Annotated in this window: 50 protein-coding genes, 1 tRNA gene and 1 pseudogene (1 of these 52 running past the window's edge); 31 read left to right on the top strand and 21 right to left on the bottom strand. The window is 49.7% G+C overall.

Features of this window, described 5'->3' with window-relative positions; genetic code table 11:
- Positions 1 to 157: the 3' portion of a twin-arginine translocase TatA/TatE family subunit gene (gene tatA / locus H6F72_RS22150; RefSeq protein WP_190440918.1), read on the top strand. It extends 20 nt beyond the left edge of the window; 157 of the gene's 177 nt are visible here — the last part of the coding sequence; its start codon lies off the left edge, out of view; it ends in the stop codon at positions 155 to 157.
- Positions 158 to 263: 106 nt separating this feature from the next.
- On the opposite strand, the gene cphA is transcribed toward tatA, so the two are convergent.
- Positions 264 to 3,020: a cyanophycin synthetase gene (gene cphA / locus H6F72_RS22145; protein WP_190440916.1), complete on the bottom strand. Its 2,757-nt coding sequence runs from the start codon at positions 3,018 to 3,020 to the stop codon at positions 264 to 266.
- Positions 3,021 to 3,613: 593 nt separating this feature from the next.
- The gene (locus H6F72_RS22140) at positions 3,614 to 4,483 is read right to left on the bottom strand and encodes a cyanophycinase (RefSeq protein ID WP_370527551.1); all 870 of its coding nucleotides are present in this window, start codon (positions 4,481 to 4,483) and stop codon (positions 3,614 to 3,616) included.
- A 298-nt stretch (positions 4,484 to 4,781) separates the two neighbouring features.
- On the opposite strand from H6F72_RS22140, the gene trmD reads away from it, so the two are divergent.
- The 3 genes from trmD to H6F72_RS22125 all read left to right on the top strand — a co-directional run bounded on the left by trmD (position 4,782) and on the right by H6F72_RS22125 (position 7,792).
- Entirely contained in the window at positions 4,782 to 5,477 is a 696-nt protein-coding gene (trmD, locus tag H6F72_RS22135) for a tRNA (guanosine(37)-N1)-methyltransferase TrmD (protein WP_190440914.1), read from the top strand.
- Between the two features lie 160 nt (positions 5,478 to 5,637).
- Positions 5,638 to 6,942 carry a branched-chain amino acid ABC transporter permease gene (locus H6F72_RS22130; protein WP_190440912.1) on the top strand — a complete coding sequence of 435 codons (1,305 nt, stop codon included), beginning with the start codon at positions 5,638 to 5,640 and terminating at the stop codon, positions 6,940 to 6,942.
- Positions 6,932 to 7,792, top strand: a complete 861-nt coding sequence (locus tag H6F72_RS22125; RefSeq protein ID WP_370527550.1) for an ABC transporter ATP-binding protein — start codon at positions 6,932 to 6,934, stop codon at positions 7,790 to 7,792. Before H6F72_RS22130 ends, H6F72_RS22125 begins: the two co-directional genes overlap by 11 nt.
- Positions 7,793 to 7,942: 150 nt before the next feature.
- On the opposite strand, the gene H6F72_RS22120 is transcribed toward H6F72_RS22125, so the two are convergent.
- Positions 7,943 to 8,287 (bottom strand): hypothetical protein, encoded by a 345-nt coding sequence (locus tag H6F72_RS22120; protein ID WP_190440910.1) that lies wholly within the window; start codon positions 8,285 to 8,287, stop codon positions 7,943 to 7,945.
- 151 nt (positions 8,288 to 8,438) lie between these two features.
- Entirely contained in the window at positions 8,439 to 10,298 is a 1,860-nt protein-coding gene (locus H6F72_RS22115; protein WP_190440909.1) for a tetratricopeptide repeat protein, read from the bottom strand.
- Positions 10,299 to 10,614: 316 nt separating this feature from the next.
- On the opposite strand from H6F72_RS22115, the gene H6F72_RS22105 reads away from it, so the two are divergent.
- The 4 genes from H6F72_RS22105 (at position 10,615) to H6F72_RS22090 (ending at position 14,890) form a co-directional block, all read left to right on the top strand.
- Positions 10,615 to 12,264 carry an FkbM family methyltransferase gene (locus H6F72_RS22105; protein ID WP_190440905.1) on the top strand — a complete coding sequence of 550 codons (1,650 nt, stop codon included), beginning with the start codon at positions 10,615 to 10,617 and terminating at the stop codon, positions 12,262 to 12,264.
- 20 nt (positions 12,265 to 12,284) lie between these two features.
- Positions 12,285 to 12,836, top strand: coding sequence for a gluconokinase (locus tag H6F72_RS22100; protein ID WP_242017068.1), 552 nt, complete (start codon positions 12,285 to 12,287; stop codon positions 12,834 to 12,836).
- A 132-nt stretch (positions 12,837 to 12,968) separates the two neighbouring features.
- Positions 12,969 to 14,363, top strand: coding sequence for a serine/threonine-protein kinase (locus H6F72_RS22095; RefSeq protein ID WP_190440902.1), 1,395 nt, complete (start codon positions 12,969 to 12,971; stop codon positions 14,361 to 14,363).
- Positions 14,364 to 14,443: 80 nt separating this feature from the next.
- Complete coding sequence (locus H6F72_RS22090; protein ID WP_190440901.1) at positions 14,444 to 14,890, top strand: hypothetical protein; 447 nt, start codon at positions 14,444 to 14,446, stop codon at positions 14,888 to 14,890.
- A gap of 251 nt (positions 14,891 to 15,141) precedes the next feature.
- Here the strand turns inward: H6F72_RS22090 and H6F72_RS22085 are convergent, their stop codons facing one another.
- From H6F72_RS22085 to glpX, 4 genes are all read right to left on the bottom strand, one after another.
- The gene (locus tag H6F72_RS22085) at positions 15,142 to 20,676 is read right to left on the bottom strand and encodes a tetratricopeptide repeat protein (RefSeq protein ID WP_190440900.1); all 5,535 of its coding nucleotides are present in this window, start codon (positions 20,674 to 20,676) and stop codon (positions 15,142 to 15,144) included.
- Between the two features lie 21 nt (positions 20,677 to 20,697).
- Complete coding sequence (locus H6F72_RS22080; protein ID WP_190440899.1) at positions 20,698 to 23,778, bottom strand: UPF0182 family protein; 3,081 nt, start codon at positions 23,776 to 23,778, stop codon at positions 20,698 to 20,700.
- A gap of 103 nt (positions 23,779 to 23,881) precedes the next feature.
- Positions 23,882 to 25,177 carry a glutamyl-tRNA reductase gene (locus tag H6F72_RS22075; RefSeq protein ID WP_190440898.1) on the bottom strand — a complete coding sequence of 432 codons (1,296 nt, stop codon included), beginning with the start codon at positions 25,175 to 25,177 and terminating at the stop codon, positions 23,882 to 23,884.
- A 341-nt stretch (positions 25,178 to 25,518) separates the two neighbouring features.
- Positions 25,519 to 26,562, bottom strand: coding sequence for a class II fructose-bisphosphatase (glpX, locus tag H6F72_RS22070; protein WP_190440897.1), 1,044 nt, complete (start codon positions 26,560 to 26,562; stop codon positions 25,519 to 25,521).
- Positions 26,563 to 26,721: 159 nt separating this feature from the next.
- Between glpX and H6F72_RS22065 the strand changes: the two genes are divergently transcribed.
- From H6F72_RS22065 to H6F72_RS22045, 5 genes are all read left to right on the top strand, one after another.
- Positions 26,722 to 26,934, top strand: coding sequence for a hypothetical protein (locus H6F72_RS22065; protein WP_190440893.1), 213 nt, complete (start codon positions 26,722 to 26,724; stop codon positions 26,932 to 26,934).
- Complete coding sequence (locus H6F72_RS22060; RefSeq protein WP_190440890.1) at positions 26,873 to 27,124, top strand: hypothetical protein; 252 nt, start codon at positions 26,873 to 26,875, stop codon at positions 27,122 to 27,124. Before H6F72_RS22065 ends, H6F72_RS22060 begins: the two co-directional genes overlap by 62 nt.
- Before the next feature lie 79 nt (positions 27,125 to 27,203).
- Positions 27,204 to 27,524 (top strand): glutaredoxin 3, encoded by a 321-nt coding sequence (gene grxC / locus H6F72_RS22055; RefSeq protein WP_190440887.1) that lies wholly within the window; start codon positions 27,204 to 27,206, stop codon positions 27,522 to 27,524.
- A gap of 173 nt (positions 27,525 to 27,697) precedes the next feature.
- Positions 27,698 to 28,222 carry a tRNA adenosine(34) deaminase TadA gene (gene tadA, locus H6F72_RS22050; RefSeq protein WP_255527364.1) on the top strand — a complete coding sequence of 175 codons (525 nt, stop codon included), beginning with the start codon at positions 27,698 to 27,700 and terminating at the stop codon, positions 28,220 to 28,222.
- A gap of 113 nt (positions 28,223 to 28,335) precedes the next feature.
- Positions 28,336 to 29,172 (top strand): 1-acyl-sn-glycerol-3-phosphate acyltransferase, encoded by an 837-nt coding sequence (locus H6F72_RS22045; RefSeq protein WP_242017067.1) that lies wholly within the window; start codon positions 28,336 to 28,338, stop codon positions 29,170 to 29,172.
- On the opposite strand, the gene H6F72_RS22040 is transcribed toward H6F72_RS22045, so the two are convergent.
- Complete coding sequence (locus H6F72_RS22040; RefSeq protein ID WP_190440885.1) at positions 29,155 to 31,269, bottom strand: S8 family serine peptidase; 2,115 nt, start codon at positions 31,267 to 31,269, stop codon at positions 29,155 to 29,157. The two genes, H6F72_RS22045 and H6F72_RS22040, sit on opposite strands and share 18 nt — an antisense overlap.
- A 342-nt stretch (positions 31,270 to 31,611) precedes the next feature.
- Here H6F72_RS22040 and H6F72_RS22035 point away from each other — a divergent pair, with 342 nt between their 5' ends.
- The 3 genes from H6F72_RS22035 (at position 31,612) to grxD (ending at position 33,233) form a co-directional block, all read left to right on the top strand.
- Positions 31,612 to 32,301: a hypothetical protein gene (locus tag H6F72_RS22035; protein WP_242017066.1), complete on the top strand. Its 690-nt coding sequence runs from the start codon at positions 31,612 to 31,614 to the stop codon at positions 32,299 to 32,301.
- Positions 32,302 to 32,500: 199 nt separating this feature from the next.
- Complete coding sequence (locus H6F72_RS22030; protein WP_190440883.1) at positions 32,501 to 32,761, top strand: BolA family protein; 261 nt, start codon at positions 32,501 to 32,503, stop codon at positions 32,759 to 32,761.
- 148 nt (positions 32,762 to 32,909) lie between these two features.
- On the top strand, positions 32,910 to 33,233 hold the full coding sequence (gene grxD, locus H6F72_RS22025; protein ID WP_190440880.1) for a Grx4 family monothiol glutaredoxin: 324 nt from the start codon (positions 32,910 to 32,912) through the stop codon (positions 33,231 to 33,233).
- Positions 33,234 to 33,434: 201 nt separating this feature from the next.
- Here the strand turns inward: grxD and H6F72_RS22020 are convergent, their stop codons facing one another.
- On the bottom strand, positions 33,435 to 33,677 hold the full coding sequence (locus H6F72_RS22020; protein WP_190440879.1) for a DUF6761 family protein: 243 nt from the start codon (positions 33,675 to 33,677) through the stop codon (positions 33,435 to 33,437).
- 414 nt (positions 33,678 to 34,091) lie between these two features.
- Here H6F72_RS22020 and H6F72_RS22015 point away from each other — a divergent pair, with 414 nt between their 5' ends.
- Positions 34,092 to 34,859, top strand: coding sequence for a response regulator transcription factor (locus tag H6F72_RS22015; RefSeq protein ID WP_370527549.1), 768 nt, complete (start codon positions 34,092 to 34,094; stop codon positions 34,857 to 34,859).
- Between the two features lie 53 nt (positions 34,860 to 34,912).
- Here the strand turns inward: H6F72_RS22015 and H6F72_RS22010 are convergent, their stop codons facing one another.
- A complete protein-coding gene (locus H6F72_RS22010) occupies positions 34,913 to 35,662 on the bottom strand; it encodes an ATP-binding cassette domain-containing protein (protein WP_190441191.1) in 750 nt (249 codons plus the stop codon).
- Between the two features lie 38 nt (positions 35,663 to 35,700).
- Positions 35,701 to 36,321, bottom strand: coding sequence for a hypothetical protein (locus tag H6F72_RS22005; RefSeq protein WP_370527548.1), 621 nt, complete (start codon positions 36,319 to 36,321; stop codon positions 35,701 to 35,703).
- Between the two features lie 258 nt (positions 36,322 to 36,579).
- On the opposite strand from H6F72_RS22005, the gene H6F72_RS22000 reads away from it, so the two are divergent.
- Positions 36,580 to 36,870 carry an STAS domain-containing protein gene (locus H6F72_RS22000; RefSeq protein ID WP_190440873.1) on the top strand — a complete coding sequence of 97 codons (291 nt, stop codon included), beginning with the start codon at positions 36,580 to 36,582 and terminating at the stop codon, positions 36,868 to 36,870.
- A gap of 46 nt (positions 36,871 to 36,916) precedes the next feature.
- Here the strand turns inward: H6F72_RS22000 and H6F72_RS21995 are convergent, their stop codons facing one another.
- The 3 genes from H6F72_RS21995 to H6F72_RS21985 all read right to left on the bottom strand — a co-directional run bounded on the left by H6F72_RS21995 (position 36,917) and on the right by H6F72_RS21985 (position 38,270).
- Entirely contained in the window at positions 36,917 to 37,186 is a 270-nt protein-coding gene (locus H6F72_RS21995) for a hypothetical protein (RefSeq protein ID WP_190440870.1), read from the bottom strand.
- Positions 37,187 to 37,335: 149 nt separating this feature from the next.
- Positions 37,336 to 37,773: a DUF4079 domain-containing protein gene (locus H6F72_RS21990; protein WP_190440867.1), complete on the bottom strand. Its 438-nt coding sequence runs from the start codon at positions 37,771 to 37,773 to the stop codon at positions 37,336 to 37,338.
- 146 nt (positions 37,774 to 37,919) lie between these two features.
- On the bottom strand, positions 37,920 to 38,270 hold the full coding sequence (locus H6F72_RS21985; RefSeq protein WP_190440864.1) for a DUF1830 domain-containing protein: 351 nt from the start codon (positions 38,268 to 38,270) through the stop codon (positions 37,920 to 37,922).
- Positions 38,271 to 38,789: 519 nt separating this feature from the next.
- Here H6F72_RS21985 and H6F72_RS21980 point away from each other — a divergent pair.
- From H6F72_RS21980 to H6F72_RS21970, 3 genes are all read left to right on the top strand, one after another.
- Positions 38,790 to 40,364 (top strand): photosystem II high light acclimation radical SAM protein, encoded by a 1,575-nt coding sequence (locus tag H6F72_RS21980; protein ID WP_190440861.1) that lies wholly within the window; start codon positions 38,790 to 38,792, stop codon positions 40,362 to 40,364.
- 100 nt (positions 40,365 to 40,464) lie between these two features.
- The gene (locus H6F72_RS21975; RefSeq protein ID WP_190440859.1) at positions 40,465 to 41,946 is read left to right on the top strand and encodes a DICT sensory domain-containing protein; all 1,482 of its coding nucleotides are present in this window, start codon (positions 40,465 to 40,467) and stop codon (positions 41,944 to 41,946) included.
- Complete coding sequence (locus H6F72_RS21970) at positions 41,936 to 42,592, top strand: pentapeptide repeat-containing protein (protein ID WP_190440856.1); 657 nt, start codon at positions 41,936 to 41,938, stop codon at positions 42,590 to 42,592. Before H6F72_RS21975 ends, H6F72_RS21970 begins: the two co-directional genes overlap by 11 nt.
- 55 nt (positions 42,593 to 42,647) lie before the next feature.
- On the opposite strand, the gene H6F72_RS21965 is transcribed toward H6F72_RS21970, so the two are convergent.
- Entirely contained in the window at positions 42,648 to 43,541 is an 894-nt protein-coding gene (locus H6F72_RS21965; RefSeq protein ID WP_190440854.1) for a CPBP family intramembrane glutamic endopeptidase, read from the bottom strand.
- Between the two features lie 23 nt (positions 43,542 to 43,564).
- On the bottom strand, positions 43,565 to 43,846 hold the full coding sequence (clpS, locus tag H6F72_RS21960) for an ATP-dependent Clp protease adapter ClpS (protein WP_190440850.1): 282 nt from the start codon (positions 43,844 to 43,846) through the stop codon (positions 43,565 to 43,567).
- A gap of 320 nt (positions 43,847 to 44,166) precedes the next feature.
- Between clpS and H6F72_RS21955 the strand changes: the two genes are divergently transcribed.
- Complete coding sequence (locus H6F72_RS21955; protein WP_190440847.1) at positions 44,167 to 44,571, top strand: hypothetical protein; 405 nt, start codon at positions 44,167 to 44,169, stop codon at positions 44,569 to 44,571.
- 233 nt (positions 44,572 to 44,804) lie between these two features.
- On the opposite strand, the gene H6F72_RS21950 is transcribed toward H6F72_RS21955, so the two are convergent.
- Positions 44,805 to 44,999, bottom strand: a complete 195-nt coding sequence (locus tag H6F72_RS21950) for a hypothetical protein (RefSeq protein ID WP_190440844.1) — start codon at positions 44,997 to 44,999, stop codon at positions 44,805 to 44,807.
- 897 nt (positions 45,000 to 45,896) lie between these two features.
- Here H6F72_RS21950 and H6F72_RS21945 point away from each other — a divergent pair.
- The 4 genes from H6F72_RS21945 to H6F72_RS21930 all read left to right on the top strand — a co-directional run bounded on the left by H6F72_RS21945 (position 45,897) and on the right by H6F72_RS21930 (position 52,674).
- On the top strand, positions 45,897 to 46,241 hold the full coding sequence (locus H6F72_RS21945) for an STAS domain-containing protein (RefSeq protein ID WP_190440841.1): 345 nt from the start codon (positions 45,897 to 45,899) through the stop codon (positions 46,239 to 46,241).
- 152 nt (positions 46,242 to 46,393) lie between these two features.
- Entirely contained in the window at positions 46,394 to 49,108 is a 2,715-nt protein-coding gene (locus H6F72_RS21940; RefSeq protein WP_190440840.1) for a TIGR03960 family B12-binding radical SAM protein, read from the top strand.
- Between the two features lie 611 nt (positions 49,109 to 49,719).
- The gene (locus H6F72_RS21935; RefSeq protein WP_190440838.1) at positions 49,720 to 51,963 is read left to right on the top strand and encodes an Rne/Rng family ribonuclease; all 2,244 of its coding nucleotides are present in this window, start codon (positions 49,720 to 49,722) and stop codon (positions 51,961 to 51,963) included.
- Positions 51,964 to 51,990: 27 nt separating this feature from the next.
- Entirely contained in the window at positions 51,991 to 52,674 is a 684-nt protein-coding gene (locus H6F72_RS21930) for a ribonuclease HII (RefSeq protein ID WP_190440837.1), read from the top strand.
- Positions 52,675 to 52,702: 28 nt separating this feature from the next.
- Here the strand turns inward: H6F72_RS21930 and H6F72_RS21925 are convergent, their stop codons facing one another.
- A complete protein-coding gene (locus tag H6F72_RS21925; RefSeq protein ID WP_370527547.1) occupies positions 52,703 to 53,320 on the bottom strand; it encodes a DUF1997 domain-containing protein in 618 nt (205 codons plus the stop codon).
- A 178-nt stretch (positions 53,321 to 53,498) separates the two neighbouring features.
- Here H6F72_RS21925 and pheA point away from each other — a divergent pair, with 178 nt between their 5' ends.
- The 5 genes from pheA to H6F72_RS21900 all read left to right on the top strand — a co-directional run bounded on the left by pheA (position 53,499) and on the right by H6F72_RS21900 (position 56,114).
- Positions 53,499 to 54,365 carry a prephenate dehydratase gene (gene pheA, locus H6F72_RS21920; protein WP_190440836.1) on the top strand — a complete coding sequence of 289 codons (867 nt, stop codon included), beginning with the start codon at positions 53,499 to 53,501 and terminating at the stop codon, positions 54,363 to 54,365.
- A gap of 224 nt (positions 54,366 to 54,589) precedes the next feature.
- On the top strand, positions 54,590 to 54,835 hold the full coding sequence (locus H6F72_RS21915; RefSeq protein ID WP_190440835.1) for a hypothetical protein: 246 nt from the start codon (positions 54,590 to 54,592) through the stop codon (positions 54,833 to 54,835).
- On the top strand, positions 54,811 to 55,161 hold the full coding sequence (locus tag H6F72_RS21910) for a hypothetical protein (RefSeq protein WP_190440834.1): 351 nt from the start codon (positions 54,811 to 54,813) through the stop codon (positions 55,159 to 55,161). The genes H6F72_RS21915 and H6F72_RS21910 overlap by 25 nt, the downstream gene beginning before the upstream one ends.
- 236 nt (positions 55,162 to 55,397) lie before the next feature.
- A tRNA-Cys gene (locus H6F72_RS21905) sits at positions 55,398 to 55,468 on the top strand.
- A 208-nt stretch (positions 55,469 to 55,676) separates the two neighbouring features.
- The gene (locus tag H6F72_RS21900) at positions 55,677 to 56,114 is read left to right on the top strand and encodes an N-acetyltransferase family protein (RefSeq protein ID WP_370527546.1); all 438 of its coding nucleotides are present in this window, start codon (positions 55,677 to 55,679) and stop codon (positions 56,112 to 56,114) included.
- Positions 56,115 to 56,200: 86 nt separating this feature from the next.
- Here H6F72_RS21900 and aroC read toward each other — a convergent pair whose 3' ends face one another.
- The gene (gene aroC / locus H6F72_RS21895; RefSeq protein WP_190440829.1) at positions 56,201 to 57,289 is read right to left on the bottom strand and encodes a chorismate synthase; all 1,089 of its coding nucleotides are present in this window, start codon (positions 57,287 to 57,289) and stop codon (positions 56,201 to 56,203) included.
- 112 nt (positions 57,290 to 57,401) lie between these two features.
- A pseudogene (locus H6F72_RS21890) lies at positions 57,402 to 57,671 on the bottom strand (photosystem II q(b) protein); the annotation flags it as partial.

Raw genomic sequence — 57,671 nt, 5'->3', positions numbered from 1 at the left:
GGAAGTAGCGATTATTGCGATCGCGGCAATTGTGATTTTTGGTCCCAAGAAAATTCCTGAGCTAGGGAGTGCCCTAGGCAAAACGCTACGGGGGTTTAAGGAAGAAGTCCAGAAACCTGATGCTGAGAATGATGTTACAGATTTAGACCAGGAATAACTAGCCCCAGCCAGACCCTAATTCTTAGAGCAAAAACAAACACATCTAGACAGCTCACAGACAACTGTCTAGATGTGTTTAACCTCTCTCCGGGGAAACTGAAACTCTAAAAAGTGTAGGCAGACTGAGACTCTGTTTGAGCTGTGCCTGAGTTGGACTGGCTTACCTCAACTGAAGCGACGTTTACAGTTTGACCATTGGTCAACGTACTGGCTCCATTCTGATCTGCCGTCTGCGTGGCTGTGGTATGGCCGACAGGATTTCGGGCCTCAATCAACTGAATAGCGCGAGTCACGCTCTCTGGCAGAATGACAACCAAGCTCCCTGGTGTAGCTCGATCGAGGGCAGAGTTGATGGCTTTGGTTTCATCCAGAATGATTTCGTGAGGGCATCTTTGGTTGGCTGCTTCCAGCCCTCGGCAAATCCACTCCGCCGCTTCGCCTCTGGCTCGCCCTCTAGTATCGTCATCTTCCTTGACGATCACGCGATTGAACATATCCGCTGCCAGTCTACCCAGAGTGACAAAATCCTCATTGCGGCGATCGCCTGGCCCCCCGACTACACCAATCCGCTCTCCCGTCCAATTCTTCACAAAGCCTCCTAGTGCTTCGTAACTGGCAGGATTGTGAGCATAGTCCACCAAGGCATGGTAGTGACCGAGGTCAAACAAATTCATTCGTCCTGGTGTTTGGTCAGCTGAAGCTTGGAAGCTCATTAAGGCAGCACGAATGTCTTCGATCCTGACCCCATGGGCAAACGCCGCTAAACTCGCAGCGAGAGCATTAGCAATCATGAAGGGCGCACGTCCCCCCATTGTCAGCGGCACATGGATGGCTTGCTCGATGCGGAGCGTCCAGTCACCCTTAAGAATCGATAGATAGCCATTTTCATAGATGGCGGCTAGACCTCCTTGCTGAGCATGAGCCCGGACAATTTCGTTGTCAGGATTCATGGCAAAGTAAGCTACTTGGGCTGTGGCATTACGAGCCATGCCTGCAACGAGAGGATCATCAGCATTCAGCACCGCGTAGCCGTTGGGCATGGCGGATTCTGCCACCACACTTTTCACCCGCGCCATATCGTCTAGCGTGTTGATGTCTCCTAGCCCCATGTGGTCAGCCGCAACATTGAGCACCACGCCAATATCGCAGGCATCGAAGCCTAGGCCAGAGCGCAAGATGCCGCCACGTGCGGACTCTAGAACTGCTACTTCCACAGTGGGATCTCGTAGAATCAGTTGGGCGCTTTGAGGCCCAGTGGTATCTCCCTTTTCCACCAAATAATCATCGATATAGATGCCATCAGTGGTGGTGTAGCCCACGACGCGCTGGGTTTGCTTAAAGATGTGAGCAATCAAACGGGTCGTGGTAGTTTTGCCGTTGGTGCCCGTAACCGCAATGATGGGAATGCGGCTAGGAGCCCCAGGCGAGAACAGCATATTAATCACCGACTCTGCCACATTCCGAGGAATGCCTTGGCTGGGCGCAACGTGCATCCGGAAGCCAGGAGCAGCGTTGACTTCAACAATTACACCGCCGGTTTCGCGCAGTGGTCGGGAAATATCAGAGGTGACAATGTCGATGCCAGCGATATCGAGGTTGATGATTTTGGCGACTCGTTGGGCCAGCCAAATGTTTTCTGGGTGGACATCATCGGTGCGATCGATCGCGATCCCTCCGGTACTGAGGTTGGCGGTGGCCCGCAGATAGCAAACTTCTCCCAGAGGCAGTACGGTTTGCAGGGTATAGCCTTGCTGATCTAGCAGCTTCCAACTCGTGCGATCGACCGTGATCTTGGTCAGAACATTGTCATGACCTTCGCCCCGTTGGGGGTCTTGATTAGTCCACTCAATCAATTGTTCGATGGTGGAGCGGCCATCACCCACCACATGGGCGGGGACGCGCTCAGCCACGGCCACGAGTTTACCGTTCACCACCAATACACGATGGTCGCGCCCTGTGTAGTACCGCTCCACAATCAGCGATCGCGACACTTCCTTGGCCGCATCGTAGGCTTCTTCGGCCATCTTCCAGGAGTCGATGTTGAGCGTAATGCCACGCCCATGATTGCCATTGAGCGGCTTGATGACAATTGGAAAGCCACCGACTTGCTCTACGGCTTCTTCCAGCTCGTCCATGTAGTTAATTACAATACCCCGTGGCACAGGTACACCGGATTCGTGGAGAATTTGCTTGGTACTTTCCTTATCGCAAGCCAGCTCTACGCCTAAAATGCCAGTGTGATTGCTTAAGGTTGCCTGAATCCGTTTTTGATGCGCCCCATACCCCAGTTGAATCATGGAGCGAGCCGGAATTGGCAACCAAGGAATGCCTCTCGCTTCTGCTTCGCGCACCAAAGACTCGGTGCTGGGACCCAACGAAGCATCAGCCCAGTAAGCTCGCAAGTCTTGCAAGTCTTGTTCTAGCTCAGCTTTAGGATAGCTCCCCGTTTCTACAATGCTTTGGCACAGGCGCACTGCTGCTCTAGCGGCATAACGACCTGCCTGCTCATCTAAGTACTCGATCACCACTTGGTAAGTGCCAGAGGTAGCCGTTTCCCGGGTGCGGCCAAAACCAACTTCCATACCCGATAGCACTTGTAGCTCCAGAGCCACATGCTCCACGATATGCCCCATCATGGTGCCTTCGCGGACTCGGCTCAGGAATCCCCCCCGGCATCCTGGCGAGCAAAAGTGATCGTCTAAGCTGGGCAACGCTGTCACCAACCCCTCATAAAACCCAGGAATTTGGTGGGAAGGCTTTTCTGCCAAGTCCTCCAAATTTAAACGCATCACGACCAGCTTATGACGACGAATGCTCCAGTAGTTAGGGCCGCGTAGTGTCTGGATCTTGAGTATTTTCATAACGCTATCCGAGGGTATTCGGGGGTGGGGAGGACGCAGATGCAATAACGAGTTGAGGTGACTTTAAGGAAGCAACTATCCAGTTTCTCGCTTCAATAAGCCTCAAATTGTTTACCAAGAACAGTTTGGTGCTCGATAAACTACAATCTCTGCCAGTATGAATTACAACAAATCAGAACAAATCAAAGTTCAGCAGATTTAGAGTCAAACTTAAAAAACAGCGTAGCAGCGATCGCCTGAACTACTTGGCTCTTTTTGAGGTAGAGGATCGAGGAACTGCCGCTGTATTACCAGGGTGGCTGGTATTTACCCAATAAAATCAGCATACCAATACAAAAAACAATCGACATAGCAAAACCAGTCAAAGCTTAGCTCTTGACCTGATAGCTGTTCTTTGCAGTTTCAAGCTTTAAGAACCTGCAAAACTGTTCATATTGAGCAGTTTTAGTTAAAAAAGTTTGAGAGTTGCTGGCTAGCATGAAGTCAATACTAAGGTAAGTAATGGGGAGCCGAGACTACCTTCGGGTATGACAAATTCAGGCTGAATGCTTTTCAAAATCAGCATTAAGCCAGAGGTTCGCAGGAATCTGATTTTATGGTTCGCGAGACATGATCCGACGTTGGTAGAGTTGGTAGCGATCGCCATAGCTGAGAATATGCACCCGCAAGTTATGAATACTCAGTGGCTCTGTCGCATCTGCATCAGGTTGGTTCGTATAGTTGAGATCAACAGGGTCAATGACGGTAACAGAGCCTTTGCCCAGGACGTGTAGCAAGCCATCGCCCTCAAATAGGGCACAAGTATCCTCGTCGATGCCGATGCCCAGCTTATCCGGGTAAGCCGCGATCGCACTCATCAGTCGGGCCATGCGATTGCGATTGTGAAAATGCTGATCCACGATAATTTCTGGGATGATGGCTAACCCGGTAGCCATGTCTACCAGCGAGCGATTGGGATGCTCACCACTACCACCGCCGGCAATCATGTGATGCCCCATGACCGCTGCCCCAGCACTCGTGCCTGCCAGCGTGATCTCACCTTTTACGGCCCGTCGCCGCACTTCTGCCATCAATTCTGTGTCTGCCAACAGCGCACAGAGCCGTAACTGATCGCCCCCAGTCATGAAAACGCCTGTACAGCTTTCTAGAAAAGCACGCCAGAGAGAGTCCTCACACTGCTCTCGTTCGCGGATATCTAGGACTTCAATCGCCTTAGCACCCATGTCTTCAAAAATGGTGCGGTACCGTTCGCCAATCGTGGCGGGTTCTCGCGAGGCGCAGGGAATGATGGCAATCCGAGCATCTGTGCCGCCCGACCGATGAAAAAAGGAAGTCAAGATTTCCTTGCCGTGGACTTTATCTTCCGCTCCCCCAATAATCATCACAGCGGTTTTCGTGGACTGAGGCATCTGTTGTTTGAGGGTTTGAGATTCTAGCTGCGGCACGACGCTACTCCTGGACATAAAATGAACCAGACGCTCCAGTAACCGATTGATTGAAATAGGGATGCCGCTTCTGTTCATCCAGTGCCATGCAGTTTTAACCCTGGAGCTTAACTAATATAGGCATAATGTCAGATTATTTAAACATAATTTAAGAAATTCAGAAATCACTGCCTAATTTCTTCTGACGGCTCTTAAGGTGGCATGAGAGCTACCCACTAGCGATCGCCAAATGCCTCTCTCGATCAGAAGTATGCGCCAGTTTCAGGGTATAGTCAGCAGTCTCGGCAAGATTTGCATTCTCAAAAGTTAGGGTTTTGTGAGATTCGACATTGTTACTTTGTTTCCTGACTTCTTTACGTCACCGCTGAGTTCGGGCTTGTTAGGCAAGGCTTTAGCGAAAGAAATTGCTACGGTGCATCTCACAAATCCGCGTGATTTTGCGACTGACAAGCATCGACGTGTGGATGATGAACCCTACGGAGGTGGGGTTGGCATGTTGATGAAGCCAGAGCCAATTTTTGCGGCGGTGGAATCCCTGCCTGTTTTACCGAGGCGAGAGGTGATCTTAATGACGCCCCAAGGCCAAACGATGAACCAGGCGATGTTTCAGGAGTTGGGAACGAATTATGACCAACTGGTGGTGATTTGTGGCCATTACGAAGGAGTGGATGAGCGAGTCTTGCACCTCGTGACTCGTGAGGTGTCATTAGGGGATTTTGTGCTGACCTGTGGTGAGATTCCGGCGCTGACGCTGCTGAATGGTACGGTGCGTTTGCTGCCTGGAACGGTGGGTAAAGAGGAATCCCTTAAGGCAGAAAGCTTTGAAGCGGGTCTACTTGATTATCCGCACTACACTCGACCCGCCGTGTTCCGCGAGTGGGAAGTGCCGGCCGTTTTGCGCTCTGGAAACCATGCTGAAATCGATCGCTGGCGACAAGAACAGCAGATTCAACGCACTCGCGATCGCCGCCCCGATTTGTATGAGAAGTGGTTGAAGGATCAGGAGGTGTAAGTTGCCCTTGATACTTGTCTGCTCTCGGACTGCGGTACAATCCGATTGCCCAGCTTCCCCCTGATCGCTGTAACTTTTTAGGGCGCTTAGGGCGATCGCTCGACTCAGACTCCACCGATTCCACGATTTCTGTTCCCCTATTGCTGTTGTCAACTTTGGCATGGAAGGCTACATTGTCCAGTTAATTATTTTCACTGCAACCTATGCTCTCTTTAGCTTGGGCTTGAATTTGCAGTGGGGTTTTACAGGTCTGATCAACTTTGGTCATGTTGCCTTTATGACGGTCGGAGCCTATACCACCGTTTTACTGACGCTAACTGGGATACCCCTACCCATTGCAGTCTTAGCTGGTGCGGCTTTGGCTGCCTTGCTAGGCTTGTTGATCGGCTTTTCTACCCTCCGCTTACGAGAAGACTATTTGGCGATCGTGACAATTGGCGTGTCTGAAGTGGTGCGACTCGTAGCCCTGAATGAAGAGTGGCTAACGCGAGGAGCGCGGGGTGTGTATGGCTATCCCCTACCGCTGGACAAATTTAACCCGAATGCCTTCACGAGAGGCGGCATGATTGCTCTGCTGACGGTAGTGGTCGGTTTGGCCTACTGGAAGCTTTGGCAGTGGGTGCAGCAACGCCTCAAGACAGTGTCTCGTCCCGCCGCGATTAGAAATGCGTTGGTTTGGGGTGGCTACACGGGCTCACTCGTCTTGCTCCTAGGGGGAGTCGGAGTTGTGATGCAACAGCTCAAACTAAGCCGTGCCCTTTCGCCAGAGCTGTTAGGCTTGGGCCTGTTGATCGCTTTGGTCGGGGTAGGCTGGGTTTACATCGCGATCGCTAAAACCCTAGTGGCTCGCTTGTCAGAATGGGCCGCAGGTTTGGCTTTGTTTAGCGTCTCCTTGTGCTCGATTTTAGGCTTGTGGATGTATAGCATTGGTGCGAACGCCCTCTACAACTACTCCTACAAGGCAGGGCTGATGTTGTTGCTGGTGGTGGTGCTGGCGATTTTGTTTAGCTTGTTAGAGTGGCTGGTGCGATCGCCTTGGGGCCGAGTGTTGAAGGCGATTCGAGAAGATGAGGAAGTTGCCAAAGCCCTAGGCAAAAATGTGTTTTGGTACAAGCTGCAATCACTAATGCTAGGGGGCGCGATCGCTGGTATCGCGGGAGCCTTCTACGCTTGGCAGCTCACCTTCATCAACCCCGACGGCTTCATTCCCCTAATCACATTTCAAGCTTGGACGATTGTGGTTTTGGGTGGCGCTGGGAATAACGTCGGCACCTTGCTGGGTGGGACAATTTTCTGGGCCTACAACACGTTAACGCGGTTTGTCCTGAAAGACATTGTGCCGCTAGACGATGCGAGATTAGGCGCATTCCGCGTCATGATCATTGGCTTGATCTTGATTGTCGTGATGATGTGGCGACCCCAAGGCATTCTAGGTAAAAAGGAGGAATTAACCCTTGGTCGATGATCCCAAGTCTCCCGATGTTTTGCCGGAAGCAGTGCCGCAGCAAGGCTTAGAAGAAATTTTGACCGAGGTGGAAGACCGGAGACCCCAACCCCAGGTTCCCCTTTTAGCAGCGAGTGGCCTCTCCAAGAGCTTTGGCGGCATCAAAGCCGTGGATAATGCCGCGATCGAGGTGGCTCAGGGTAGTATCACTGGACTAATTGGCCCCAATGGTGCGGGTAAAACAACGTTGTTTAACTTGCTGTCTAACTTTATTCGCCCCGATCAAGGGCGGGTGATTTTTGATGGTGAACCGATTCAACAACTACAACCCCATCAAATTGCTCAGCAAGGCATGATTCGTACTTTCCAGGTAGCGCGGGTGTTGTCCCGGCTGTCGGTGCTAGAAAATATGCTGCTGGCGGCTCAACATCAGACGGGAGAAAATTTCTGGAGCGCTTGCTTGCAGTTTCGCCAGGTGGCTAAGGAAGAAAAGCAGTTAAAGGAGCGAGCCTACGCCATTTTAGAGTCGGTAGGCTTGACGCATATGACCCATGAGTATGCAGGAGCGCTTTCCGGTGGTCAGCGCAAATTGCTAGAGATGGCGCGTGCTTTGATGGTGCAGCCCAAACTGATTTTGCTGGACGAACCTGCGGCTGGCGTGAATCCTACCCTGATCAACCAAATCTGCGAACACATCACTACCTGGAATCGTGAAGGGCTGACGTTCCTGATTATTGAGCACAATATGGACGTGATTATGTCGCTGTGCGATCGCGTTTGGGTTTTGGCAGAAGGCCGCAATTTGGCAGTGGGCAGTCCTAGTGAAATTCAAACGAACTCCGAAGTTTTAGAGGCTTATCTGGGGCAGTAAGGGCAACAGGTACTCATCCCGAAAGTGCCTTAAAAACACGAAGAGGTGAGTTTTGACACCCACCTCCAACGCTCAAATTTTCTGCAAACTAGTTGTGATGCACCCTTTGAGAGAAGCCTTGTAGCAATTTGCGGCTTGAGTTGCTTGACCCTAGTCGTGCTTTTTCTTTTTGCCGTTTTTGCCTTCTACGGGCTCTACTGGCAGTTGCATGACGCTTCCGGTTTGCGTTTGGACTGTCTGTCCTGGAACTACCTGACCAGGAGCCGCAGCAGGAACCGCTGAAGGCGATGCCTGAGTTGTAGCTGGCGCAGGCGATACTTGAGCGGCTGGAGCGGGGCTTTCTGCGGCAGTTGGAGGAGCTAGATACCGATTGACTAGCAGGGGAATGGCAGTCGTACCAGCCAGCGAGACAGCACCAATAATGCCCTGAGTTAGGGTTACTTTAAATCCTTGTCCTTTGGGGGGTTCTGAGGGTGATCCAGAATTTGCAGTCATAGAGAGGCAGGGGTATGGCTGTACAATCAACTTCACTCATTTATCGAAAGAATCAGCCTGAGCTACAACCGTATTTTTACCGAGCGAATAAAATCTTTGACAAAGATTCAAGCGTCCATAAGCTGTCGGTAAACACGGTTCTGAAAGGAAACTACGGCTTGCTTGGCGCGTCACACCAGCGATGCCACATTTGCCGATACAGGCTTTCGAGCGTTTGAGTAAAACCGCGCCCATTTGTTAGAGGCGATCGCGACATCAGATAGCGCAAATTGGATCTGAGATAGCGTAGGCGATCGCGGTCTTCGGCTAAACGTTTGGCCAATGCTACATACTCGTTTGAAGACACAGCAATCAAATCGGTCAGCCCTAGATTGGCTAACAAGCTCATCCCCACCCTAGCCGCATGACTTTTGCCAGCCAGAGTAATCACCGGAATCCCCATCCATAGCGCTTCACAGGTGGTGGTAGTGCCGTTGTAGGGGAAGCTGTCAAGGCCAATGTCGATTTGGTGATAAAGGGCTAAGTGCTCGGCAAAAGAAGAGACGTGCCCTAGTAGGTGGATGCGATCGCTAGTCACGCCATGTTGAGTGAACAAATCATGAAAGCGCTGACGAGTAGCCGCATCAGTCAAAGCTTTGTATTTCAAAACCATCTGAGATTGGGGTACGGCCTTGAGGATATTGGCCCAAGTTGCAATCACTTCTGGTGTCACCTTGGCCAAGTTATTAAAGGAGCCAAAGGTGACGTATCCCTTCGTCAGCGCGGGCAATGCTTCTACAGTTGGGGCGTTTTGTGCTGCTTGGTAGCAGAGAAAGCCACGGGGTAGCCGCACTAAGCTCTCGGTGTGACGAGTATCAGCCACTCCTACGGGATCGGCCCAGGTATCAGTCAGGCGGTAATCGATCGCTGACAAGCCTGTGGTGTTGGGGTAACCCAAGTAAGTCACTTGGATCGGCCCAGGTTTATGCGCGAACACCAAAATGCGGTTGCCAGCCGTATGTCCTGCTAAATCCACCAAAATATCAATCTGGTCTTGGCGGACCAACTGGGCTACTTGCTCGTCACTAAGGCTAATAATGTCGCGCCAGCCATCAGCAAAGCGGCGGAATTGCTCGGTCAAGCCATCAGCGGCCAGCAGATTAGCGTAGCAGAACACCTCATAGTTGGCATGGTCGTGAGCCGCGAGTACAGAGCCGATGAAAAATCCCACCGGATGGGCGTTAAAGTCTGGGGAGACATAACCAATCCGCAAACGGCGATCGCGAGTTCGATCATTTAAGTGTGGCGTCGCCGCTTGAGTCAGCGGCTCGGCATACTGTTCGGCCCAGCGTTTGTGCTCAGCAAAAATTGTCTCCGGGTCGTGGGTGCTGTCGTAGTGCAGCGAGAACAGCAGATTACTCTTCGCTTCCATCAAACCGGGTTTCATCGCGATCGCCTGCCGATAAGCCGCGATCGCCTCCGTCATCCGTCCTTGGTCTTTGAGCACGTTGCCCAAGTTGTTGTAGGTTTCGGCCAAGTCAGGGCGTAGCACTACTGCTCGCTGGTAGTGGGTGCTGGCTTCTGCCAACTGACCTTGGCGTTTGTACATATTGCCGAGGTTGTTGTGGGCCTCAGCCGAATCGGGCTTGAGAGTTAGAGCTTTCTGGTAAGAGGCGATCGCGGCTTCCGCTTGGCCCAAGTCTTGGTAAACATTACCTAAGTTGGTATGAATGTCGGAGGCGGTAGGTTGCAGGGCTAGCGCTTGCTGGTAGTAAGTGATCGCTTGATCGAGTTGGCGACGGTTGAAGCAGGCCAGAGCCAGCTGGCAATATTGGGTTGCCGCTTGGTGCCAATACTGAGTTGCCGCTTGAATCTGCCCTTGTTGTTGAGCAATCAGCCCTAACTGAGACAGAGCCTCAACTTGGTTGGGTTGCTGCTGCAAAATTTGCCGATAGATTTGCTCAGCTTCAGACCACCGCTTGGCCTGAAAATGTTGGAGTGCGATCGCCGAAGCTTCAGAAATATTCACCATACCGCCCAATGCCTTGCTCCACTGAATCTTGCCTGCAAACTTGTCTCATCTCAAGTCTGTAACTTTAACGCTACACCGACTCCAGCATTCCCTACCCAACCCCGCATCTCAAAGCTCAATATCAAAACTCGGTCCCAGATTGCCTCACAAAAGCTGAGTTGCGCTTTCAGATAGACATTATGTTGGGAATGATCAAGAGAAATAGAGGCTAGCTGTTGTTGAGTTGAACGAATGGCTTGAGCCTTTGCCACTCGCTAAAGTGAGTTGCCCCACTTTGCTAATCCCCTAGAATTTTGCCTGATCGAGGATCTTGAGCATGTCAACGCCGCTGAAAACGATCTCCTTGCTTTGCCCCACGCGAGGACGACCTGATAAAGCCCTCCGTCTCGTCTTAAGTGTGCTGAAAACCGCGCACCATCCGGAAAGAGTCGAGGTTTTATTTTATGTAGATACCGACGACTCCACCAAACTGGACTACGTGGAGCAACTGAAAGCTCATAAAACAGAACTCAACCGCTTAAAGCAGTGCTTCTTGATGGTCAACGAGCCAATTGGGGTTTCTAAAGCCTGGAATGCCTTGGCGACTGCTTCCCAAGGCGATCTTCTAGTCATGGCCGCTGATGACCAAATTTATAACGACGCAGGGTGGGATACGCGACTCGACCAAGAAACCGCAAAATTCCCAGATGAGATTTTTTGCATGTGGTTCAACGAAGGTCACTGGGGCGAGAAGCTATGCACCTTCCCCATTGTCAGCCGCAAATGGTGTTTAACGTTGGGCTACTTCATTACAGGCATTTTTGAGTGTTTGTATGATGATCTGTGGATTATGGATATTGCCAAGCGAGTCGGGCGCTTGCACTACATTCCCGATGTGTTGACAGAGCATTTGCATTGGGGCTATGGCAAGGCTGAAATTGATTCCACTTACGAGTTCAAGCAGGTGGACTCTCAGGGAAATCTTAAGCCTGCGGTGCGACGAGATATGGATTTGTTTGGCAGAACCGCCCCATATCGAGAAGCCGATGCTCGCAGAATTGCCACAGTCATGCATGGTCCTGTGACTTTGCAACCTGGCTTGTCTCCGATTGGTCGGCCTACGATCTTCAACGATGCCAATGGCGCGATCGCCCCTACCAGGCAACCTGCCGTTTCGCCCACTAAAACCCAAGTGGTGAATTTATCAATTACTAGTAACCAAGAAACCAAACAGTTAAAGCTGTACTTGGATGCGGAAAAATATACCCAGCAACTCATGCTGTCGCGTTTTAGCGCTGGCAAGCTGTATGAAACAGAAGTTTCTGATTTTTTGATTCAAACGTTGCGTCCCGGCGATCGCTTTATTGATATTGGGGCACATGTGGGCTATTTCTCTCTTTTAGCAGCTACTTTGGTTGGTGGTTCGGGTAGTGTGCTGGCTTTTGAAATGGAGTCGGCGAACTACAAAAAGATCTTAGAAAACATTGAACTGAATCAACTCCCAAATCTCAAGGTTTTTAATGTTGCTTTAGGAGCTGAAACAAAAGAAGCCCAATTTTTTGTCAATTTAGATAATGATGGTGGTCATGCTTTGTGGAATGTGGGAGCGCACCAATTTAATCAAAAAAGTCGGATGAGCCAAGCAACAAAGAAGGTTAGTGTTACCACGCTAGACCAAGCCTTGACTGACCAAAACTCTATCCCGCCTAAGATGATTAAAATTGACACCGAAGGCGCAGAGTTGCAAGTTTTGAAGGGCAGTATAAACATTCTGAAAACTCATCGAGTTCCTTACATTATTTCTGAAGTCAATCGTTTCGGTTTACAGCAAATGGGAACCAACGAAACTGAACTGCGAGAATGGATGCGATCGCTCGGATATGACGCTTATTTAATGCAAGCTAGTTCGCCCAATTTAGTTAAGCTAGAACCTAACCAATATTGCGACACCACTAAGGTATTTAACCTGTTATTTACTCGTGTCTAACTTCAGGTTGTGAGGCAGAAATGAACGACTGTCCATTGGTCTGGATCATGATGGGGGTAGCTGGATCAGGGAAGACGGTAGTAGGGCGATTGCTATCCGAGCGCTTAGAAAGTGACTTTTTAGAGGGCGATCGCCGCCATCCCCAGGCCAACATCCTCAAAATGCTGTCCCACCAACCTTTGCAAGACGCAGACCGTCGACAATGGCTCTTAGAAATCGAGGATGATATTCAACGCGCTGGCGATCGCAATCGAGAGACGGTCATCACTTGTTCTGCGCTCAAACTCTCCTACCGCAACCACCTAGCCGCTTCAGGGCGTGTCCAACTGGTTTACCTTGAAGTACCGCATACAGAACTGGAGCGCCGCCTCACTCAACGACAAAATCACTACATGCAGTCTGCCATGCTGCAAAGCCAAATCGCTGCCTTTGACTCCATTAGCCCCGAAGAAAATGTCATCACGGTAGATGGAATTTTACCTCCGGTTGAGGCAGTCAATTCATTGCTCAGTCAGGCAATGCAACGATTCCCCAGCCTAAAACAACCTTGGTGGCAACGAACCGCAGAATAAGCTTTTCTTGATTGACCACTCTGCACTAAGCTCAGGACCAAGTGTAACGAGTTATTGCAGAAGACGAAATAGTTGGCGAATGAACAGACAAACATTTAGCTGAATTCTTCGCCCTGCTACGTTCCTAAAGCAATGGATCAACTCGTTAACCAAGTTTTGTGCGATCGCTACCGCATTCAATCTCTGCTAGGCCATCAGGCTGGTCGTAAAACTTTTCTAGCAAAGGATCTGCAAACAAAGTTACCTGTTGTTATCAAGTTATTGCTCTTTGGCCCTAGCTTTACTTGGCAAGATCTAAAACTTTTTGAACGAGAGGCGGAAGTCCTCAAATCCCTGAATCATTCAGCTATCCCTAAATATCTTGACTACTTTGACGTCGAAACTGAATTAGGCAAGGGTTTTGCGCTGGTTCAAACTTACATTGAGTCGAAGCCTTTACAGGATTGGGTACAGTCTGGACGAACTTTTAGCGAGGCAGAACTCAAAGCGATCGCGAAAGAACTTCTAGGAATTTTAGACTACCTCCATAGCCGCCAGCCTGCGGTTGTGCATCGAGATATTAAACCCAGCAATATTTTGCTAGGCGATCGCAGTGGTCATAGTCTGGGACAAATCTACCTGATTGACTTTGGTTCTGTCCAAACCACAGTTCAGGATGGGACAAGAACCATTGTTGGCACCTACGGCTACATGCCATTTGAGCAATTTGGAGGACAAACCACGCCTGCTTCTGATCTCTATGCTTTGGGAGCAACGCTAATTTATTTAGCAACAGGCCAACACCCCAACCAACTGCCGCAGCGGAAGATGCAAATTCTGTTTGAGGATCGTACTAACCTCAGCCAATCACTTAGAGATTGGCTCAAGTGGATGACAGAACCGGATGTAGAGCTACGCCCCAAATCTACAAATCAGGCGTTAGAAGCTTTAGAAACACCTGATTTACAGAAATATGGTTTGTCATCGGCAGGCGCTAGGAAACCTGCTGGTAGCAAGGTCACAGTTAGAAATACCAGACAAATGTTAGAGATTTTGATTCCACCTAAGGGCTTCGATGTTGTTGAACTTATCGCTAAAGCATGGATTGGATTAATAGCAGGAGCGACCTTGATTTTGCCTGCCGCCATAATTGATATTCAGATCTTTTGGCCAATTGTACTTCTTCCAGTTTTTGTAACAATTGGGGGCATTTTCCACACTCTCTTTGCTCAAGTTAGGTTCTGCTTGACTCAACTGGAAGTCTCTTTGTCCCATGAGATACTTGGGTGGAAATATTTATATCTTAGTGAAGCTAGACACAATATTTTTGAACTCGAACTAACGCACATTTTTCGGCGAAAGGATTTAGAGGGAAATATCATTATTGTTCCTCCTCAAATAAAACTTTGGGCTGGAACTAAAGAATTTGAGTTGGGTGGTAGAGGCCGCCTGACAAAGCCAGAGCTTGACTGGTTGGCTTACGAACTAAGCAGTTGGTTAGATTTGCCCGTTGCAAGAACTGACCTGGCAAATTTAGCAAAGAAATAAACCTTAGAGATTTCGTGATATCTCAAGTTGACTTGTCAAGTATGAAACTCTATTTCTATTAGGCTCAACAGGGCTTTAGCATGTCTAAACATATTAATTTCTTAGGATACAGCTTGTGGGTGCAAGACCATGCTGAACAAATATCTGCCAAGATACTATCCAAAGCTCCTCTTTACAGTCCTAGAGCCCTAGCCGCTTATTGCATCTTTTTTGATTTTGGAATTGGTACACTTTTATACAGTATTAATGTATTTCGTCGTGGCTATTTATGGCGAGGTAGAGCGATCGCCATATTATCAGTGGTACTTCTAGTTGTTGAAATGTTCACTTCTGCTTCTGGTATACGTTTTCTAGCTCCTGGCAGAAGCATCCTCAACATGTTAGTTGCAATTTGCCTGTACAGCGCTGAAAAGCCTCATTTCAACCGAGCGGTACGAGATGGGATGAAACAAGCGAGATGGTGGTTACCATTAGTCTGGATTTTAGCCGTTGTTTTGATATTGCTATTACTACGGTTTGTTTTATAGTAGTTTTTGCACAAGTTCTAGATAACACGCCACGGCACGAGAGTAGAGTGTTCCACTTAAACTCTTGAATTTCCAAACTCCAATGAAGTTTCTTGGCAAACTTTCGATATTGATTGGTAATAAGTGATTCTGGCTGAAGCTCTGTAAACCCATGCACATGAATTAGCTTCATATCTGTTTCTATATGTCAAATTCTATATGTCAAATTAGCTCACCTAGAGTGCCCACCTGAGTCATAAAGAACTTCAAATTTATAGGTTGAGTCCGGTGAGGCAGCGTTGCACTTGTTTTTCCCAGATCCAATTTTGCATGAAGCGGGCGGCGGCTTGGCCCTTGGCTTGAGCGGTTTGGTAGTCGGTGTAGACCTGTTCTAGAGCTTCCACGATTTCTTCTACGTCTGATTCGCCCCAGCCTTCTACACCTTGGAAAATGGGAATTGATTTAGCAGGTTTTTGATGAGTGAGGGCGTAGCAGCGATCGCTCCCAATCAAATCTAAGTGGCCCGTATTGGCTGAGAGAATCGTGGGTAGCCCACAAGCCATACTTTCCATTGCTACCAAGTTGGTGCCGCCTTCTGCGCGATTGGGAAATACCGCAACGTGGGCTTCACGGATAATCTGCCCCACCATGTGATTGGGAATGGGGCCAACATCAATACAGGCATCGGCGGGAATCCCATTTGCAACGAGCCATTCCACTACTCGTAAGCGACCATCAGCATGAATAGCTGGCATACCTTGGACGTGACCTGATTGCTCCAGCCCCAACATGAATTGTGGCCAGAAATTATGCCAAGCCGTGAGGAGTAATGCGTCTGGGTGGCGATCGCGAAACGCCCTGAAAGCTGCAATCACGATATCCTGACCTTTGCGGTACTCCAACTTGCCGCCGGAAAAAATCACGAAGCGATCGCGAAACAAATTGGCTTTGGGAGCAGGATGAAAAATCGCTGGGTCAATGCCTTGAGGGGCGGTGTAGACGTTTTCTAGGCCGTAGCTTTGCAATACTTGGGCGTTCCAAGTTGAGCCTGCCACGATCGCATCATAGGTTTTAGCCTTGGCAATGGCTTCTGGTTTTAGGGCCGTATCTTCAAAAAACACCACGCCGAAATTGCGCTGACCGGAGACTCGCGGTAACAGTTTAGAGTCAAAATCTTTGCCCAAGGCGTAGAAGATGGGGATATCTAAGCCGACTTGTTGCTTGGGGTAGTTAGCCAGCAGGTTTTGTAGATTTCCCTGTTGGGCGATCGCAGGACGCAACAGCACTTGGTGTAGCGGATTGAGCAGTTCTGAGGTGACTGAGGCGGGTGTCAGCAACATCGGAGCGAAGTGAGGATGCTGCTGCAACTGGAGCGTGAAGTTGATGCCGTAAACTCCCCATCCTGTCATTAAGCTCAGTTGCCAGCCGATACCAATGGGTCTCACTGGCTTAGTGTTTGCGGTGGGAGGTGGGGGAGTGACGTTAGTAGAATTGTCGGGTGGAGTAGCTGCTGCGAATTCAGGAGAAGGCTGGGGCATGGCAGGAAGAGAATGGGTTGATGGCGATGGTGTCTCTACTAATGTTTGCAATGCTTCTTGGACATGGCTGATCACAGCTGCCCAGTCACCCGGTTGTTGCTGACGAAACAGCCGCATCGTGGGATACCAAGGGCTATCTTCTCGCTCTAACAGCCAACGCCAATCAGGGGCAAAGGTGAGCAGCACCCACACAGGTTTGCCCATTGCGCCTGCCAAGTGAGCCACAGAAGTATCCACGGTAATCACTAAATCCAGTTGAGCGATCGCGGCGGCTGTATCAGCAAAGTCTTGCAACTGCGAACTTAAATTCTCTACGGTTGCACCGTCACTGGTGAGTTGGGCGAGTTCTGCAACTGAGGCATCTTTCTGCAAGCTGTAGAAGCTGACTCCTGGTATCGTCAGCAATGGTTGAAAACAGTGCGGTGAGCAAGAGCGATGATGGTTGTTTTGATTCGTGCGGCTGCCCGACCAAACGATGCCAACTTTCAGATGGCCAGCAGGTGCGCTGAGCTTTACGGCGGATTGTGTCGGAGGGACAATGTAGGGAACTGAGGCAGGGATGGTGTCTACCGTGGTACCCAACAAGCGCGGCAAGCTCAGCAGTGGTGTGTGCAGATCAAAGACGGGCAGTAGGTTTTCTTGAGCCACGAGTTGAGCGATGCCAGCCATCCCAGACAATAGGCGCAGCAGTGGGGCTTGGCATTCCACAATCACCCGTCCGCCGCGCTCAGCGACCAAAGCCGCATAGCGAATGAATTGAATCGTATCGCCAAAGCCTTGCTCTGCATGGAGCAAAATAGTTTGCCCTTGCAAGTCTGAGCCATCCCATAGTGGCTGAGCAAAAGGACGAGACCGTCGGTGGGGTCGTCGCCAGCGCCATTCGTACTCGACAAATCCCTGCTGGAAATCTCCGCTGATCAGCCAAGCCAAAGCGCGATTCCAATGAGTCTCAATATCGTCAGGATTTTTAGCTAGAGCCTGGTTGTAGGCTGCGATCGCCTGATCCAACTTGCCTTGCTGACGGTAAATTAAGCCCAAGCTGGCATAAGCGTTCGTGAAGTTGGGGTTGATCGCCAAAGCTTTTTGGCAATGGACGATCGCCTCCGCAAACTGGCCTTGTTCCCGCAGCGTGGCGCTGAGGTTGGCATGGGCTTCGGCAAAGTTGGGCGCGATCGCCAACACCCGCTTGTAGTAAGCGATCGCTTGGTCAAATTGGCGTTTTTGGTGCGCGATCACTCCTAGCAAATGTAAGGCATCTAGGTGGTTGGGGTCTTGCTGCAATACCTGAAAGTAAATGGTGCTGGCTGCCTCTAGTTGATTAGTTTGGTGCCTTTGGAGGGCAGTAGCGATCGCCGCCTCCAAATCACTCAGAGGTGTAGGCAGGCAACTGGCTAATAATTTTTGCAGTGCTTGACTGACTCGCTCAATGACTTCAGGCCAATTTCCCGCAGTGGTTTGCCGAAATAGCCGCATTGTCGGGTACCAAGGGCTATCTTCGCGATCGGTGAGCCAGCGCCAGTCAGGGGAGGTGTCGAGCAGCAACCAAACTGGCTTGCCTAAGGCTCCCGCTAAATGAGCCACGGAGGTATCAATGGCAATCACGAGGTCGAGTTGGGCGATCGCGGCGGCTGTATCGCCAAAATCTTGTAACTGGGGGCTTAAATCTTGAATTGCCGTAGAGGGGAGTTGCGCTAAATCAGCAATTTGCGGGCCTTTTTGCAAACTATAGAACGCAACTCCAGGCAGCTCTAGCAGAGGCAAAAACTGCTGGAGGGGGCAAGAGCGCTGATTGTTGTGCGGATGGGTAGGATTACCTGACCAAACCAAGCCAACTTTGAGTTGCGTGGCTGGTGGGGCGACTAAAGTCAGGCTGGAGGTTGGAGGCTGCAAGTAGGGCACCTGGGCAGGAATGTTTTCCAGGCTGGTGTCTAAAATTCGCGGCAAGCTTAATAGTGGCGCATGGACATCAAACTTGGGGATGGCCTGACCCTCGACGATAAATTGCTGAATCTGGGGGAGGGGCTGAACCAGCGTGGATAACGCTTGCTGACAAGCCACAAGGATGCGGCCTCCCTTCTGCGCTACTAAGGCTACATAGCGAATGAATTGAATCGTGTCGCCAAACCCTTGCTCTGTATGAATCAGCAGGGTTTTTCCTGACAAGTCAGAGCCATCCCAAATTGGTTGTTTGAATGGTTGTGGCTTCATGTCTGGTCGTCGCCACCGCCACTCATATTCCTCAAAACCTCGCCTCAAGTCACCGATCCGTAATAGCGCGATCGCTCTGCTAAAGCGGGCGTCGACATTCTCAGGATTAACGGCTAGCGCTTGGTTGTAGCAAACCATTGCCTCGCTATAGCGACCTTGGGCCTCCCAGATTGTGCCCAAGTTGTTGTAGGTCATGGCGTAGTTGGGATTCAGCGCGATCGCCTGCTGGTAATGCGCGATCGCGGCATCAACTTGGCCTTGTTCTTTCAGCGCGGCCCCCAAGTTGTGGTGCAACTCAGCGGCTCCAGGATTCAGGGCGATCGCTTGTCGGTAATGAAAAATTGCCGCCTCAATTTGCCCGGTTTGGCTGAGCGCTACGCCCAAGTTACTATGCGCTTCCGGAAAGTTGGGTTTAAGGGCTAAGGCTTTTTGGTAGTAGGCGATCGCGTCAGAGTTACGTTTCTCAGTGGCGGCTAATGCCCCCCGCAACTGCCAAACCTCGGCTTGGTTGGGTTGTGCTTGCAAAATTTGCTGATAAACTTGCTCGGCTTCCGCCAAACGACCTGATTGATAGTGCTGGATAGCAGTTTTTAGGAGTGCTGCCCAATCTTGCTCGGGTAGAGCATTGGCTGACCTCACCCCGCCTGCGGCACCCCTCTCCTGTAGGAGAGGGGCTAGGGGTGAGGTTTGGCTTTTATCTAGTAAATATTTTTGCGGTTGAGCGATCGCCTCCCGCAGTGCTGCCACCACTCGCGTCAACACACCTGCCCAATCACCAAATTGAGCTTGCCGAAACAACCGCATGGTGGGATACCAAGGCGTGTCTTCTCGCTCCAGCATCCAGCGCCAATCGGGAGCAAACGAAAGCAATACCCAGACAGGTTTACCTAAAGCTCCAGCCAAATGAGCGACTGCTGTATCTACCGTGACAACTAAATCAAGTTGCGCGATCGCGGCGGCTGTATCACCAAAATCTTGTAACTGGGGGCTTAAATCTTGGATGCGATCGCTCAGTGCACCCAGTTGAGCCAGTTCTTCTGGTTGGGCTGCTTTTTGCAAGCTGTAAAGCGTTACGCCAGGGATATTTAGCAAAGGGCGGAAGTCACCCGCTGTACAGGAGCGATTGCGATTATTGCGATTTTCTGGATTGCCCGACCAGACGAACCCTACTTTTAACTGGGTGCTTGGAGGGGTGACCAAGGTGATCGAGCTAGAGCTAGGAACCTGAAGATAGGGCACCTGAGCAGGAACGGTTTCTAGGGTGGTGCCGTGGAGCCAAGGTAAGCTCATCAGCGGTCTCTGCACATCGAAGGCGGGTAAAGCTTCACCTTGAGCGACAACGGCTTGCACTCCGGGCACCGTTTGGACTAAGCGAACTAAGGGAGCTTGGCACTCTACCACCACCTGCCCGCCTTGTTCTGCAACCCAGGTGGCGTAGCGAATAAATTGCATCGTGTCGCCGAACCCTTGCTCGGCATATAGCAGAATCCGCCGTCTCGATAGGTTTGAGCCATCCCAGAGAGGTTGGAGAAATGGGCGTAGTTGTTTGCCTTCGCGTCGCCAGCGCCATTCATATTCCGCAAAGCCTTGGCCTAAATCTCCACCCAGCAACAAAGCCAGAGACCGATTCCAATGAGGCGAGACAAATTCTGGCTTCAGCACGATCGCTTTGTCATAAGCTGCGATCGCCTCAGCTACTTTGCCTTGATGCCGCAGGGCATGGCCTAAGTTGTTGTAGGCTTCTGGGTAGCGGGGATTTAGAGCGATCGCTTGCTGGTAGCTAGCCACAGCCGCCGCATATTCACCATTGGCAACCAAAGCCAATCCTAGATTGTTGTAAGCATCAGCAACCTCAGGCTTGAGGGCGATCGCTTGGCGGTAGTGCGCGATCGACTCCTCAATGTAACCAGCTTGGTAAGCAATTAGCCCTAGGCCATGCAAGGCAGGGAAATAATTAGCCTCTTGCTGCAAAATTAAGCGGTAAAGCTGCTCGGCTTGATGCAACTGCCCAGCTTCGTGATGCTGAACGGCGCTAACAAACGCTTCACGGATGGTTGCCATGTGGCTAAATCCTAATACGGTTCAGGGCGTTGAGGGGACAGGCGATGGAGTCGGAGGTGTGGGAGCGGCTACGGGACGCACCACTGGGGCAGTGGGTGCTTTAGCTTCAAACACGGCTGCTAGAGCTTGGTCAAACGTTTCGGCCATGACGATACGGTTTTCGTAAGCCACAATGACTCGGACTAAAGTAGGCAAGCTGTTTTGCTCAGCTTCCAGATATAGAGGCTCAACATACAACAATGACTGCTCGATCGGAATCACTAACAGATTGCCCTGAATCGCCCGTGAACCTTGCCGATTCCATAAGGAAATTTGCTGAGAAATAATCGGGTCTTGGTTAATCCGCGCTTCAATTTGCTCTGGCCCGTAGACCAATTGCTGTTTAGGAAACTCGTAGAGCAACAGCTTGCCATAGTTTTCTCCGTCCGATCGCGCTGCCAACCAAGCAATCAGATTATTGCGCTGTCGCGGCGTAAAGGGCAGCAACAAAATGAATTCTTCTGTATCGCTCCCGGGCAGGCTAGTAATTAGGTAATAGGGTTCCACTAACTGCGGTTTACTGCCATATATTTCTACCGGAACCTGCCATTGATCTTCCCGGTTATAAAATACCTGCGGATCAGTCATGTGGTAGGTCAGCAACCGCTCTGATTGCACATTGAAAAAATCGACTGGATAGCGGACGTGGCTGAGAAGGGCAGCGGGCATATCACTGATCGGTTTGAATAATCCTGGAAAGATTCTGGCCCAAGTTTGAATAATTGGGTCTGTCAGGTCAGCGACATAAAAATCAACCGAACCATTGTAAGCATCGATTACCACCTTGACCGAGTTACGAATGTAGTTAAACGGATGATTGCCAGGGTCTGAGTAAGGATAGCGATCGCTCGTGGTATAGGCATCGACCATCCAATAAAGATAATTTTGGTCGGCTGAATCATCGCCAGCATTAGCCTCTGGGTTGGTGTCAGCCGTAATCAAATAAGGCTCACTGTCATAACGCAGAAAAGGGGCGATCGCCCGAATCCGCTGATTAATGTTGCGACGGAACAGCACCTTGGTTTGGGGCGTAAAGTTGCGAGTTAACACCATCTGCCAATCATTTAAGTACTTGGCAAATAGCAACCGTCGCCATTGAGAATTCAGGAAGACACCACCGCGCCCCCCGTAGGTGTTGTAAACGTTGTCGTTTCCACTGGGATAGTCCAACTCCTTGACTCTCGTCCCAGTCATGACATAGGTATTAGCAATCTCCCCGTAGTAGAGTCGAGGCTGACCAATGGGGATACTGGCTCTAATTCCAGCGCTGGAAGTCGTCAAAGAGCTAGCATTATCATCGGCTGGGTTGACCCCAATATCTTTAACGAAATAATCTGGCAGACCCCCTGGCCCCACCCGATTCACTGGGCTAAGCGTAAATCCATAGCCGTGGGTGTAGACCAAGTGCTCATTCACCCAAGTTTTAGCTTGTTGCGGCACCGCACTGTAATCTAACTCCCGCGCCGAAATTAGAACCTGCTGCTTTTCGGTAGTGAAGGGTGTTCGCTGAAAGCGTTCTTGCAGGGTGGAGTTAGGAGTGAGGAGAGAAGAAGCAATATCATCCCTTCCTTCGGAACGCTTCGCGAACGTTCTTCCGCCTTCATCCTTCAAAAGCGTGTAGCGATCGACATCCGCATCTGGAAACCGATAATACAACCGGATTTGTTGTAGCTGCCGATTGGTTTGTAGGAGTGGTCGTGTGTCCCAGAGCCGAATGTTGCGGAGGGTGAGTTGGTTGGCTTGCAGGTCAGTGCGGGTCAGTTCTCCAGTGGGGGAAAAGGTTTGAGCATCAATGGCTTGCAGGTCAAAAGCTTGACGGGTTAGGGTAATGCTGCGCTCGATATAAGGACGTTCCCGTGCTAGCTCGTTAGGCTGTACGGCAAAACGATGCACTGCCTCTGGTAAAGCGATGCCCGCGATCGCCACAACCGCAACGTACAAGCTCAACCCATACAGCCAAGGAGCGGATTGGCTCGCTCGCTTCGAGCCGACTATCGTCCGCCAAAGTAGAAAAACCGCGATCGCCAAGGCCAAAAAGCTCAAGCCAGTGTTAATCGGCAACTGTACCGTTACATCCGTGTAGCTAGCGCCATAAACCACGCCTCTAGAGGAGTACAGCAACTCGTAACGACTGAGCCAGTGACTAAAAGCGATCGCGACCATCAGGCTAGTGCTCAAGCCCTGTAAGTGGCGAACTTGCGGAGCCGAGAATCCCGGAAAGTTGCCCTCACTCAAGCTTTCTCCCGATAGGAGGTACCACAGCGTTACTGACACTAAGGCATACAGGGTTAAACCTGTCAGCCAAAAGGCAAGGAGTTGCTGGACTGGCAGAGTGAAGACATAAAAACTAATGTCGCGACCAAAAAGCGGATCAGTACTGTTAAACGACGTGGGATAGAAGTACTGCAAAACCTGTGCCCAGTGGCCATCCAGCGTGACCCCAAACCCCACTGCTAAAACCACTGCGATCGCTCGCAACCAAAACCGAGGGGCAATTGTTAGCCCCAGCACAAGCCCACCCAACACTGCCGCCTGCGGCAGGTGAGTCGGCAATTGCACCAAGATTTGCCATATGATTTCTGGTTCTAAGCGCTGAGGGGACGGCAGTGATGCATTGGAAAAGCTAGCAAAAGCCTTGCCCAGCCAGCTAGGAGGATGCCAATAGCGTCCCGCCACCTGAGCGTAGTAAAGCAGCATCACGCCTACCAACAGGTTTAACCCCACCGCCAGCGGCAGCAACTTAGTCACCCCTAAGCCGCGAGGCCGAGCCACCCGATTTCCCAACAAAATGTCCTTGGGGCTTAGATCTTGCTCTTGCGGCCTCTGGTACTGCAAGCGTTGGGCGATCGCAAAATTACCAAACCAAAACCCGACCGTCACCAAGCAGGCGATCGTCCAGAGACAGGCTTTAGTCCAGACCCGCAGTAAAAACGCGGGTGAATAGCCCAATTCCTGAAACCAAAGCACCTCTCCCCCTAGACGAGCTAGCAAATCAAATGCCAACCACAATCCAACCAGGAAGACAACAACCTGAGAAACTGTGCGGAACCAGCTCTTACCCATCAGCCTTCACCCCAAAAAAATAACCCCACTTCTGGAGGGGGTCTGGGGGACGCAGCCGTCCCTCAGCGGGGGGTTGGGGGCGAGTGCCCCCAAGGTTCGGATGCTAAATTGCCTCCCCCGATCGCGCCTCTGGATTGAGGTTAAACAGCATCTCCAGCGACTGCATCGCTCGCCGCCGCGCCTCAATATCCTGCTGCGCCCGGAGTTGTACCATCGGGTCATGCAAAATCTTGTTTACAATCCCTCTAGTCAACGCCTCAATAATTTCCTGGTGCTTCTCCGCAAACTCGCTACCTAAGCGAGACAACGCCTTTTCTAGCTCTTGCTCGCGAATGGTTTCAATTTTTTCCCGCAAGCAGCTAATGGTCGTGACGGTTTCTAGCGATCGCCACCAAACATCAAAGGCATCTAGCTCGTCTTCTAGTAGGGCTTCCGCCTCCATTGCCATTTGCCGACGGCTTTCTTGGTTTTGCGCTACTACTGCTTTCAGGTCATCAACGTTGAACACCTGGACACATTCCAAGTCATTGACATCCGCATCGACGTTCCGGGGCACGGAAATGTCGATCAGCATCAAAGGTTGAGTTGGCTCCAAGCAGTTTTCTAGCTTGGCGCGATCCAAAATCGGTTGAGTCGAAGCGGTACTGGTAAATACCAAATCTGAACAGGTCAGCACTTCCGACAACTCAGACAGCAAGCAGAGCTTGAGTTGCGTCTCTGTAAACTGGCTGGCTAGTTCCTCTGCCCGCTCCAAAGAACGATTGAGAATACAAATTTGCACTGCTCCCTTGGAGATTAAGTGCTGCACCAGCAGTCGCGCCATTTTGCCTGCCCCAATAATGGCAACTCGACAAGCAGCGAGGTTGGGCACCTTAATTTGGGCTAGCTCCACCGCAGCTGAACTGATCGAAACAGCTCCAGTACCAATGCTGGTTTCTGTGCGAACGCGCTTACCCGCCGAGATCGCTTGCTTAAACAGTTGATTGAGAATGCGGCCTACGCCTTTGTATTGCTGGCCCAGCTTGTGAGTGTGCTTTACTTGGGCCAAAATTTGCCCTTCGCCCAAAACCAAGCTATCCAGACCCGCAGCCACCCGCATCAAGTGCATGACTGCATCTTGGTGTAACAGCACAAATAGGTGAGGCCGTAGCGCCGGAATGGGTAACTTGCTGTGCTCAGACAAGAATTGCGTCACTTCCCGCACGCCGTGCTCCGACTCGGTGGTGACAATGTAAATTTCTAGGCGGTTACAGGTACTGAGGATGGCAGCTTCCTCAATGTGGCTGTAGCTCTGCAAGTGAGCGATCGCCGCCTCATGTTGATGTTCTGGAATACTAAGCTTTTCGCGCACTTCAACGGGGGCTGTCTTGTGGCTCAGGCCCACAACGGCAATATTCATCTTCCCTCCCTAAGAGTTGTCGTCTTCCAAGCCAGACGGAGCGATTGATGTAAAAAACGTTTTTGATAACCAGCAGGCGTCTAGCAGTCTCAATCAATGGATCTTTAGAAATCTAAATTAAAACTAAAGGAGTACCTAAAGTAGGCAAGTTAGGAAAAGTTCATCTAGCTGGAGACCCAAAGTGATAGGCATGAAAAAGCGATCTACGTCAGCGATCGCTTCTACCTTTAGTGTGGCACTTCTCCAGGGTTAATGCTGTTTCAGGCTTAAAGTTCAGCAGGGGCATAGCATTGCCATACCCCTGTCTGAAATCCTGCCGTTAGCAATTAAGAAACTGCAAATTAACGCAATTGCAGGGATTTGCTTTGTCCGTCGAGCAGGTGAATCGTGTCCACAAAGCGAGCCGTTTTGGACTGGTTGGAAATGACCAGAGATTGAGTCCGAGCGCCACCGCTAAAGAAGCGCACGCCTTCCATCAAGGTGCCAGGAGTGATACCGCAAGCGGCAAACAGGACGGTTTCACCAGACGCTAGCTCATCGTCGTTGTAGATGCGATCGGGGTCATCAACGCCCATTTCTTTCAAACGAGCGATGTTGGCTTCCCGGTTCCAGTTGCTGCTTTCGGGAGTGTTGACATCTGCGGGGTCGTAGATTAATTGGCCTTGGAAGTGGCCACCCAAGCAACGCATTGCAGCAGCGGAGATCACACCTTCAGGAGCTGCGCCAACGCCCATCAGAGCGTGGATGTTGGTGCCAGCGAAAGCACAACAAATGGCAGCAGACACGTCACCGTCGCTGATCAGGCGAACTCTAGCTCCAGCTTGGCGGATTTCTTGGATCAATTCCTTGTGCCGAGGACGATCCATGACGACAACCACTAGTTCTTCCACAGAGCGGTTTAAGCACTCGGATAGAATCTTGAGGTTTTCGGTCGCAGACTTGCGAATGTCCACTTTGCCCTTGGCTGCCGCCGGAGCTGCCAACTTCTTCATGTAGAAGTCGGGCGCTGCGAACAAACCACCTTTTTCAGAAATAGCCAGCACGGCCATAGAGCCATTTTGACCATAGGCGACGAGGTTGGTGCCTTCGCACGGGTCAACCGCAATGTCAATTTCGAGCAGCTCGTCTGGGTTGCAGTATTCTTTAGCATCCTCGCGGGTGCAAATTCCCACTTCTTCCCCGATGTAGAGCATGGGGGCGTCATCGCGCTCCCCTTCCCCGATCACGATACGGCCTCGCATGTAAATTTTGTTCATCCGTTCCCGCATTGCTTCTACAGCAACTTGGTCAGCGATGTTCTTTTCGCCCTTGCCCATCCAGCGAGCAGAGGCGATCGCGGCCTGCTCTACTACTTCAATAATCTCAAGACCGAGCGTGTTTTCCACGAGGTGTTTCCTCCAAACGGCTGATTTTGCGTCGTTTTAACTGGCAATTTCAGTTCTCAATCCTACCAAAGTGCGGGTATACCCTTGACAGAAAGATTTTGGGTTGAGCGGCAAGAGTGGCAGTTTGGGTGTGTCAGAACTTAAGGAATTCGTTACAAATTGCTTCCAGTAACCCAGATTGAGCAAGGCTACAGTGGAGACAGGCGCTTGGCTCCAAGCGTGATTCAGCTATTTTTGAAGCGGTGGGCTAGAGCTGGCTTTATCTCTATCTGGCGATCGCTGGGAAGTTTTTTGAGTTCGGAGCATCACGATGAATCAAATGGCTTGGTTCCTGGTGGCTTGGGTCGGTGGCAGTTTGGCAATTCTGGGTAGCTTGATGACGTTGGGGAGTCTGTTGTTGTGGCTGGTGCCTCGATCAGGTAGTAAGGCTTCCAAACCTGATGGGGAGCGATCGCCAGGGATACCAGACTGGCAGAATCGTGTGAAATTAACGGCGGTTTCTCTGGGGCTGGCGATCGCGGGTTTTAGTCTTTTAGTAGTTTTTCCGTTCCCGCTGCATTGAGGTTGGAGCGATGGATTGGTTCTATTTGGCTGAGGGTGCGAATAGTATGCTTAAGATAGCAGTGCAATTCTGAGAAAACATGCTCGAATTTCTCAATCGGTTTTTCGGTCGGCACCCTGAGCAGGTAAAGGCTCATGTGGAGATTTACACTTGGCAAACTTGTCCTTACTGCATTCGGGCGAAGGTGTTGTTGCAGTGGAAAGGGGTGAAGTTTACGGAGTACAAGATTGATGGGGATGGGGCGGCTAGAGTCAAGATGGGGGAGCGGGCGAATGGTCGCCGGACGGTGCCGCAGATTTTTATTAATAATGAGCATGTCGGTGGCTGTGATGATCTGTATGCGTTGGATCGCCAGGGACAGTTAGACTCGCTTTTGATGCAGTCTGCTCTTGAAATTTGATAGCTTAATCCGAGCCTTGGGGGCACTCGCCCCCAAACCCCCGCTGAGGGACGGTTGCGTCCCCCAGACCCCCTCCAAACGAGTTGATCTTTAGGCGTTTCGAGCCTTTTGTTTTTATTGCCTCAATCTCCTAGCTTCTGACTTTTGACTTCCTTCCCTTTCATCCTTCATCCTTGCAACTTCCCCCTCCTGTTCTTTCTCACCCCAAATACCTAGTGCACCATCGCTGGATGGCTCGATCGCTGGAGCTGGCTGAAGCGGCGGGTGCGGCAGGGGAGGTGCCTGTGGGAGCGGTGATTGTGGGGCCAGATGGAGAGTTGATCGCTGAGGGAGAAAATCGGCGGGAGCGCGATCGCGACCCAACGGCTCATGCGGAGGTTTTGGCTTTGCGGGCGGCGGGGCAGGTGTTACAAAACTGGCGTTTGAATGAATGCACGCTTTATGTGACGCTTGAGCCTTGCCCGATGTGTGCGGGGGCGATTGTGCAGGCGCGGTTGGGGTTGTTGGTGTACGGGGCGGACGACCCGAAAACTGGTGCGGTGCGGACAGTGATGAATTTACCGGATAGCACTTGTTCGTTTCACCAGCTCAGGGTTTTAGGTGGGATTCTGGAAACGCCTTGTAGGACGCAGTTACAGGATTGGTTTGCCGAACGGCGGCGATCGCGGCACTCACCTAACTCGGCTTCTACCTCATGACAGCGACGGAAGTGTCCTTGTGGCAGAAGACAACTCAAATAAAAGCCTTTACGTTAGGTTCAAGCAGGCATTATCCGGCTTGATTCTTGCGTTTCTCGTCTCCCGCTGTCACTATGATCTCGTTCGACTCCATGATTTCGCTTAACTCTTTTGGCCGTGACTCTAGCGATACTCCTCCAGCACCAAAACAGGACATGGAGATAACCACTCACGCAAGTTCTTCTCCACCCAAGAAACCTGCAACGGGTATTTCTCGCTTTTCCCCGTGGCTCATGCCTTGGGTCTATCCGCTGGGTCGTCATGTGGTTTTGCCTACTTACTTTGGGCGGATTGAGGTCAGCGGTCAGGAGAATTTGCCGACGGATGGGCCAGTGATTCTAGCGCCGACTCATCGTTCGCGCTGGGATGCGTTGCTCGTGCCTTATGCGGCGGGTCGCGACATTACGGGGCACGATTTAAGATTCATGGTGTCGGCGGATGAGGTAAAGGGACTGCAAGGGTGGTTTATCCGGCGCTTAGGCGGGTTTCCGATTGACCCAAAGCGTCCGGCGATCGCTAGCTTGCGGCATGGGGTGGAGTTACTAGAAAACCGCGAATCTTTGGTAATCTTCCCAGAGGGAGGGATTTTTCGCGATCGCCAGGTGCATTCTCTGAAGCCCGGATTGGCCCGCTTAGCGCTACAAGCAGAAGCCAATCAACCGGGTTTGGGAGTCAAGATTGTGCCGATTAGTTTGCACTACAGCCAGGCTGTGCCCGGATGGCGTTCTCAGGTAGCAATTCGTATTGGCGAGCCGCTAAAAGCTGCCAATTATGATTTAGAACAACCTAAAGTGAGTGCTAAGCGCTTGACAGCTGACCTAGAATCATCGCTGCAAGAGCTAACCAGCAATTTGTTGGCGGCTCATCCTTGGCCCGCGATCGCGCCAGCGGAATCAAATACCGAGGGTTAGTCGCCAGTTTTTGAGTGTGCCTGTATCCATTGCCGCGCGATCGATAACCCACAGTTGCCAGCGTCCGGCGGCAGACTGATTCAGCAATTTACGCAGTAGGGGTGTATTTTGCAGAGAATAGTTGCTTTGCAACTGCGTCCGGCGACCCAGCGTGCGGCCTTGCAACAACACTGTTTGGCCTTTAGGTGCAATCACGCTAATTTCCAAATCACCCAAGAAACTGTGCTCTAGATTGACGGTGACTTGAATATCCCGCACTAAGCTGGGGTCGTTAATTTGAATCGCGCTTTTGATGCCGTTGAAATCGTTATCTGGGATTGCCACGCTGCTATCATTGCGCCCTTGAACTTGCTGAGAGCTACTTAAAGGTGCAGCCATTTGTCGCTGAGCTGCTTGAACCGCTTTAAACGCATTCACTTTACCAAAACCGAACCATTCCGAACGGCCATTTGCTTCGTAGGTGCCTTTACGAAACCCAAATTGCGGATCGGGGTCAGGGTCAACAATTTTGTCTGCGGTTTGTTGCAGAATTTGACGTACTTCCTGCGCCGTAAGATCAGGGTTGGCCGAGAGAACCAGAGCCGCCACGCCTGCCACGGTGGGGCAAGCGCTGGAAGTACCACCAAAATCTCCGGTAAAGTCTCCGGGGTCATAGCCTGCGGCTCCGAGTTGATCAGCTGTGAAAACGCTTTGTCCTGGTAGAAACACCCGAACTTCTGGAGGTGTACTGACAAACCCGGTTTCTTGCAGCCACATTCCGGGCGGAGCGTTATTGCTCGGTGCACAAACTGATATATTGGTGCCCCAGTTACTATAGGCAGCTTTCTTGTTCAAGCTGGTAGAGGCCGAAACCGCCATCACATCGGGATGAACTGCAAATCCAGTCAGCCAAGTCGTGGGTCCGCGTAGCACACTGTTGGGCCAGCCTTGTTCGTTGATCGCGCCATTGACCGGACGATTGGCGTTGCCAGAAGCAAAAACAATTACACAACCTTTGCCATTGCGACCATCTTTAGCAGCTCTAGTGAGGGCAGCGCTCTGCCGCAGGGACAGCGGAAAGTAAACAGCGCTTGGCCCCCAACTACAAGAAATTACCGCTGCACCATTGACCACAGCCCAGTCAAAGATTTGTTCGATCGTTTCATCGTCTAGAAAGCCTGTGGTGCGGATGGGCATTAAGGCGCATCCAGGAGCCACGCCAACAATGCCACTACCCGTTTCCTCTGCTACAGCTACGCCTGCACAAGCAGTACCGTGGCTAGCTTCTGTATCGTCTGGGAGGGGTAAAAAGTCTTGATCTCTCAAATCTCTAGGGGCGACAATCTTGCCTTGACCTTGAAAGTCAGGATGGTTTAGATCAAAAGAGTCATCTGCTACTGCCACCACAATGGAACGGCTCCCTCTAGTGATGTCCCAAGCTTTTTCAGCCGAAATATGGGAACCTGAGGCCAAGTCAGGGCCACCATTGTGGTTGAGGTACCACTGTTTTGGATATAGCGGGTCGCTGGGGCGGTAGTGGGCCTGGGTTCTGACGACAATATTTGGTTCAGCCATCAATACCTCCGATCGCCGAGTTAGCTGATTGGCGATCTTGACTGGATTGGCTGCAGCTTGAGCGGTGACTTGAAACACAAACGTATTGGGGATTCCCACAACAGGCTGCACTTCTTGCAAACCTAGTTCTGTGGCGATCGCGTTCCTAGTTGCTAGATTAACCTGAGCCGCAAATTGAATTGTGAGTTTATCTGTCAGGTAAATCAGCGAACCAGGGTTATTTTTAACTCGGTACACATGGCTGGCAAAGTCCACGCCACTGCTCGATCGCACCGTTTGCATCACCTGGTCCCGCTGGGATGGGTCAACAATAAATTCGGCTGACTGAGCAGGAGGCACGTTCCGATGTAGCTCGGCGGGAATTTGCTGCGCTAAGTGCTGCACCGCCTCTGGCGACGAGGGATGAACCGTGAAGCGATCGCTCACCTTCTCTAGCAGCAACTCTTCGCCCCCGCGCTGCAAAATAATCCCGGTACTACTCTCAGGCACTCCCGAACCTGGAGTTGAGTTAGAAGCACTGGGTCGGTTTGCATCATGGGTCATGAGACTGGCTCCTTGAGCTGCACTTGCTAACCAAAATTAGGGCATAGATTCAGCCATATCTCCTTACTTCAAAGGGGTGATTTCATCTTTCCCAAAAACCGTACCTCTGCTGGGCTAGGGAACTCAAGCCCAAAAATCATAGTCTCCTTTACTCAAACTTGGGAGTATTTTTTCCAATCCACTGGGCACCGAATTAATGCTAACTCCAACAATTGCGAGTCAGTAAAAGTTGGGTGCGTGCTTAACAGTGGTATTTCTGCTGAGCTGTGCTGAAACCTTTACAGGCGCTTGTTCAGCTTGGCAGAGGCTTTGGTAGTTACTTAAACCTACCGAGGACCGCCAATGGTAAGATACCCGAAGTTTGAATCTGTCCTGTTTGTTGCAAATTCGCAAAGTTACTCCATGATCTCCTCTGGCTCTGTTCGCTTCCTTCGCTTGACAGGCTTAGTTTCTCTGCAACTTGCCGTAGCTTTCACGCTGCTACGTCCGCTGGCTGCTCAGGCTCAGGTTCCTTCTCTCCCCCCATCGGGTGGCCAGGCTCAACCGCTTGACCCCAATGACCCCAATAATATACGTCCCTTAAGCCAATCTTCTGGCGTGCTGAGCCTACCCGGTGGCCAGCGTTTAATGGATGAAGCTAGTAATGCTGTTTCAGCTCAAAACTATTCTCTGGCGACTCAGAAATTGCAAGAAGCCCGCCAAGTTTACAACCAGCTTTCCAATTTCTATCAAGACTTAGCTTCGAGCTTCTCTGGTATTGACAACCGTGTAGCTGATAGCCAACGCCGTAAAGCTCTAGATGCAGCTCAGCTAAGGGATCAAGCTACTTACCAGTTGGCTTTAGTGCATCGTGCTCAAAATCAACCCGAATTGGCAGTCCCTCTCTTGGTACAGATCATTCGCAGTCAACAGCCAACTCGTGACCTGGGCAAAAAAGCTTACCAGCAACTGTTTGAACTCGGGTTTGTGGATGCCCAGTTCCCACGGGCTGGAGGCGAGCAACAGTCTTCTACGCCTGCGGCTCCTCGTTAACGGCAGCGACTCAATTACTGAAGAATTTCTAACTCAGCGGACTGACAAACTGAGGCTTTCCTATTTCCTAAATCAATCTAGCTCAGCATCTACCACATGCTTGGCACCTAACTAGCCAGCGTTGCTCTAACTTGCTTAATGGTCAAGTATCCAGCTAAAGCTAGACTAGATCAGTCTGAGAACATGCAGAGGAGTATGAATGATTAGCCGAGATCAAGTTGAAACGATGATCAAAGCAGCCTTGCCCGACGCGCAGGTTCAAATCCAAGACCTGACAGGTGGTGGTGACCATTACCAGGCCACGATCATTTCATCTCAGTTTGAAGGAAAAGGCTTGGTGCAGCAGCATCAGTTGGTCTACAGCGCTCTCCGGGAGGCAATGTCTACCGAAGCCATTCACGCGCTGTCTCTGAAAACATTCACCCCTCAAACTTGGGCTACTTTGGGTCAATCTCTTTGACTAGTGGCTCAAGAACGTTTTAGCAAACTTGCTACAGCCAGCTCGCCAATGCATCTCTGATAACTCTGGTTAGGGTTGGCAGTCGTCCTGGAAAACCAACCAGTACACTAGTTATAGAGGACATCGCAAAGATTGTTTAGGAACAGCTATGACTCCAGAATTGCAAGAACAGATCGGCGCTTTGCTCAAACAGCACAAAATTGTGGTGTTTATGAAGGGCTCAAAGCTAATGCCTCAATGTGGTTTCTCTAACAACGTAGTTCAGATTCTGAACTCAATGGGTGTACCCTATGAAACCGTTGATATTTTAGAAAATCACGAAGTTCGTCAAGGCATTAAGGAATACTCTAACTGGCCCACAATTCCTCAGGTCTATATCAACGGGGAGTTTGTTGGTGGCTCGGATATTTTGATTGAACTTTACCAAAAAGGCGAACTTCAGCAGATGGTAGAAGTCGCTCTGGCTTCCTAAAACTTTCGTGATTGAATCAGCCACTCACTGAAGGTAAGACAAAATATTTGTAGGGCAGCTTTTAATCTGCCCTTTTTTGTGCAATCTTTTCAGTCAATTAAAATTAAATTTGCCCTTCTATATACCTACTTTCCCTACAGCTCGACTGAACCCACCATCTAGTTACGGACTAATGGTTTAGAACTTGGTATAGAGCAACGGTTAGTAGTAGTCTGTCTGAGACTCTAGGCTTTCAAAGTTAGAAGAGTCGTAGAGGTAACGAGTAATTTCTTCTTCTAGCCGATGAATTTGATAGGGTTCGATTGTATTTGCATGTCGAAGCGCTGCTAAATAGCCATCCACATAAAGGCGCAAGTCATCGAAACGATACCCCCGATTCCAAAGTTCGCCTAGAGCATCGGAGAGTTTTTGGTAGTAGCGGATAGTCAGAGTGTCTTGAAGCATAATCTTTAGGTTAAGTCCTTAGTTGGCGGGAATAGTATGGACGTTTATTTAGACCGATTTGGCTAGGGCGATCGCGGGGCTTTCGCTTCGGAGTTGGCCTAATTGACTCAGTACTACAAGCGCTGTTGGTAATGCTTCACCACCTTCAACGGGTAAACCCTAGTGAGTGTTAAGAATTCTACGAGTGGAAGTGAGCTGAGCAGCTAGGGATGTTGATACTCTTATTCTACCCTTAACCTGTAGATGTCCTATGGGCCAGAAGTCATAGCCTCAGGGACAGATACGATGATTTGTTGGTTCCGCACGAGGACGTGAGTAGCAGGGGTTACAAACCCATGACAAATGCTCTGTTAAGTTGGAGGACAATCACTCGAAGGAAACTGCGCCTCTGTGGGAGCTGTCTGCGTTCAAATAGTGGAAGGAAATCCGCACCTGCGATCGCTGCTCGGTTGGCATCTGCAGCAGGCAGGGTACTGGGTTTATCAATCAGCCGATATCCACCAAGCGAGAGAGGTGTTTCAAAGCCGCCAACCAACCCTCGTTGTGCTTGACTCCGACCTATCTGGTGGAGATGGATTGGAGTTCTGTCGCTGGTTACAGCAACAACAGCAATCAATGATTTTGATGTTGTCGGCTCGTAATACAGAAGCAGATATTGTGGAAGGCCTGAAAGCGGGGGCCGACGATTACCTGACTAAGCCTTTTGGTATGCAAGAGTTTCAGGCCAGAGTTGAAGCCCTCACTCGGCGTACTAGAGCAGTGGTAGCGCCACTCCAGTTAGAGTATGGGGATCTCACCATTGATTTGGTGCAGCGCCGAGCTCGTTTTCAAGACGAATTCATTGACCTGACACCGCAAGAGTTCAGTCTGCTGTACATCCTAGCCCAAGCGGGGGGTGCTCCCTTGAGCCGATCGGAGCTGCTGCGTCGGGCTTGGCCTGATGAAATTGACAACCCTAGAACAGTGGATACACATGTTCTATCTTTGCGGAAAAAAATTGAAACCGATCCCCGCCAACCCAGTTTGATTCAAACCGTTCGAAATGTGGGCTATCGATTCAATCTGGAAGTTCTGACGCCTAACTCTGCAGCATTAGCAGAGCGCTCTCATGCGAGACAGGGAGCTATCCCTGCTGACCCAACTGCTTTCCGCATGGCTACTAGCGATGGTCGCCATTTCTAAGCGGGAATTTTGGCGTGGTCAATTCGTGGTTTTGACAGAGCGTTAGGTCGAGGCTACATCCATTCTTGAGTAGTTTCAGTTTCTACCTGAATCAAGGTATTGCGTAAGTCAATCCAGTCTATGGCTGGGCTAGGTGAGTCTTTGAGAAGTTGACCTTGCTGTAAATAGAGGACTCTGGTACAAAACTCCTGAGCTAGATCAAGTTGATGGTTCACCATTAAGAGAGTGGTTTGCCCACTTTCTGCTAAATCGGTTAGAACTTTAAGCACATGTGCGGCTCGCCCTGCATCTAGAGCTGAGGTGGGTTCGTCTAGAAGCAAAATCTTGGGCTGAAGCATTAGCGATCGCGCGATCGCAACCAATTGCCGCTGACCCACTGAGAGTTGCAACTCAGTACGGTCTAGCCACTCGGAGGGAATGTGTAATTGTTCTAGCCAGTACTGCAAACGCTGGGCAATTGTGGTGCGAGGAAGTTCTTGTAGCGTCAGGGGATAGGTTAGAGCCGCTTCTACGGTCATTCCCAAAAGTTTTGACTCTTGGGGCACTAAAACAATTTGCCGTCGCAACTGAATGACGGGAATTTGCCGAATTTCTTGATTGTCTAAGTAAATGGCTCCCTGAGTGGGCTCACTCAGCCGATTTAGTAGACGCAGTAGCGAGGTTTTTCCCGCTCCAGATGGCCCCACCAAAACAATGCGATCGCCCTGAAACACTTCAAAAGAAATGTTTTGCAGTAAATAGTGGGCTCCAACCGAAGCGGCTAAATTAACCTGCTGCAAGCGCATTTGTGCAGTTTGTTCCATTGGCAGAGGTACTATTTTTGCGTCCATAGACCGTCAATTCAGTTTAAGGGAGATGGGTATCCCTGGGTCCAAACTGTCCAAATGGTCCAACTATCGACTGCTAGTAGCATCAGCGTTAACCCTAACAAGATCAAGTACATCCAGGGTTGAGCGAGGGGCCGCACATCGCTTGTATCAATGCCTGTTTTTTGTTGCACCTGCTGCACTAACTTGGCAAATCCAGAGACGCGCATCGGCAGCAAGTAAGCTTTACCAGAGTGAGTCAAAAAGTAGTAAACCAAGCCTCCTTGCCCAGTTGAGCGTGGCTTCAAAGCTTGAACTTCCTGCCAAGGTAGCACCCAACCTGGGCGTAACCATCTAGGGACCCAACGGGGGTAGGTCACTTGAATCCCATCCTGGTCTAATACCACTCGCTCGCTCAAAGCGGCATAAAGGGCGATCGCGCCAATCGTAATGCCAATCCAGAGCCAACTGGCAGGCACTGGAGCACTAGTCACTTGAGTCAAAAAAGGCAAGGGTATGGTTAAAGCAACGTAGAGCCCTAGGAGGGTCAGACGAATCAATGGTGAAATGCCAAAGCTAGATGGCTCCAAGGGCTGGATTGGGGTTGCAGAAGGCTCTGACACCACAGACAAATCAGGAGGGGGCTCTAAAGACACAGTTCAATCTCGTGATCGCTCTTAAGTAATTAGTCTCTCTCAACTGTAGGCTAACTCTTTTCGTTACGCTGCTCGAAGCTGCATTTTGCTAGCCCCCAAGGCAGCAAACCTAGACTTGCTCGGATGTAATTCGAGTTGTCACAGAGTGGCCGCAATCATACTGAGGCGGATTCTAGTAGCGTAGAATACAAATTCGATTTTTACGGATGTGCTTCGGCTGCCTCACCGAGTTAGATCAGAACTATGAGGTGATGCCCTATGTCTAACTCTGCAAGCGTTCCTGTTATTGTCCGTGCACCAAAACGAATTGACTGCTGTACTGCTGCCTTTTTAGCTCAAGACCTAGAAACAAAGATTCAAGCAGGTGAAGGTATTGTGCTTGATTTGAGTGCAACTCAGTTTCTTGATCCGGAAGGGACAAAGGTGATCCTAGAAGGTTTGATGAAGTCTCGACAGCAGGGGACTAAGTTTGCTCTAAAAGGTGTGAAGCCACAAGTCAAAGTGATTTTAGAACTTTCTGGAATTTTGCAGCACTTCAAACAGAAGTAGTGGTTCCTGAGCGATCGCCAACTTGCTGCTATTTGCTGCCAACCTATCAAGCAGCGATCGCATCCCAGTTTTGAATCACGCAAAAGCCTACTTTCTCTTGGCTGAGCAAGCGCTGAATCCGATGCATGGGCATCGCAGCGATCGCGTAGTCCTGTTTAGTGGCTTGGCGAACTTCGGTTACTCGTTCGCGATAGCGAATGACATCTGCTTGGCTTAAAAATACTAGAGCGTAGCGTCCTTGTTGAGATGCTTCTAGTAGAGGCATGCCATTTGGATCAATTACCACAAACCCACGAGAAACAGGACGGTAAGACATAGCTCGGAACTAAAAGCAGAGTATTAATTGATATTCAGCATATTTACTGAAAATTCCGTAAATGGCATTCCCCCAAGTGGGGGATTTCTACGGAAGCTATGGTTATTGAGCCCTACTACTCAAGACTGTCGTTTTCTTCTGACCTCTATCTAAGGTAGATATTTTTGTACTACGTCCCAGCCTGTGACTGAGACCCAAATAAACCCTAGGAACAAAATTAGGTTCGTGCTTATATGCAGCGCTCGCGCCCAACCACGTTCAGGGTTGATTTGGGTCGCACTCCAGAAAGAAATCGCGACTAAAGCCACCACTATTAAGCCAGCAGGCAAATGGGTTGAATGCCCCAAAGAGCCGTAATGCCCCACGGTGCCTACCAAGCCGATTGCTAGCAAGAACAGCACTAGGAACGCGAGGATGCCGCCAATCAGGTAATGCAGCGATCGCAGCCAGTTTGGATAAGGTTGACCGTTAGAGCGAACTTGGAACATCCAGACGCCAGTCATGGCCAAAAGCACATATGCCAAGAGCGAGAAGCCCATTGACCAAGCAGCGGCTCTCCACAGCCAGAGGAATGAGGGTAGATTCAAAACTATTTACAGGATGACTTTTGTCTTCCTATTATCATCATTTCAGGGAAACTAACCTATGTATTAAGTTGGACTCCTGCGAGCGGAACCCCTAAATCTTTAATTCAGCTTGTTTACATGCAACTATCCATCAGGATGAATTTGCGTCAAGCGGTGGCGGCTAGAGGTTCTACGACGCCGAGCCCTTCATTTTTCTCTTCTTTACGTTGCTCACTCGCTGTGTCCAAGCCTGGGTACACTTCAGCTTCAATCCACAGCTCGGAACAGGGGATATTGTCCGATAAAATAGCGCTAGCCATCATGCCTGTATGAATCTCTAATTGAGCCTCTGGTGGGGCTTCAAACAGCAAGCGCTGGCCGGGAAACACAACCCGCTCAAAGTACCAATTCGCTACATTGGTAATTCGTGCGATCTGAATCTGACTCGTGGCATTGACATAGCAGCAAAAAATAGGATCAGGCTGATCAGAAGGAACTGGATCAAGGAGTTGAGCCATAATTTTGAGGAGCTTAAAGCCGTAGGTAGATTTATATTCGGAACACTATCACCCCCGATCCCCGGTAGCTGTAAACATGACTACCATCCAGTTTGTCCCTTGTAGATCTTCATCAATATCTCTACCAATAGGTAGAGTGGAACCAACCTAAAGAGCTGCTGGTTAAGGCTTTTGGGGGATTGTTGAACTGACAAGCTTTACAAACCTACAGGCCTACTTTATTGAAACTTCTTTAAGCTCCAGGTGCATTACTTTTTCGGGTGAGAGCGAAAAATCACCATGCTAACTAGGAAGGCCAATGGTATCGTAAAGTTATATAAAACAATTTTCAGAATTCCTGTAGGCATGCAGATGTTGCTGAGTTTGTCTCCAGGGATTTGAACTTGAGAACTGCTAGTGACATTCAGGCTGTGTCATGCTCCTCAGCTGGGTTCTGGTTTGCTTGATTACTCGTCTTAATCTGAAATTTCTTTTTTGTGCTTGATTGTGAGACTCAAAAATTCTTAACACCACACTGTGATGCACCATCGAGTTCTCTACGTTCGCCTTCCTTGTAATCCGATTTTTCCCCTTGGCGTTGTCTATTTAGCTGATCACCTGCACAAGCTGTTTCCTAGCTTAGAACAACGAATTTTTGACTTGGGAACGGTGCCACCCCTAGATTTCGCTTCAGCTTTAGATGCTTGTGTGGATCAGTTTCGACCCACGTTACTGGTTTTTTCGTGGCGAGACATTCAGATTTATGCTCCTGTCGGGGGGCGTGGCGGCAATCCTCTGCAATATGCCTTTGAGTTTTTCTACGCTCGTAATCCCTTTGTGAAGCTACGAGGAGCTTTGGGAGGATTTCGAGTTACCAGCGCCTACTATACAGAGCTTTGGCGAAATTTAGGCTTGATTAAGCGTGGCTTGAGACGGGCGCAAAAATATCATCCTGAAGCTCGCCTAGTCGTGGGTGGCGGAGCAGTTAGCGTCTTCTACGAGCAGTTAGGCAAGAAGTTGCCCGCCGGGACGATTGTGTCTGTGGGGGAAGGTGAAACGCTGCTAGAGAAGCTGCTTCGAGGCCAAGAGTTTCGAGATGAGCGCTGTTATGTCGTGGGAGAAGCCAAACCGCGCGATCGCTTGATTCATGAGTGGCCCACGCCAATCCAGAAAACAGCTTGCGACTACGACTACATCAGCGGCATCTGGCCTGAATTTGAATACTACTTCCAAGAAAGTGACTTCTATGTGGGGGTACAAACCAAGCGGGGCTGTCCTCATAACTGTTGCTACTGCGTCTATACCGTGGTGGAAGGAAAGCAAGTCCGGGTGAATCCAGCCGATGAAGTGGTGGCTGAGATGCGCCAACTCTACGATCGCGGCATTCGCAACTTCTGGTTTACCGACGCTCAGTTTATTCCTGCCCGCAAATACATTGATGACGCGATCGAGCTGCTGCAAAAAATTGTTGATTCGGGTATGGAGGACGTTCACTGGGCTGCCTACATCCGAGCTGACAACCTGAATCCGCAGTTGTGTGACCTCATGGTCAAAACTGGCATGAATTACTTCGAGATCGGCATCACCAGCGGTTCTCAAGAACTCGTGCGGAAGATGCGGATGGGTTACAACTTGCGGACAGTACTGCAAAACTGTCGTGACCTCAAGGCAGCGGGCTTTAAGGATGTTGTGTCTGTGAATTATTCATTTAACGTGATTGACGAGCGTCCGGACACGATTCGCCAAACGATCGCCTATCACCGCGAGTTAGAGAGTATCTTCGGCGCAGATAAGGTAGAGCCTGCCATCTTCTTTATTGGCTTGCAACCCCATACTCATTTAGAAGAGTACGCCCTAGACAAAGGCATTTTGCAGGCGGGTTACGACCCCATGAGCTTGATGCCTTGGACGGCGAAGAAACTGCTCTGGAATCCCGAACCGATGGGGTCATTCTTTGGTGAGGTTTGTCTACAAGCTTGGAAGCAAAACCCGAACGATTTTGGTCGAGAGGTAATGCGCATTCTCGAAAGTAAGCTAGGCCGAGCTGACCTAGAGGAAGCATTGACAGCCCCGATTGCTCCGACGGAGAAACAACTAGCGACTTCTGCCTCATAGCATCTATAACAATTGAGCGCTAAAGAAGTAGTTTTACTTATGACTAAGGCGCATTTACCACCGTACGCTTGAACTACGCATTCCTAGTGATATTTCAATCATGTTAGAAGGTTCTATTCTGCAAAAGCTAGAGGCGGCTCATCAAACAGGTGAGACAGGAAAGCGCCCTCTGAGCTTTGGGGTTTATTACAAAAACACTTTAGTTGCTTTGTGCCACGCCTTGGAGGACTGCATTCTTAGCTGTAGTAGCCCCCCGTTGGTGATTACCGCCTTTCAGCGGGGTAAATGGTATTTGCAAGAAGCAGATCGCTATGGCGACCTAGCAGCGCGATCGCGGCAAGTGGTAATTATGGCTGCGCCTGACTCAGGCTTTACCGAACACCCCACTAGTCAGCGCGAGAATGTAGCGATAGTTGGTCTAGAGCCAGCAGACCCAGTGGCCCAAGAGTGGCACCTGATCATTCTGTCACCCACCTACACGGCGATGGTGTTGTGCCAAGAGTTATCTGCGGCTGACTACGGCCCTGGGGGTTTGCCGACAGAGGACCGCGAGCGAAAGTTTTATGGCTTCTGGACCTTTGAACCGAACTTGGTGCAAGAAACTGTGGAGTTGGCGATCGCTCATCTTGGTCCTTACGATCCAGAGCTGCAAAAAACTCTCCAAGCTCAAATGACTGCGATCGCCAATGAAGCAACGCAAGCCGAATCAGACGATCTTTGTGGGGTGGTCTCACGGGTGGTTGACTACCTCAAAGCCAGTCAGCAAGATTTAGGCCAACTTCCCTTTACCGAAGAGCTTCACCCCGACGTTCTAGACCACAATCTAATCTCAAATGAGCTACAGGCATTTCTGCGAATTGCCCAACTCAGCGACCTGACAGATATTAAAAATCCGATGGCAGCAGCTGAGGTAGCGGCCTTGGCCGAAATGATGGGCCAACTGCTGGATTTACCCGCGTGGCAACTGCACCGTCTCCGCTTAGCTGGCATGTTGCACCGCATTGCTCCCATGCAGGAAGCAGAGAGCTTATCTGGAGGACATGCCCTCCAGGCCCAAGAGGAAGCGCCTAGTTGTCCGTTAAGTTGTCCCTTAGTGCCGGGTGCCCAAGTTCTCAGAACTCTGCCTCGTCTCAGTGCGATCGCCACGATTATTAATCACCAAACCGAGTGGTGGAATGGCTCTGGTCATCCTGCTGGCTTGGCGGGTGATGAAATTCCTCTAGAATCGCGGATTTTAGGCTTGGTAGAAGCTTTTCAACGGCGAGTAGCTGATTTGCGACTGGCTTATGTTCAGGGTGGCTCTCAGGGCGATCGCGCATTCAATTTAGAAGCAGCCCTCTCGCAAGTTTTAGCTGAATGCCAAACTTATCAAGGCACTCGTTGGGACCCCAAGCTGGTAGAGGTTCTCGCCTTGATGGTGTGTGGGTTACAGCAGGGTCTCAGTTTACCGCTTACCCCCCATCGCGTCACCTCTGGGATGTGGTTACTGGATGCTCGATTAGAAGAAGCAGCCTATCCCTTCTCCAGTGACACTGGAAATTCCGAAAAGACCGCAGCTGTAGGAGGCACTCATGGACATTGAGTCAATTCGCTCTGGGCAGTTGAAGCAGCTGGCGGGAGTTAATCTGGAAGATGAAGACCTCTCTAACCTGGATCTAAGTGGAATTAACTTAGCAGGTGCGTCTTTAGTGGGGGTTAACTTTAATCGCACTAAGCTAGCGAGAGCGCGTTTGGACGGTGCCAACTTAATTGGGGCGCAATTGGTAGGGGCAGATTTGCGGACTAATCTGCTAGGGGCCAATCTGATGCAGGCGGATCTCACAGGGGCAGACCTCCGAGGCAGCAACCTGCGAGGCGCTAACTTAATGCGGGCTAAGCTAACTCAGACCATTTTCACAGGTGCTTTTCTCAGCGGGGCCAACTTGGTTGGCGTGAATTTGCAAGGAGTGGACTTGCGGAGTGCCGACTTGCGAGGCGCTAACCTAAGTGGAGCCAATCTGCAAGGCGCTAACCTGAGTCAAGCCGATTTACAAGGAGCTTTACTGAGTGAAGCGAACTTAGAAGAAGCCGACTTACAAGGCGCTAATTTGGCAGGAGCTAACTTGAGCGGGGCTAACTTGCTCTGTGCTGAACTCAAAGATGCCAACTTGAATGGTGTGAATTTGGCAAGCACTTGCTTATTAGGAACTGCATTGGATGCCCTGGCACCTGCGGCTCAGAATCGATAATTGCTTGAGGCTATCGGAACTAGAACTGGGACTAGAGTGGGTTTAAGTCTAGAGGTTAGCGTTTGGCGATCGCTTGCCGTCTTCTAGCCGCTAGATTCATGCCTAGGGCAATCAAGCTCAAGCACAAAATTCCTATTGCTCCAGCTAGAGGATTGCTATCAATCCCTGTAATCCACTCTGGGATGCGGTTAGAGTAGCGAATTAACCCACCAACATTAATGATGTAGTAGCCCCAAACTAGTCCTGTATGTAAGCCAGTAGGTAGCCCTAGCTGACCTTGAAAACGAGGTCGGGCTCGATCAGATGGTTCATCTAAACTTGCTTTGGCGTGAGTTGCTCGCTTAGCCCAACCCAAAGCTAAACCGAGCAACACTAAAGCGGGAAAGTTGATCCAAGTGCGGCGAATTTCAGCGATCGGTTTGATGAAGTGGGCCAGAGCAAATACGGTACTAGCAACCCCAAGTGCTGTAGTGGGTCGATAATCTCGCTCTAACTCATGTAACAACCAACCGCGAAAAAATAGTTCTTCCGCAAACCCAATTCCTAAAGAAACCAGCAACCCTTCCAAAATGATTTGAAGCAGAAACACAGAAGGCGATCGCCAATTTAGCCACCCTAGCGCTCCTTTAACTAAAAACATCCCTAACAAGCTGCATACGCCTATCCCCAAACCCCCCAGCAGCTCTAGCCCGTTTTGTCGCGAAAGCTTTAGGCCATAACTTTGCAGAATGGTTGTGTCTTGGTAAACCCGTCGCCCCCAGAACCGCGCTAGCAAAATAAACTCGACGTACAGCAATGTCAGAGTCAGAATGCTAATCAGATTCTGATCATCTAGCAACCAATAAATCGGCCCTGCTACAGGTAGCCAAACCAGCAGCAGGGAGACTACGAAAATTGCTAAGCGAATTGGGGCAGGATAATGAGCTAGGCGAGTCAGATGGAGCTTCAAGTTAGGAACGTCTTTTGTGGCTTTTACTCGTCTGGCTCAATTGTGCTACTAAGGCCGTGCGTTTTGAGAGTTTCGCTATAGAACTCAGCATGCTCTTGGGCACAGGTAATGACTAGAGCCATGCCATTGCTGTGGGCTTCCATCATGATGCTAACCGCCTGTGGCTGAGTCAGGCTAGGAACTGTATGTATCAAGGTCTGCACCACATACTCCATAGAGTTGTAGTCATCGTTGTGCAGTAAAACCCGGTAGCGTGGTGCAAGCTTACGGGCCGTTGAACGTTGTTCAATGGTCTCGACAGACATTGCTCTCCTCTCTTCTAATAAACGGACTATAAAGACTGATTGGCTTTAGCGGCTCTAATGGTTGACCTGCCACCTAAACTACTTTGTGTAGGCTAGGCTTGGAGTTGGTTAGCAAAGTTCTCTTGGAGCTTGGAGTATCACAACTTATGAGTCTGTTGCTAACTGAAACAATCAGGCAGTTCATTGCTAGGTCTACTTAATAATACTTAAATTCCCTAATCTCGTGACCCCTGTCAGGGAAATTACTCTTCTACAAGATGGGATTCTAACTTCTAAAATAGGAGAACGCAGAACTTGTAGTTCTTCTGTTGTCTGTGTTGATGGACCGCCCTAACGATTTTCAGCCACATCAAATTCTTTATCTGCAACACGATCGCGATCGCCTTTATGTTGAGCTAATTCAGCAAATAGTATCGCGTCAAATGTATTGGTCTCGGCCTCTAGCCCTTGTCACGGATGTTGCTTGTTATCCTACCGTTGGTCACTACCAACCTATCTGGGAGACGAGCGAGTCAGCCATTTATGATTTACGTCAAGCGCCCGACCTGCTTTGGCCTGCGTTATTGTTTCAGCCTGCTTTAGATACTGAGGTCATGCCACTACTAAGCACCCTCTACGCTTCAGAGACTGAGGCTTACCCAGAAACTGCTCAGGTAGCTCATCAACGGCTCAGGCATTTCATGCACCAAATTTGGGCAGCGGCTCCAGAAGCCTTTCGAGCCTAAAAATTCTACATCAGATTTTATAGAGATTTTACGGTTCACCAGTACACAGTCCTTGGTTTGGTGTTCTAGCGCTATTCAGATGCACCGCGAATTCACAGCGCCTTTAAGTCCAAAGCCTTACTACAATCATTTTGCTTTTTCGACAAATCGCTTTCTCAGCGAATTAAGGCCGCGATCGCAAAACTAACAAATAAAAAATTTACTTGACTTTAGCTACTACTAATTGAGAAACGCTAGGGACTAGCAACTAACTGAATTCGGCCTGCATCCATCTCAGCCATCAGTAGTTCAAGGGCTTCATAATCTACATCGGAAATGTAACCCCGGCGAGTTAGCTCGTAGTTGATTTCGTTCTCAATATCAGGCGTCAACTTTTTGAAATACAAAGCTTTTTCTACTAAATGTCGAATAACAGCAGTTGCTTGCATGGCAGGATTACTAGAACTTCATACTTAGAATTCTCTACCGAGCTTGTAAGTAAAAAGGTGATCGCAAACCGTATTTTTAAGTGATCCTCGTCACGATTTTGCTCGAAATCTTCCGTGTTTTAAGGGAAGTCTTGTCTAGGCTGAATTTGAGCAAAACACAATGTCTTTAAATAGTTTTAATAAGGTTAACGAAAGATTAAAACTAGCAGATTTACATTTAAGTATTTTAGCAGTGCTACTACGGCTTTTAATCTATGACTGTACTCTAGGCAACAACTTTACTCCAGAAAAAGATTTAGCTTAAAGAACAGTAAAATCATGCCATTGGATGATTGACAACCATAAAAAACTAAAGCTCTTCTCTGAAAGATGCGTAGATTTAGTTTTTAGAGTTAAGCCTTAGTTCAGGATAGCTAATTATGGCGGCCATTAAAGAATGGAATCATACTGCGGACGCTGAAAGGCTAGCTATTCCAAGGTTTAGCTTTGAGTGTGGTTTTCCTAGACGCGCTGAATTTTTCCACAAGTTTCCATTTTAAGCATGCCCTCATCGGATTTTCTGCTACTTAACTTCCCTACTCGGGCAGGGCAAAATTTTTTTGTATATCTAATTGAGTAAATTTTAACTGCTTGTAAGGAGGTCTACTCTGAAAAAAGCGTTAGCTAAAGGAGCAATATTTTAGGATTCATCTCAGATCGGCCCAGAAAACCGGAAATTAGTAGTCTGTCATACCATTCCGTAATAACACTTACCCAAAACTTTAAACATATGGGGCGATCGCATGAAGATTCCGCAAATTAGCCTTAGGGCAGTAGGCGAACGGAAAGGCGACCGACTATGGTCTAAACATCGTATTAAAGTTCTTTTTGATTTTTAGTGCTTACGGGATTGCGGTTATGAAAACTGTTCTGCTTCAGCCTCAAGTTACAGTGGTGCAGCCTCAAGGCCATATCAATGCTTCAAATTCCGTTGAGTTGCAGCAGCAACTAACGACCGCTGTCTCCTCTCGACAACCTCAAGTCGTGTTGATTGACATGAGCAAGGTAGAGTCTTTAGATAGCACAGGGCTGATGACCTTAGTGTCTGCTCTCAGCTCGGCTCAACGCTTCAACCACCGCTTTAGCCTTTGCTGTATGTCTGCTCCTATCCGGATTATTTTTGAGTTGACTCAGCTCGATCGCGTATTTGAAATCTTTGAGGATCGAGCTTCCTTTGAAGCAGCGATCGCCGTTACTGCTTAGCTCCTATGGCTGCTAGCTCTGCCCACAGCCACTAAATTCTTAGGTTCCACAACTGCTCGAACGGTTGCTCAAGACATTTCAGTATAGTAGTAGGGCGAACTACTAACTGAAAGACAGTCGCAGTTGCTGGAACCAAAAGAGAGCTTTTTGCCGTGGCAGTTGCAATCGAAGAATTACTGACTCCTGAAATTTTGCGACCAGCCCGCTACCTGGGCAATGAGCTGGGAGCTTTCCATAAAGGTTGGGACAGCGCCTCGGTACGCTGGGTGCTGACATATCCAGAAATCTATGAGGTAGGTGCGTCTAACTTAGGCCACATCATCCTCTACAACATTCTCAACACCCAACCTCGGCAGCTATGCGATCGCGCTTATTTGCCTGCGCCAGATTTGGCAAGTAAGCTACGCAGTACCCAAACGTCGTTGTTTGCTGTAGAGTCGCGGCGATCGCTGACTGATTTTGATATCTTGGGCTTCAGCCTCAGCTACGAGCTAGGGGCTACCAATATTTTAGAAATGCTTGATTTGGCAAGTATCCCGCTGACCTGGCGAGAACGAGCCACAACAGAACCTTGGAACGTCCAACAAGGTAGTTACCCGCTGATTTTTGCGGGTGGGCAAACGGCTACCTCTAACCCAGAGCCTTACGCAGAATTTTTCGATTTTATTGCTTTAGGCGATGGTGAAGAACTGTTGCCCGAAATTGGCCTAGTTCTAGAAGAAGGCAAAGCGGTAGGGCTAAACCGAGAACAACTACTTCTAGATCTGGCTCAGGTTCCGGGAGTCTACGTACCCCAGTTCTACGATATGGCGGCGGATGGTTCGGTGCATCCCAATCGTCCCGGTGTGCCCGAGCGCGTTTTACGGCGGGTTGCTGTGCCGCTTCCAGCTTATTCGATTGGCTTGGTGCCTTACGTCCAAACGGTTCACGATCGCCTCACCATTGAGGTACGCCGTGGTTGCACCCGTGGCTGCCGCTTTTGTCAACCGGGAATGCTGACTCGCCCAGCTAGAGACGTAGAACCCGAACAGGTGGTAGAGGCGATCGAGCAAGGGATGCGAGCTACAGGCTATAACGAGTTTTCCTTATTGTCTTTGAGTTGTTCCGATTATTTAGCGCTGCCTGCCGTAGGTGTGGAGATTAAGAATCGGCTCAAAGATGAAAATATCTCTCTTTCTTTGCCGAGCCAGCGCGTCGATCGCTTTGACGAAAATATTGCCAACATGATTGGCGGTACGCGCCAAATGGGGCTGACCTTTGCCCCGGAAGCAGGAACGCAACGCCTCCGCGACATTATTAATAAAGGTTTAACCAACGAAGAACTACTGCGAGGCGTGAAAACTGCCCACGACCAAGGTTGGGATAAGGTCAAGCTTTACTTCATGATTGGCTTGCCAGGTGAGACCGATGCTGATGTGATTGGTATTGTCGAAACCGTGCGTTGGTTGCAGCAAGAATGCCGCAGCAAGGGCCGCAAATCCCTCAGCTTCAATCTGACCATTTCCAACTTCACTCCTAAGCCCCACACGCCTTTCCAATGGCACTCGGTTTCAACTACGGAATTTGAGCGCAAACAAGCCTTACTCCGGGAGGAGTTCCGGCGCATTCGGGGGTTAAAGGTTAACTTCACCGATGTTCGAATTTCGGCGATGGAAGATTTTGTGGGTCGGGGCGATCGCCGTCTATCTGCTGTCGTGCGGCGAGCTTGGGAACTAGGCGCAGGGATGGATTCCTGGTGGGAAAGCCTAGAGCGTGCGTTTGGGGCTTGGACTCAGGCGATCGCTGAGGCAGGCTTGTCTTGGAAATACCGCCAAGTGGAGCAAGGCGAATGGAGCCTCATGGCAATAAATGAGTCGGTTGCTCATGAACTCGCTTCTGGGGCCCCCAGTGCAGACGATCCGATGGTTAGCAATGATTATACAGACGCACGCTTAGACGCTCCACTGCCTTGGGACCACCTCGATACTGGCATTGATAAAAAGTGGCTCAAAGAAGACTTGCTACGGGCTTTAGCAACAGCGATCGTGCCCGACTGCTCGTTTGAAGGCTGCTCTCACTGTGGGGTTTGTGGGCCAGACTTTGGTCATAACGTGGCGATCGCACCGCCGCCCATCCCTGATTTTCAAGGTCACTTCACGCCGAATCAAGAGCGCTCGCAACGAATCCGGGTTTGGTTTGGCAAACAAGGCGACATGGCTTTGGTCAGCCACTTGGACTTGGTGCGGCTTTGGGATCGAATCATCCGCCGGGCTGCACTACCGATTGCCTTTACGGGTGGCTTTCACCCCATGCCTCGCATTTCCATCGCCAATGCGCTGCCTTTGGGTGCCACAAGTGCTGGAGAAATCGTTGACTTCGAATTGACTAAGCCCGTTGATGTGGATGTCTTTCAACAAAAGCTGACTGCTTGTCTGCCCGCTGACATTCCAATCTACCGCGCGGAAGTCGTGGATCTCAAAACGCCCTCGGCCACGCAGTTGCTAGAGCAAGCTGAATACTGGATTACAGTCACGGTTGCTGGGGATGAAGAACTAGCGAGTCTTAGCTACCCCCCTCCTGAGCAGTGGCAAGCTTGGATTAACGCAATTAAAGCTCAAGATACGATTGCTTGGGAACAGACAACCAAATCTGGCAAAGTGCAAACCATCAACTTGCGCGATCGCTTGTTTGAGCTAGCGTTGATGCCTGCTCATCCAGAGTTAGGCGAGGCTGCAATCGTCCTACGCTTTGTAGGTAGCTGCCGTAACGATGGCACTTTGCTGAAACCAGAGCAGGTGCTTTATATGTTGGAACAGGTATCTCAAAGAGAGTTACGGCTCTTACATACCCACCGCAATCAACTCGGTTTGGCCACGTCAGCTCAGTAATTAGGTCTCTTTAAGGGCAGGTCTGGTGCCTGCCCACTCAATGGTCAAGGGCAACCACTCTTTAAAGTATTGCGATTTCTAATCAAACTGATAGTATTCGGTTTATTTCTCAACCTTCGGAACGTAACTTTATAAACTGCAACTCAGGAAGTCCTAAAGATTGAAAGCTTTTCCTGAATTAAGGTGTATGCTTATTTTTAATCGCTGCCAACCTAACGGGGTAGCATCGAAGTATCTGCACGCTATAATGCTTCTCAGATAGAAGTAGTTGAAGAACAAGAGCCTTGAAAGTTGCCGCTGAGTAGTGGCCTAAGAAAGGATGTTCTAGCCTACTTCTGAAAGACTTTCTGCCGCCTGCGATTCCGCCGATTTCAGTACCTAAACCTTTATAGGAAGGTTCTGTTTTAGATTACTGCACTCGTTAGCGCCTGATTGCTGATTGTTCACTCAATCATCGATTCTTTCATTCGATTGTTTTGTAGGCGGTCTGCACCTCACCCGGCTGAGATGCACCCAGTCTACTTTTCTCCGACGTCAGCTTAAAGCCAGCAAAGTGTTAGAGGCGTAAGTGTTGTGGTGCCTTTACTGCTGCCAATTTTTGAGGAAATTGAATGCCAAAACAAATTATTATCGCTGAGCAGCATCGCATCGCTGCTGTTTTTTCTGAAGATCAAATCCAAGAGTTGATTGTTGCCACAGGTAGCCATCAGATTAGTGATGTGTACCTGGGTGTCGTTGAGAATGTTTTACCTGGCATTGACGCTGCCTTTGTGAACATCGGCGATTCTGAGCGGAATGGCTTCATCCATGTGACAGACCTAGGCCCACTGCGCTTAAGGCGCTCCGCCGCTTCCATTACGGAACTATTGGCTCCCCAGCAAAAAGTCTTAGTTCAGGTAATGAAAGAGCCGACAGGCAACAAAGGGCCTCGACTCACAGGGAATATCACACTGCCAGGACGCTACTTGGTCTTGATGCCCTACGGTAAAGGGGTGAACCTCTCGCGACGGATTCGCAACGAAAACGAGCGCAACCGTTTGAGAGCCCTCGCCATCTTAATTAAACCTGCTGGGATGGGGTTGCTGGTCAGAACTGAAGCAGAAGGAATGGCTGAAGAAGCGATTCTGGAAGATTTAGAAGCACTCCAAAAGCAGTGGGAGTCTATTTTACAAGAAGCTAGCTCCACTAGAGCCCCTGCGTTGCTGAACCGCGATGATGACTTCATTCAGCGGGTGTTGCGAGATACGTACAGTGGTGAGGTGAATCGGATTGTCGTAGATTCTCACACTGGTCTCAAGCGGGTGAAGCAGCACTTGATCAACTGGAGCGGTGGGCGATCGCCGCAGGGGGTATTGATTGATCAGCATCGCGATCGCATTTCTGTCTTAGAGTACTTCCGAGTTAATGCTGCAATTCGCGAAGCTCTGAAGCCCAGAGTTGACTTGCCTTCCGGTGGCTATATCATCATCGAGCCGACTGAGGCTTTGACTGTCATTGACGTGAACTCTGGCTCGTTCACGCGATCGGCCACAGCCCGCGAGACTGTACTTTGGACCAACTGCGAAGCTGCAACTGAAATTGCGCGTCAACTCCGCCTGCGTAATCTGGCTGGTGTAATCATTGTTGACTTCATCGACATGGATACTCGGCGGGACCAAATGCAAGTTCTGGAGCACTTTAACAAAGCGTTGAAATCAGACAAAGCCAGACCTCAAATCGCCCAACTGTCAGAGCTAGGCTTGGTTGAACTGACCCGGAAGCGTCAGGGTCAAAATATTTATGAACTGTTTGGTCGCACTTGCCAAACTTGTGGCGGTTTAGGGCACACGGTTCATTTACCCGGAGAAGTGCCTCAATACGACGCTGATGTAGCAGAGCGATCGGGCACCTTTGGGATGAGAGAATCTGCCGCTCCTAGTACAGAGCTGCGTGTGCGAATTCGCGAGCCAATCAATCGGGAGCCAATCAATCGCGAACTGATTAACAGAGAACCGATTAACAGAGAACCCCTGAATCCTGAACCCGCTACCTTTAGTCCTTGGGAGGGACGGAGTGATGACTTAGAGTTTGACAGTGGCAGCGATCCGCTAGAGCCAGATTTGATGAACCATCCCAATTATCAGGAGCGGGGTGGTCCTGGTAACAACCGTCGCCGTCGCCGTCGGCGGATTGGCATCACTTTAGGTGAAGGGGAAGTTGCTCCCAAGGGACCAATTAATCCTAGAGAGATTATTCCGGCTAAAACGATCGCAGTTAAGGCGGAGTTTATTGCTGAAGCCGAAACAGTGTCTCCTTTAGAGGACTTTCCCGTCATTGTCCCCAAGGAAGCTGAATCTGAAAGACCAGAGCGGGTAAAAACTACCAAGCGAGAGTTTATTAAGCCCGTTGTTGAACCTCCTGAAGTTGTCACCGTTGAGATGACGCCAGAAGAACAGGATGTGTTTGCGTTAATGGGTATTTCCCCCTTGGTTTTAGTGAACCGAGAAGTCAAAGACCCTAAATCTACGATTATTCAGGTTACTTTGCCTGGAGAAGCACCGCCTGTACCGAGCGCACCTGTTACTCCGACCGAGAATGGCGCGACTTCCTCGTCGGCTGTCGAATTTGCTTCCCCTCGCTCTGCTGAAGTGCCGCGGGTTGCTCCTCCGGTTAGAAACACCCCAGCTACTGTAGAAACTGCACCTCCAACAGTCTCACCCGTCTCGGAGGATGTAGTAGAACCGCTTCAGTCTGAGATAAATGAGGCTGAGGTAATACCTGTTACTACCGAAGCGGAGGAAGATAACCTAGGACCGGCTCGGCGTCGGCGTCGGCGCTCCTCTGCTGCTGACGCTTCCAACAAGGCTGAAAGCTAGGGGGCTTGGCGTTTGGCTAAGGTGGCAATGCAGGCTAAGCAGCTTAAACTTCTAGAAGCACCAGATTTCCTTTACACTCAGGAACTGATTGCTGGTGTGGATGAAGTAGGCCGAGGCGCTTTATTTGGGCCTGTGGTAGCGGCAGCCGTGATTTTGCCACCTAACAAACTTTCGTCTCTAGTTCAGGTGGGTGTTGCCGATAGCAAACAACTGTCGAGCGGGCAGAGACAACAATTAGCGGGTCACATTCGGACAGTTGCGATCGCCTGTCAAATCGGCCTTGCTTCTGTGGCCGAAATTGATCGACTCAACATCTTGCAAGCTTCGCTGTTAGCCATGCACAGAGCTATCTCGAAGTTACAAGTTCAGCCAAGCTTGTGTTTGATTGATGGTAATCAAAAAATTCCGAGGCTAGCCATTGCTCAACAGACCTTAGTCAAAGGCGACCAAAACTCGGTTGCGATCGCGGCAGCTAGCATTGTTGCCAAGGTTTCGCGAGATCAATTCATTGCTCGTTTAGCAGCTCATTATCCAGCTTACGATCTGCTGGCTAACAAAGGATATGGGACTACTCGACATCGCCAAGCTTTGCAGCGGCTAGGACCTTCTCCCTTGCACCGCCGTTCGTTTGCTCCTTGTCGGGTGCGCGAGTCTAGCACTGCGTCCGTACTTGAGGCGATCGCGCCCACCTGCACTCAATTAGAACTTTAACTATCCGGATGATTAGTGCAGCAAAAGACTAGGTTGTCGGGCTATTGATGGGCAAAGTAGCGGGTGGTGCTGTTGGTCTTGCCGCTTGAGCCTGAACCCAGCGTCGATAATCTGACAACAGCTGATGCATTAATCTTTGTTTGATGGTGAGCAATACACTTTTCAATAGACCATTACCTGTAGCTTCGAGTAATGGGCGAGGCATGAATGAAAAAGGTGGCGGCAGCTCTACGTTAACCTCTAAATTTGCCTGCCCTTTTAGGTGAGTGACTCCATACAACAACACTGGAGAGAGTTGGCCTGCGAGATTGAGTCTAAATCGTTGATTGATGTATTCCACTCCCCGAATCTCGCAGGCAATAGACTCTAGATGTACGGTTCCGTCACTGTCAGCCCATACTCTCATGTCAACAGTGGGTTGAATGCTTAGGTTCATGAAGGACAGAGGACGCATCTTTAAGCGGAAGCACTCTTCTGTTAGTAGCTCAACTCGACTAGGGTCGGCTAATGCATTCACGAGGCGTTGAGGTTGGCGTAAATAGTGTTGAATGGGAATAGGCTGTTCTGGAACAGCGATTTCCACCCCTTGGGATGCTACGAAGCGAGTGTACATGTGAGGATAAGTAAAGGTGCTGTTGCTATTCACTGAATTTTACAGTTTTTTTATAGTCTGAATCTCAGGCTTTTGAGAGAACAAGTAGTTTCACCCTTGTATAGTCCAGGTTTTCGTCAACGAATGATGATAGGTGATTAAATTTGACTTTTAAGAATCTTCATAAAACTAGTTACTTAGCTCCAGACTTACAAAGTAATAGATAGACTTTATGGCGGTATCAATTGCGCATTTGGGGCCTTCTGGCACCAATGCCGAGACAGCAGCATTGGCTTTTTCGCACCATTTGACCCAATCGACAGGCCAATCTACCCTGCTTTGTCCCTACTCCAACATTGGGCAAACTCTGCGAGCTGTAGCTCAAGGCGACACCCAGATGGCAGTTGTACCCGTGGAGAACTCAATTGAAGGGATTGTCACAATTACATTAGATACACTTTGGCAGTTCGATCAATTGCAGATTCAGCAAGCCTTGGTTTTGCCAATTGTGCATGCGCTACTGTCAAGAGCAAAGAATTTAGAAACAATCAAGACGGTCTATTCTCATCCTCAAGCCTTGGCTCAGTGCCAGGAGTGGCTAGAAAAGTTTCTACCGAACGCCCAACTCATTGCTAACAATTCCACTACTGAAGCCTTGCAGCTTTTGGATGATGACCCCACCATTGGTGCGATCGCCTCTCCAAGAGCCGCCCAACTCTATAACTTGCCCATGTTGGCTCATCCCATTAATGACTACCCAGGCAATTGCACCCGCTTTTGGGTTTTGAGTTTAGATTCTGCCCCTAGTGGTACTCATACTTCGCTTGGGTTTAGTGTTGCGGCTAATGTACCTGGAGCTTTGGTAAAGCCTTTACAAGTTTTGGCCGAACGGGGAATCAATCTGAGTCGGATTGAATCGCGCCCCACTAAGCGATCGCTCGGTGACTATTTATTTTTTATGGATTTTGAAGCAGACTTGCGAGAACCGTCTGTTCAAGCTGCTTTAGTAGAACTAAAAAACTATACTGAAACTTTTAAAATCTTCGGTAGTTACTCGGTAAAAAATATTCAACTAGAGACTCTATCCTCGCAGATCTAAAACCTCAGTTCTTATCAACTTGAGTGATACTTCATATTCAGCTTGCTAGAGTCTGAGTAATAAATTGAGTAAGAGTAGCCTTGAAATTCTTAGGGCTGGCCATTGATGCTGTAACACGGCTGAGCATAGCTCGTAAGTCAACCCAGCCAGAGCTTTCCCAGATTTAGATGCAACTTTATTTTCGAGGCACCGCTGGCTCTCTGTTTGGAGACACGCTGTTAACTATGGCACCATTAATGCCTCAGTTTCGATTAGATTGCTATAACATACAGCCTAAAAAGAAAATAATAAATGTTAAAGGCTTTTCTGCCTCTTATGAAAGAAACTATCCTGTAATTAAAGTTCTAGAGCATCTTGCTACAGTTTTTGCTCTAGAAAATTTTCTCAAATGGTGTGAGGTCGTTGCCGATTATTCCATGCCTTTAAGAAAGCTGGAGTTAGGAAAATGTCCAAAACTATCGCCAATCTAACGCTGCCATTAGTTTCTTTGGAGATCGAAAACGTTTTAGATACCTATCACTACCATCCCTACCGCCAAGCGTTTGCGATACCAGAATTACGCGAGCAACTCATCGCTTATGTGCTCAATTGTGTGCCAGCTTGCTACGCCATGATTGAGGAGCACAGCGATTTAGAAGCAGACCCAACCTTAGTGCCTCGGCCCTTGCGCGATCGCCTGCGGTTAATGGTGAGAGAGGGAATTGAGCGCCTGGTTGAAAAAAACGCAGATTGGGTGAGCCACCACATTCCTCCAGAAATTACCTCAGGCTCTGCTCCCTCCAGTTGGTTTGGCTAATCCATTCCACTGATTTTCTGAGTTCTTAAAGGGGGTGCAGAGGCAGGTTCCCTAGTGAAGGTGCAGTCCCCACCCCTTTGTTCCCAACCTATTGACGAACGGTATACAACTAAACAGCCAGCAGGTGATCTCTGCTGGTAGATGCTCATGAACTGAAATATGCATGTTTGAAATAAAATCAAATTCAGATGATGAATTTGTGAAAAGATTTGATATACTTGTAATCCTGAAAGGTTGGCGGCATGGCCAAGTGGTAAGGCAGAGGACTGCAAATCCTTTACCCCCAGTTCGAATCTGGGTGCCGCCTTTTAAATTTGTTTTCTATCTTCTCGCAGAAAGCCTTTTGTAGCAAGAACTTCAAGTGCTTTCTAGGAAAGGTTAGTTTGCAAAATACGGATCAATCCGTATGCCGAAGGCACTAAAACAGGATTATCAAGCTGAGACAGATTATCCTACTGGTTTTGAGGTGATTGAGGATTTAATGAGTGAGAATCCGATCCGCCAACTCCGATGACGTGGCACTAATTTTCTCGTTCATTCAGAAGAAGGCAGAATTTGATCGAAATATCGGTGCTTTTTCCGGTAACTTGCAGACCTCCGAAGAAAAAATATACAAAACACTTTTTGGCGTAGTTCCCTTTTCTTACATCTTGTTCGCAGAGCTTTCAGGATGTGAAGTCGGCTTTGCCCTGTATGGATTCAGATACTCATCGTTTGCGGGTCAACCCAGTATTTGGCTCGACGATCTGTATGTAGATGAGGCGATGAGAAGCCAAGGTATAGGTGTGGCGTTAATGACTCGTCTAGCTCAAATTTCTCAGGAAAATGACTGTACTCATCTTGCCTGGAATGCTGATGCTCGCAATATTCGCGGACTTAGTTTCTATCACCGACTGGGTGCAGATATTACAGAGCAACACGGTCATCGATGTTTCCTCAGGTGGGTTCCGTAACCTGACCTCTAGCAAGCTATAGAAAACCTGGAGAAACTCTAGGTCTTCTCCAGGCGAATTGTTGTTGTCTCCAGTGGAGCGATCGCCTACAACACCTTACATTGACCGTGCTGCCGCAAAAGATGATCGCAAAGCACCAAGGCAACCATCGCTTCTACCATTGGTACTGCCCTTGGCAAAACGCAAGGATCATGACGACCTTTACCAGCAAGCGTCGTTTCTTCACCTTCCGTGGTAACAGTACGCTGCTCCTTACGAATCGTGGCGGTGGGCTTGAAGGCAACCCGAATCACGATATCTTCCCCGTTAGAGATGCCACCTTGAACACCGCCAGAACGGTTAGTGGCTGTACGAACTTCACCAGCTTCATCAATGTAAAATTCGTCATTATGCTCGCTGCCCATCATTAAGGTGCCAGAAAATCCAGAGCCAATCTCAAAGCCTTTGGTAGCGGGTAGGGACATTACTCCCTTGGCTAAGTCGGCTTCCAACTTATCAAACACGGGAGAACCAAGCCCTTTAGGAACGCTGCGAGCCACACATTCAACCACCCCACCTAGAGAATCACCTTGATCGCGAGCTGATTCCACAAGGGCGATCATTTGCTCGGCACATTCTAGGTTAGGGCAGCGCACAATGTTGCTTTCAACTTGCTCTAAAGTGACGGTTTTGGAATCAATCACCGCCTCTAAATCTTTAATCCGCTTGACATAACCTAAGACTTCAATGCCAGCAACCTGCTGCAAAATCTTCTTAGCGATCGCCCCTGCTGCCACCCGACCAATGGTTTCCCGTGCGGATGAGCGACCACCTCCTTGCCAGTTGCGAATGCCATATTTGGCATCATAAGTAGCATCGGCATGAGAAGGACGGTACTTCTCCACCATCTCGTCATAGTCTTGCGATCGGGTATCCTTATTCCGTACCAAGATCGCGATCGGAGTACCTAAGGTCTTGCCTTCAAAGACGCCAGAGAGAATTTCACAGGTATCGGCTTCTTTGCGAGGAGTGGTAATCTTGCTCTGTCCAGGCCGACGGCGATCGAGTTCAAACTGGATTTCTTCAGCAGAGATCTCTAGCTTCGGAGGGCAACCATCAATCACGACACCTACCCCACCGCCGTGAGATTCGCCAAAGGTTGTGATGCGGAATAAATGGCCGAAGGTGTTGCCCATATTTCTTTACATAACTCAGAAACTCTGATTTTAGCAGGGTTGAGGGTCAGCCATGCAAAAAGCGCCCCCCTTGCAGAGAGCGCCCTTTGTTTCGCTAGAGACTAGCTGAAGATTAACCGTGGATTGCAGGAGCGCTTAGCGCTACAGGAGCAGCTTCGCCCGCAGCTAGGTCAAGGGGGAAGTTGTGAGCGTTGCGCTCGTGCATCACTTCCATTCCCAAGTTCGCGCGGTTCAGCACGTCGGCCCAAGTGCCAATCACTTGACCCTGTGAGTCAATGATCGACTGGTTGAAGTTGAACCCGTTCAGGTTGAACGCCATCGTGCTGATGCCCAAGGACGTGAACCAGATGCCAATCACAGGCCATGCACCCAAGAAGAAGTG

This window comes from Trichocoleus sp. FACHB-46, from assembly GCF_014695385.1.
Lineage (GTDB): Bacteria > Cyanobacteriota > Cyanobacteriia > FACHB-46 > FACHB-46 > Trichocoleus.
Note: the sequence above shows the minus strand (reverse complement) of the source record. Positions and strands in the feature narration are given on the sequence as shown.

What these genes read in the sequence shown, in the direction of transcription:
- cphA (WP_190440916.1), bottom strand. Translation starts at nt 3,020, where the DNA reads ATGAAAATACTCAAGATCCAGACACTACGCGGCCCTAACTACTGGAGC.
- H6F72_RS22140 (WP_370527551.1), bottom strand. Translation starts at nt 4,483, where the DNA reads ATGTCCAGGAGTAGCGTCGTGCCGCAGCTAGAATCTCAAACCCTCAAA.
- H6F72_RS22130 (WP_190440912.1), top strand. Translation starts at nt 5,638, where the DNA reads ATGGAAGGCTACATTGTCCAGTTAATTATTTTCACTGCAACCTATGCT.
- H6F72_RS22120 (WP_190440910.1), bottom strand. Translation starts at nt 8,287, where the DNA reads ATGACTGCAAATTCTGGATCACCCTCAGAACCCCCCAAAGGACAAGGA.
- H6F72_RS22115 (WP_190440909.1), bottom strand. Translation starts at nt 10,298, where the DNA reads ATGGTGAATATTTCTGAAGCTTCGGCGATCGCACTCCAACATTTTCAG.
- H6F72_RS22105 (WP_190440905.1), top strand. Translation starts at nt 10,615, where the DNA reads ATGTCAACGCCGCTGAAAACGATCTCCTTGCTTTGCCCCACGCGAGGA.
- H6F72_RS22100 (WP_242017068.1), top strand. Translation starts at nt 12,285, where the DNA reads ATGAACGACTGTCCATTGGTCTGGATCATGATGGGGGTAGCTGGATCA.
- H6F72_RS22095 (WP_190440902.1), top strand. Translation starts at nt 12,969, where the DNA reads ATGGATCAACTCGTTAACCAAGTTTTGTGCGATCGCTACCGCATTCAA.
- H6F72_RS22090 (WP_190440901.1), top strand. Translation starts at nt 14,444, where the DNA reads ATGTCTAAACATATTAATTTCTTAGGATACAGCTTGTGGGTGCAAGAC.
- H6F72_RS22085 (WP_190440900.1), bottom strand. Translation starts at nt 20,676, where the DNA reads ATGGCAACCATCCGTGAAGCGTTTGTTAGCGCCGTTCAGCATCACGAA.
- H6F72_RS22080 (WP_190440899.1), bottom strand. Translation starts at nt 23,778, where the DNA reads ATGGGTAAGAGCTGGTTCCGCACAGTTTCTCAGGTTGTTGTCTTCCTG.
- H6F72_RS22075 (WP_190440898.1), bottom strand. Translation starts at nt 25,177, where the DNA reads ATGAATATTGCCGTTGTGGGCCTGAGCCACAAGACAGCCCCCGTTGAA.
- H6F72_RS22060 (WP_190440890.1), top strand. Translation starts at nt 26,873, where the DNA reads ATGAATCAAATGGCTTGGTTCCTGGTGGCTTGGGTCGGTGGCAGTTTG.
- grxC (WP_190440887.1), top strand. Translation starts at nt 27,204, where the DNA reads ATGCTCGAATTTCTCAATCGGTTTTTCGGTCGGCACCCTGAGCAGGTA.
- H6F72_RS22045 (WP_242017067.1), top strand. Translation starts at nt 28,336, where the DNA reads ATGATCTCGTTCGACTCCATGATTTCGCTTAACTCTTTTGGCCGTGAC.
- H6F72_RS22040 (WP_190440885.1), bottom strand. Translation starts at nt 31,269, where the DNA reads ATGACCCATGATGCAAACCGACCCAGTGCTTCTAACTCAACTCCAGGT.
- H6F72_RS22035 (WP_242017066.1), top strand. Translation starts at nt 31,612, where the DNA reads ATGGTAAGATACCCGAAGTTTGAATCTGTCCTGTTTGTTGCAAATTCG.
- H6F72_RS22030 (WP_190440883.1), top strand. Translation starts at nt 32,501, where the DNA reads ATGATTAGCCGAGATCAAGTTGAAACGATGATCAAAGCAGCCTTGCCC.
- grxD (WP_190440880.1), top strand. Translation starts at nt 32,910, where the DNA reads ATGACTCCAGAATTGCAAGAACAGATCGGCGCTTTGCTCAAACAGCAC.
- H6F72_RS22020 (WP_190440879.1), bottom strand. Translation starts at nt 33,677, where the DNA reads ATGCTTCAAGACACTCTGACTATCCGCTACTACCAAAAACTCTCCGAT.
- H6F72_RS22010 (WP_190441191.1), bottom strand. Translation starts at nt 35,662, where the DNA reads ATGGAACAAACTGCACAAATGCGCTTGCAGCAGGTTAATTTAGCCGCT.
- H6F72_RS22000 (WP_190440873.1), top strand. Translation starts at nt 36,580, where the DNA reads ATGTCTAACTCTGCAAGCGTTCCTGTTATTGTCCGTGCACCAAAACGA.
- H6F72_RS21995 (WP_190440870.1), bottom strand. Translation starts at nt 37,186, where the DNA reads ATGTCTTACCGTCCTGTTTCTCGTGGGTTTGTGGTAATTGATCCAAAT.
- H6F72_RS21985 (WP_190440864.1), bottom strand. Translation starts at nt 38,270, where the DNA reads ATGGCTCAACTCCTTGATCCAGTTCCTTCTGATCAGCCTGATCCTATT.
- H6F72_RS21980 (WP_190440861.1), top strand. Translation starts at nt 38,790, where the DNA reads ATGCACCATCGAGTTCTCTACGTTCGCCTTCCTTGTAATCCGATTTTT.
- H6F72_RS21975 (WP_190440859.1), top strand. Translation starts at nt 40,465, where the DNA reads ATGTTAGAAGGTTCTATTCTGCAAAAGCTAGAGGCGGCTCATCAAACA.
- H6F72_RS21970 (WP_190440856.1), top strand. Translation starts at nt 41,936, where the DNA reads ATGGACATTGAGTCAATTCGCTCTGGGCAGTTGAAGCAGCTGGCGGGA.
- clpS (WP_190440850.1), bottom strand. Translation starts at nt 43,846, where the DNA reads ATGTCTGTCGAGACCATTGAACAACGTTCAACGGCCCGTAAGCTTGCA.
- H6F72_RS21955 (WP_190440847.1), top strand. Translation starts at nt 44,167, where the DNA reads ATGGACCGCCCTAACGATTTTCAGCCACATCAAATTCTTTATCTGCAA.
- H6F72_RS21950 (WP_190440844.1), bottom strand. Translation starts at nt 44,999, where the DNA reads ATGCAAGCAACTGCTGTTATTCGACATTTAGTAGAAAAAGCTTTGTAT.
- H6F72_RS21945 (WP_190440841.1), top strand. Translation starts at nt 45,897, where the DNA reads ATGAAAACTGTTCTGCTTCAGCCTCAAGTTACAGTGGTGCAGCCTCAA.
- H6F72_RS21935 (WP_190440838.1), top strand. Translation starts at nt 49,720, where the DNA reads ATGCCAAAACAAATTATTATCGCTGAGCAGCATCGCATCGCTGCTGTT.
- H6F72_RS21930 (WP_190440837.1), top strand. Translation starts at nt 51,991, where the DNA reads ATGCAGGCTAAGCAGCTTAAACTTCTAGAAGCACCAGATTTCCTTTAC.
- pheA (WP_190440836.1), top strand. Translation starts at nt 53,499, where the DNA reads ATGGCGGTATCAATTGCGCATTTGGGGCCTTCTGGCACCAATGCCGAG.
- H6F72_RS21915 (WP_190440835.1), top strand. Translation starts at nt 54,590, where the DNA reads ATGGCACCATTAATGCCTCAGTTTCGATTAGATTGCTATAACATACAG.
- H6F72_RS21910 (WP_190440834.1), top strand. Translation starts at nt 54,811, where the DNA reads ATGTCCAAAACTATCGCCAATCTAACGCTGCCATTAGTTTCTTTGGAG.
- aroC (WP_190440829.1), bottom strand. Translation starts at nt 57,289, where the DNA reads ATGGGCAACACCTTCGGCCATTTATTCCGCATCACAACCTTTGGCGAA.